Consider the following 44,452-nt stretch of genomic DNA (forward strand, 5'->3'; position numbering starts at 1 on the left):
CCCCACCACCGCCGCCACCAACCCGATCAACACCCCCAGCAACAACGTTGCCCCGGCAATAGCCTTCACCAGATGCGTCTCCCGCGCCCCCCACGCCTGCCCGATCAACACCCCCGCGCCGGCACCAAGGCCGATCACCAGGGCGATGAAGAAAAACACGATGGGAAACATCCCCGACACCGCCGCCAGCGCCTGGGTGCCGAGCATCTGGCCGATGTAGATGCTGTTGACCGTGCCGGACATGGATTGCAGGAAGTTCGACAGGACCATCGGGGCGAGGAAAAGGAGGTAGGTTTTCCAGAGGGCGCGTTGGGGGTTGGGGGTTTGCATTCGGGAAGGTCCATCTCGACGGCGTGAGCGATGATTAAGGATAGTGTGGGAGGCTGAATCCAAGGGGCCGTGAACATCTCAGGTCTGTGTTTACATTTCCAGTGACGTTATGTGAAAGATCTGAAGTTTCATCGTCGCGGATCTTACGTCAGCCTCGGAATTCCTCACCTTGCCCATGACCTTGATGAAGCTTATAGTCCGCCCCGTCGCCCAAATGGCGACCAGGTTTGGCGACCTGTTCGATCGGATGCAAAAGCACTGTGCTTTTTTGCAGATGCTGTTGCACCTTCGCAAAGCTGTCTTTATGGCAGCTGTGCGCGGGAGACCTTCGGGTCTGCCGGTTTTCCGATCCCGGTTCGCCAACCTGCGTACAGCTGTCACCCATTCGTTTGGCGACGAGTGAGCGGCAGTCAACCTTTGCACTGATCGGAGTTTCATCTATGGAAAGATACATGCCTCTTACCGGAATCGACATGAAACCGGCTTCCCTGCTCATCGACACCCAAGCCCCACTCGACGTCCTGCAAGCAATGGCGGATTACCGTATTCGGACAGTCACACAGGTGCTGGAAAACATTGCCTACCGATCCGAACTCGGTTGCGACACGGTGGTGTTGGAGGACTTTTCCAAGCTGCTGGTCATTCCATTGCGCGATGGTTGTGATTTGATGGATGTGATTGGGCGACGGTTGCGGGCGCAGGCGGCGGAGTAACAAAAAACGGGCGAAGATACTCAATCTACCCGCAACAAAGAGAAGAGCCGCTGCGGCAGCGGCTCAACCTGGGAAACCTTCGATGATTTAAACGACTGGACAAGGGAACCGGACGACTACGAAATAATGGCTACTGTCACCGTTCTCTGGCACCTGCGTTCAGGCACTTGGTGCTGTCAGTCAAAGGTATATTTGCCTTCTAGCATGAATGCCGGCTCTCTCCAGTTGGGCCCTCTCACAACTCCGCCCCCACTATATTTGATAAAACCGGCATCACACATTTTATGGACAAGGTTCAATAACCCTATGTTGTTCTCCACATGCGCCCAGTTAGCCAGATTATAAAGGCCATCAAGCCGAGGAAAGGAGATGCCTAATTCATTTTTGGTAAGAAATAGAATTACCTCTTCAGGTTTTTCGTTAAGTACGATGGTTGCAATGACGCTCATTATTTTACCCCTCCAAGTTCCTTGTACTCTCGTTCACTTTGTTTTCGATCCGCTTCTATAGCATCAGGCGTATAGAGCAGTTCAAAAGCATCTTTGACTTTGTAGTCCTCCAGCGTCGCGGCGTGAGTATTGTTCCAAATAACACCGTCATCCGAGTTTACACCGTCAGCTACACCTAATGCTCTGAAACGTTCGAGCTCTCTGATTTCATGAGTATAGAAGCGTTTGTCCACATCTGTGATTACCAATTCACCCAGCAGAATTTTTTTCAAGCGATCAATCATGATGGCATTGGCATCCGAAGACCTGAAACGTCCCGTATGTAATTTGACCAGGTCAATACCCGTTTGGCTCACGGTAGCACTTGTCCAATCGAGATCGAGAATTGGGCCTCCAGCTTTGGCAGGATTGAAAAATCGACCGCTGTATTTTCCCTTGGTGGTTGCTCCCTCATAAGGACTATTAAAAACAACGTAGATTGGCGGTAGACCGCTTTCAATCGGAAAGCAGTAAATGCAATCCCTGAAATCAGGCAATTCGACCGCGGGTAAGGTTTCAGGCTGCACAAGCAATGGCGACAGCGTAACTCCAGTGTAAGTCGGTACTTGCGCAGGGCGTGCAGGCGAAGTTGTCGAGCCGTTTCCCAAGTGAATAATGGGAAAACTGAGGATATTGGGTGGTGTATCGTTTGACGTGAAACTGTAGCTGCTGGTCGTTGGATCGAATGCCAATGCTCGCACTGGCACTTTTGCCGAGACACTCCCCTCAGCCGGGGTTGCAACAAGTGTGTATTGGTTAAGGTCGCCAAAAATCCGATAAGGAAGGTCAATGGTTCCTTCGGTAGCGGCGATTTCATTCAGGTTTGACGGCAGCTTTGGCAAAAAAGTGCTACCGGATAATGTGAGAACGGTTTGAGGAAAGCGTTCGCCGTTAGCAAGAGCAGGTGAATAGAACAAGACCCCGATCCCAACAGCAGTGGCCCGACTGATAAGGGCCTCCCCCAACCCTGACAACAACTTAATGCCTCCATGGATCACTGCCCCGAAGGTCCAACCTTCGGCGACATGGATGGCAATGGCACCCGCCACAGTTCCCGCCTCTATGCCATTACCAATGTGTAACCTGTAGGTGTAAGCGACTTCGCCCCTTGCCAAGGCGCGATGGATTGCAGCGTCTGCAGTTGTGGAAGCATCCTCCAGAATGGAGATGGCTTCGACAAGGATTCGTTTAACGTAGGCGGCAGTTAGCGATAATAGGTATTCTTCATAAAAGCTTTGTCGCAATGCCATATCGTCTTCTGCATCCGCATTCGATGCAAATACTGCGGCACTCATTTTCCTGTCTAGCGACAATGCGTCTAAACCATTATATAGTAGTGCTTCGTGCCAACTTCTATGGATTCTGGCCCTTTGCAGAAGCTCTACGATGATCGCTTTCTTTTTTAAGGCAGCTTCCAATGCATTGAACTCCTGCCCGTCAATGGCTGCGACTATGCGTTTTTCTAGATAATCTCGAACATTCGGTGTAGCACCAGAAAAAACACTCGTTATCTGATCGTGCACCGAAAGCCCTATCGCCTCCAACTTTTGGTATGCGTTACTGGGGTTTTTGGTACTCTCAATACTATGGGGCGTAGTAACTGCCGGGACAGTCCCATCCCAAAACAAAATACTATCGAAGCTTGAAGGAAAAACTTGGGCTTCTGTAGCTTGAACCTGTCGAGACCCAGGCGTCATTAAAGGTGAATAATGTGTAATTGGATTTTGCATATAGCACTCCATGCAACAATATTAATTCCATAAAATAGACAGAACAAAAGTTATGCCGCAACAACGTAGCAATTTCAATACTTCAATATTTACTGCATGCATCGCGCGAAAAATAGCATTAGGCCCAAACAACCTCTGCGGCTTCCAGCAAAATCCTCACAGTTGGCCATTCCGTTGCACGATGGTTGTGACTTGATAGATGTGATTGGGCGGCGGTTACGGGCGCAGGCTTCTGAGTAAAGGAAAGCGGGCATCAAAGGTGCCCGTTTTTTTTCTGACGAGAAAAGTGGTTTACTTGTTCTGAGGCCCGATCCTGGCGAAGCGCGCCAGGCTTCATCTTTTTTTCGTCGGTTTGACGCATGGATGCCTTATGGAGATGAACCGTACAAAGCAGTTAGTCCGTGGATCAACTCAACACAACACCCCTCTTGAGCTCCTCATCCATGTGCTGGAGGCATCTCTCGAATTGATATCGCTTCCTGAGAATGATTTCTGCTGGTCTTTTTGGGCCGACAGCGATGAAGCAAAAGCAGAACTGGAGGGGTTGATCAACTCGCTTAGAGCTGGGGTGCTGCCCGCAAGAACCCACTTTGCTGTACTTTTTGCGCCAACAGGTCCGCTGCAAGAACTCAGTCTCAGTAGTGGGTGGGCGGAAACCTTTTTGAAAGTCGCCAGTAAATATGACGAGGCAGAGGCACGGTTGTGGTGAGGGAATGATGCCGGCTTGGCGTATGCCAGAGTCGAAATACCAAGCACTTCCAATGATGGCTTTGGATCGTTTTCAGCGATTCGGGGCAGGCAAAAAACGGCCAGAAACAGCCAGTCATGACCGGCAGAGAACGGCCAGAAGCGGTCACTCACAGCAGATGTCGATATCAGCCTTGTTCGATAAAGAATAAGAATCCAGTTTAGCTTTTGACGCTTGCCCACTCTTTAAACAGCTCTGGAAAGCCGACACCGGCGAAGTCATCGCCTAACCAGCGTGCTGGGCCCGCTCAGATTCATCCAGGTGCTCTAGCAGCACCGCTATCGTTGCATCCCGCAACTTGATTGCCTCTATCCAGCCCGGTCCCTGCGCCAACAGCGGGGGGCAGACATTGACGTGGATTGCACCGTGGCGCGGGAACCACTGTCCGTCGCGCAGCACCCTGCGCGTGCCGCGGATTGCGACCGGCAGCAGCGGCACGCCGACACGCGCGGCGAGCACGAAGGCGCCCATGTGGAAGGTGCGCAAGCCTGGCTCCCGGGTAAAGGTCCCCTCGGGAAAGAACACCAGCGGCTGGCCAGTCTGTAGCGCCTCGGCCAGGGGCTCGGTGTCTGCGGCGCTGCGCTGCAGGTCGAAGCGTTCGACGAAGCGGGCGCCGAGCTTGCGCAGGAACAGGCCGGCAATCCACTGGTCAGCCAGTTCGCGCTTGGCAACGAAGCTGAACTGCGGCGGCAGGGCTGCGCAGAGAATGATGCCGTCGAGGTAGCTGGCATGGTTTACGGCCAGCACGCTCACCCCTGACTCAGGCAGGCGCTCCAGCCCCGTGACGCTGAGCGGCACCCCCGCCAGGCGCACGAACAGCCGTGCGGCCGCGCGGGTAAAGCTGCGGCACCAACGCTGGCGCGGCAGGATCGCGACGCCCAGCCAGGTCAGCGGTGTGACCAGCCAGAACAGCAGCCAGATGTAAGCGGCATACAGCGCAGCGCGGCAGGTCCGCCAGCTGCGACCGAACTGCCCACGTACAGCCAGCAGCACCAGGCGCAGTAGCTGGCGCCACACGGCGAGGTGCGGCCGATCCACTTCGCCGCGCTCATACAGTTCACGGCTGGCAGCACGGCGAATCTTGCCGCTGGAAGTCTTCAGTACGCTATGCGGTGGCGCCAGAACGATATCGTCGGGCGGCACACCGGTGAGGTCGACCACAATGCGGTTGACCTCCTGCTGCAGGCGTTGCCGCGCGGCAGCTTCCTTCTCGTAGCTTTCTGCCAACACCACCAGGCGCTCGGTGCCGGTGGCCGGGTCAGGACTGCCGAACACCGCGATGCAGCCTTTGCGCAGACCGGGTAAGTTGCCGACCGCCGCCTCGACATCATAGGGATAGATGTTGCGCCCGGCACGGATGATCAGGTCCTTGGCGCGGCCGGTCAGGTAGACCTCACCGCCGGCCATGTAGGCGAAGTCGAGCGAGTCGAACCAGCCATCGCGCAGCACCCGGCGGGTCTCTTCGAGGTTACGGTAGTAGCCACCGGTGGTGGACGGCCCGCTGAATTGCAGGTGACCTTCGCTGCGCTCGGGGAGTTCGACCCCGCGGCCATCGACGATGCGAATCTGATGACCCGGCAGCGGCCGGCCGCTGGAGACGAAGCGTAGCGTCGCGCTGGCGTCCGTTTCGGCGGGCAGTGCATTGCCACGGGCCTGGAACGCCTCGCGCTGCACCCTGTCGATCAGCGGCCCTCGGTTCAAGGGAGGAAAGGCCACGCCCAACGTGGCCTCGGCCAACCCATAGACCGGCGCCAGCGCGGTGGGCGCCAAGCCATAGCGAACGAAACGTTCGGTGAAGCGTTGCAAGGTATCCGGGCTGACCGGCTCGGCACCGTTGAAGGCCACGCGCCAACTGCTCAGGTCCAGGCCCTCGAGGTCGTCGTCAGCGAGTTTGCTCAGGCACAGTTCGTAGGCGAAGTTGGGCGCCCCCGACAACGTGCCGCGGAAGCGGTCGATGGCCCATAGCCAACGCGCCGGCCGCGCAAGGAAAGCCAGCGGCGACATCAGCACCAGGCTGTAGCCGTAATACAGGCTGCCCAGCCAGGCACCGATCAGGCCCATGTCGTGGTACATGGGCAACCAACTGACGAACACGTCCTGTGGCCCCACGTTCAGAGCCCCACCCATGGCGCGCAGATTGGCCAGCAGACTGGCGTGGCTGACCATAACGCCCTTGGGCTGTCCAGTGCTGCCCGAGGTGTACTGCAGGAAGGCGAGGTCATCCGGTTGCCGCGCGGGTGTGATGCACTCGCCCCCCTCACCGGTCAACTCGGCCACGGTGGCAATGCGAGTCAGACTCGGAACCTGCGGCTGGAGCAGTCGGGCGAGCAGCTTCGCTTGCGTCACGGTAATCAGCACTTTGACTTCGGCGTTGCGCAGGATGCCAGCCTGGCGGCGCAGATGATCCTCTATCTGCGACAGGCGCAGCGGTGGGTAGATGGGCACCGGCACACCGCCAGCCAACAGAGTTCCGAAAAAGCCATGGAGAAAGTCGCGCCCGGTGGGCAGCATCAGGGCCACGGTCTGACCCGCCTGCAGGCCACTGCGTTGCAGTCCTGCGGCCACGGCCAGAGCGTCCCGGTGCAAGGCGCCATAGCTGATGTCCTCCGTCTGCTCACTTTCATCCAGCAGGCGCACATGGGGATGTTGCGGCTGATGGCGCACATGCCATTCCAGCACCTCGATCAAGGTCCGCGCGGCGTCCGGCGTCTGCCCCGTTGCTGTCGGGGCCTCGCTGGCGTCGCTGGAGGACAACGGGCGTACCGCCTCGGCACCCTGTCTGCTGCGTAGCACGCACAATACATCGCCGGGGGTGTCCGCCGAGGCGAACAGGGTTTCCGGTAAGCGCACACCGAATTCGTGCTCGATACGTGACCACAACTCCACCCGGGCCAGGCTGTCTACGCCCAGGTCCCGGTCAAGCACGCTGTGCAAGGTGACTTGCAAACCTTCTGCCGCCTGCGGCCGCAACTCGACCACGGTGCGCTGGACAATTTCGAGCAATTTTTCTGCGTCCCCATCGGAATGGGGAACGGCACGGGTTTCTGGAGGCGGACGAGACATCGGCGGCCCCTCATGACAGGACACTCTGTGTGTAGATCCTTGCCAATTGCCATTATGCGCCTATGGCGGCGACTGGGAATGCCATCAGCGCTCGCAGGATGGCTGAGCCAGTTAAGGACTTTGAGACGAACATTGCACCTGTGGCGAGGGAGCTTGCTCCCGCTGGAGCGCGAAGCGGTCCAAAATCAGGCGACTCAATCTTGCAGTTAGTACCGAGTCGCCTGATTTTACGACTGCTTCGCAGCCGAACGGGAGCAAGCTCCCTCGCCACAATTGATCACCAAACTGTAGATTTTTGTTAACTGACTGGCATTGGGGCTAGGCTCTTAAGGATGCCGCACCTACAGAGAGATCGCCATGCCAGCCAGCCTTGCCCCCGGAGTGACACGTCGAGAAATCTGGGCCTGGGCGATGTTCGATTTCGCCAACTCCGGCTACACGACGGTGGTGATCACCGCCGTGTTCAATGCCTACTTCGTCGCGGTGGTCGCCAAGGGCGAAGCCTGGGGTACGCTGGCCTGGACCAGCGCCACCGCTCTGTCCTATGTCCTGATCATCCTGACCGCGCCACTGATCGGCGCCTATGCCGACGCCTTCGCCTGCAAGAAGCGCCTGCTGCTGTTCAGCACGGTCGGTTGCGTCGCCTTCACCTCTGGACTCGCGCTGGCCGGGCCGGGGGAGCTCGGTGTCGCGATCCTTTTCATCGTGCTATCCAACTTCTGCTTCGGCAGCGGCGAGAACCTGATCGCCGCCTTCTTGCCCCAACTCGCCCGAGCAGAAGCCTTGGGCAAGGTGTCCGGTTGGGGCTGGGGGTTCGGCTACATCGGCGGCCTGGTCAGCCTGGGCGCCTGTCTGGCCTTCGTCAGTTGGGCCCAGGCGCAGGGCCAGGCTGCGGCGCAGTTCGTGCCGGTGTGCATGCTGATCACCGCGGCCTTGTTCGCTGTAGCCAGCGTGCCGACCTTCCTGTTCCTGCGCGAACGCAGCCAGCCGCAGCCAGGGCGCGGCGACACGCCTATCCCACTGGCGGCGCTGGCGCGCTTCGCGCAGACGCTGCGCGAAGCCGAGCGCTATCGCGACCTGCTGCGCTTCCTTGCCTGCACCGTCTGCTACCAGGCCGGTATCTCGGCGGTGATCACCCTGGCTGCCATCTATGCCAATCAGGTCATGGGCTTCAATACCCAGGACACGCTGCTACTGATCTTCGTGGTGAATATCACGGCCTCCATCGGTGCCGTGCTGTTCGGTTGGCTGCAGGATCACCTCGGCCATCGCGCCACGCTGGCGCTGACCCTGGTGGGCTGGCTCGGCATGGTCGGTCTGGTCTGGGTCGCGCGCGGCCCCGAGCTATTTTGGCTGGCGGCCAACCTCGCCGGTCTGTGCATGGGCGCCAGCCAATCGGCTGGCCGCGCGATAGTCGGACTGCTGGCGCCGCCGACGCGCCTGGCGGAGTTCTTCGGCCTCTGGGGGCTGGCGGTCAAACTGTCGGCAATCCTCGGCCCCATGACTTACGGCCTGACCAGTTGGCTGTCCGGCGGCGATCACCGCCTGGCGATGCTGATCACCGGCAGTTATTTCGTGGTCGGCCTGCTGATCCTCGCCGGCGTCGACCTCAAGCGCGGGCGGCAGGCAGCTATCAGCCATACCGAGAGTCTCGCAAAGTGAAAGGGGGAATATCATCTGGGTACCATTACGCTCAAAACGACCTTCAAACCACGACAGGGAAAAAAGAGTTTTTCCGTCTCGGAATTCAAAGATCTAACGGTCCAGAGCACGGAATCCAACAAGAATATAAAGGCCGCCATCGGCCTGGGCATTGCGGGCGCGATGTTGTTGGGGCCGGTCGGTGCCATCGCCGGCTATCTGCTCGCGGACCACAGCACGGAAGTGACCTTCATGGCCACCCTTAAGGACGGTGGCAAGCTCTTGGCGGCAACCGATGGCGATACCTACCGGGATATCTCGGCACGCGCCCTCAAAAAATCCCGCCCCAGTCGCTGAGGCGCTCTTTGCGAGTCATTTAACAGCGAATCAATTTACTGATCCGCTGTCCCCGTAACGGCGAAAATGTTGCAGGGCACTTTATATAGAACATGCTCCGTCGTACTGCCCACCCATTTGCCCAGCCCCTTGCGATGCGCATTCCCCATGACGATCACATCGGCCCGGTGATGCGCTGCAAAGTCGGCCAGCGCTTTGCCAGGCGGCCCTTCAACGAAGTGTTGTCGCTCATTGGGCACGCCGTAGTGGTCGGCCAGTGCGATAAATGACTTTTGCAGTGACTTGCGCACATCGCTGCTGAAGCCCAGCATCGTCACTGCACCAGCACCTGCGTCGGATATATGTGTCTGCGATAGATCGTAGGCATGCAGCAGATGCAGCTCCGCGCTGCATTGCATCGACAATCCGTTCGCCGCCTGGATGATGCGGTCGTTGATGCCAGTGATCTGAGTCTCGGGTTGTGACGGATCGACTGCCGCCACTACCACCCGCGGAAGTGGGCACCTGACTTCGCTCACCAGATGCACAGCCACTGGACACTCGCGCAACAGGTGCCAATCCAGGGGCGTAATGAAAACGCGTTTGAGCGCGGACTCGTGCTGCACGTCCTTGATAACCAGATCCGGCTGCATTTCTGCCACATGCTGAAGTATTTCTTGCAGCGCGGTTCGCGTAACAAGCACTTCGGTACTCACCTTGACCCCGCGCCCGCGGATTAGATCGGCCTCATCCTTCAGCCACTTTTCGTTCTCTTGCTGACAGGCCTCACGAAAACGCGCACCGGCGCTCATCAAGCCCAAGAGGTTGGAGTCTTCGATAAACACCGTGATGTGCAGCGCTGCACCAGTGGCTTGGGCAATGGCGACAGCTCGTTCCAACGCCGGGGTGTGACGCATGGCTGGACCGGCTATCAGAAAGAGTCGTTGAAATTGGCTCATGTAACACCTCCAAACGTTCCGGGATATCCAGCTCCCCCAGCGCTCTCGCCTGTCACACCACCGACGATTTACTATCGCCTCAACTGTCTGGATCGACACTATCAATATACGCCTGGATTCCAGCAGCTGTCGGTCAGCGGCAACACCGTACAAACATTTGCTTACAAAAGCGCTGTTTGCTAAAAACCCGGCCAGCAACTATAGATGATAGGTTATGGTCCTAGATCGGGCCATGAGATGCCTAGCTTTAATATGCGCATCAAACTACCAAGAACTCCTGCCATCGGTGCTTATCTCGCACTGTCCTGCCTCTTTGCGGCCGCATGGTTACTCAATCCTGCCCCCACGCATTCGTCCTTTGCGATGAATCCAGTGAAGGCTGTGACCGATCAAGTGGCCAGGCCCATTTATACCAGCCGTTTCGCCTCGTCCGGGCTGGTGGACTTCGTGCACTCCTCGGCCGTAACAGCCTTGCCTGACGGTAGCTTGATGACAGCCTGGTTTGCTGGCTCTCGCGAAGGCGCAGCCGATGTGCAGGTGCGTTCCGCCCGCTTCGACGCAAAAACCGGCGAATGGGGTGCTGAACAGGTATTGGCGACTCGGAGTTCGACCCAACAGGGCACCCAAAGATACATCCGCAAGCTGGGTAATCCGGTGATTGCACTGGCACCGGATAAACGCCTGTGGTTGTTCTACGTATCCGTGTCCATGGGCGGCTGGGCCGGCAGTGCAGTCAACGTGATGGTTTCCGACGACTTCGGTGAAAATTGGTCCGCTCCGCGCCAACTGATCACGTCCCCCTTTCTGAACATCAGCACCCTGGTCCGGTCCGCACCCGTGTTTCATGCCGACGGTTCCATCGGTTTACCGGTCTACCACGAATTTCTGGGCAAGTTTGCCGAGTACCTCTATTTGAGCGCAGACGGTGATGTGATCGACAAATACCGCATCAGCCACGGCAAGAACTCATTGCAACCCACGGTGGTTCCGCTGGATGGGCAGCGCGGCATCGCCTTGTTGCGTTATGCCGGCAACACCCACCACCGTGTTCTGGCAACCCGCACTGAAGATGCCGGACAAACCTGGAGTGAACCTTATCCGCTCGAGCCATGGAATCCGAACTCCTCGCTGGCGGCCGTCGCAACCCCCGAGCATGGGTTGCTGGTAGCGCTCAATGACCTGCAAGAGGGGCGCTTCAAGCTGAGCCTTTATGGCACCGACGAAAAAATGGACGATTGGCGCTCGTTGCGTGACCTGGACAAATCACCTGATCCGCAAGGAGAGCCGTTTTCACCCCAGGCCTACAAAAAAATCATAGGCAATGAGTTCCGCGGTTCCAGTGGCGCGCTCCGCCAACCGCTGGAGGCGCAATTCCTGAACAATCTCGACACACGTGTCTGTAACCCCCGAGGCTGCGAGTTTGAATATGAATATCCATATTTCATCCGCAGCCCCGACGGTATGTATCACCTGGTTTATTCCTGGAACAACACTTTCATCAAGCACGTTACTTTCAACGATGCGTGGCTGTCCGAGCGACTCAAATGATTAACCTTTGGCAAGCCCATGTCAGCTTCGCGATGATCATCTTCCTCGTGCTGCCGTCTTTCGGTTTGAACAGGAACTGGCGTATCGCTCTGCTGGCCGCCTTGCTGGCCGCCGGCTTCATACCGCTGGACGGGTTGTCGTTGGCCACGTATTTGCGCAGCCACATCGATGACCTTGCGATCACGTCACTGGTGTTCATGGCATGGGGCTGTTTACATCGGCTGGGCTTCCTGCCGCCTGCGCGGCAGGGTAAAACCTGCATTTTGATCATTTTCGCCCTGTTGGCCCTGGTGCTGTACCCGGCAACCCTTGGTCTGAGCGATCTGGATCCTTATCGGCTTGGATACAGCCCGCGCCCGATGTTGATTTTCTTCGCACTGCTCACACTGGGCCTGTTTTACCTGCGCAACAGCCTGGCCGTCGTGATGCTGGCCAGTGCGACCCTGGCCTTCATCGCCGGGATAAAACCTTCGCAAAACTATTGGGATTATCTGGTTGACCCACTACTGGGTCTGTATTGCTGCGCGGCACTTCTGATGCTTTTCACACGCTGGACGTATGGTTACCTGAACAAACGACTCAGCTCAGTGCGTTACGTATCCAGATCCGCTTGAGTTTCAACGACATATTTAACAGGGGAACTTGGATGGGTTGGCTGCAATCGAGACGTTTACACTATTGGCTAGGCGCGACAGCGATTCTGTTTGCGTTGTTTGCCCTGCTACGGGTGATGTTCTTTTTCGGCTATTCCGGTTTCGACGCTAATGCCCTGACCAACGACGAGGCCGTACGGGAAACCCTTGGCATCGGTTTCCGTTTCGATTTGCGCCTGGCCATCCTGGTGATGCTGCCGCTGGCCTTGCTGGCCTGGATTCCTCGCTGGAACCTCACCACAAGCCGCTTGCTGCGCTGGATCGCACGCCTGTATATCTTCGCGTCCCTGGGTGCCCTGCTGCTGATCTACATCATCGATTTCGGGCATTACGCTTACCTGGGCGTGAGGATCAACGCCACGGTATTGCGCTTCATCGAGGATGCACAAATATCCCGTGACATGGTCTGGCAGACCTACCCGGTCATCTGGATTTCTCTGGGTTGGCTGGCAACGGTAGCGTTGACGACACTGGCCCTGGTGCGCCTGGAACGCGTGACGCTGGACCGCCCTCGCAAACCGATTCACCCGCTCTCCGCCACATGGGGCGGTGCGTTGATGGTCATTGCGGTATTGCTGGGCATCCTGGGCCGTGTCGAGAACATGAACCTGGAAAACCCGGTGCCATTGCGCTGGAGCGATGCCTTCTTCTCGGGCAATAACCAGACTGCCGCACTGGGGCTCAACCCGGTGTTATTCCTCTATGACACGCTCAAGGTCGGCCAGTCGCGCTATGACGAAGCGCAGGTGCGCGAGCACTATTCAGTCATGGCCAACTACCTGGGCGTTGACCAGCCCGATCCGCAAACTCTCAATTTTGTTCGCCACCAGGCACCACAACCCTACAAAGTACCGGGATCACGACCGCCGAACGTGATGTTCGTCATGCTTGAATCCCTGGGCACCAGTGCCGTCGGGGCTTACGGCAACCCGATCAATCCGACCCCCAATCTCGATCGCCTGGCCACGCAGAGCTGGTTCTTCGAGCACTTCTATGTGCCGGTGACCGGCACCGCAAAAACCGTATGGGCCAGCATTAGCGGGGTCCCTGACGTAACGCGTCAGGAGACTGCGACGCGTAACCCGCTGATCACCCGACAGAACTCCCTGGTCAATGCCTTCACCGGCTACGAGAAGATCTACACCATCGGCGGCAACTCCGGCTGGGCCAATATGAATGCCTTGATTCGGCAAAGCATCGACGGCGTTCGCTTGTACGAAGAGCGGGACTGGAAATCCCCGGTGGTGGATGTCTGGGGCATTTCCGATCTGGACCTGTTCAAGGAAACCGACCAGCTCCTGCAGGCGCTGCCCAAGGACAAACCGTTCTTTGCGTATGTACAGACGGCCGGCAACCATCGCCCCTTCACCATTCCCAAGACCAATGATGGATTCGAGGTCAAGCACCCTACCCTCGAGGAAGTCCAGGCCGCAGGATCGCGCAGTGTCGAGCAATACAACGCCGTGCGCCTGCTGGACTTCAACATCGGCCGCTTGATGGAAATCGCCAAGGCTGGCGGCTACTACGACAACACCATTTTTGTGCTGTTTGGCGACCATAACACCCGTATCGCGCAGATCCCTTTCCTGGCCCCGGCCTATGAGCAACTGGGCCTGGAAAGCAATGCGGTGCCGATGATCATCCACGCCCCGGGCTTGCTCGGGACACGCAAGGTCCAGGAGGCGGTTGGCCTGGTGGACTTGCTGCCAACCGTGGCGGGCATGGCCGGTCTTGAGTTCCGCAACAGCGGCATGGGTCGTGATATCCAGCAGCCAGCGCCCGAGGGTGAACGCGTGGTACCGCTGGTATTGCGTGAGGGAACGTTCCCGCTGATTGCCGGCGTGACTCAACATTACATGGTGCAAATGGAGCACGACGGCAGCTCGCCAACGCTCCACGACCTTGCCTCGAAGACGCCCCTGGACAACGTGGCCGAGCAAAACCCTGAAGAGTTCAAACGCCTGGTGCAGTTGACCCGCGCCATGCATGAAACCTCAAGGTTGATGCTGTATCAGAACGTGCGAGAGTAACTGCTGGCGCCAGCGAGCCCGCGTCTATGCTGCAGATAGACGCGGCCCGGCACACCATCGCCTTTTCCCCGCCAACGTATTTTGAAGGCAAGAGCACTTGTTTACTCAGTTGCAGCCGTTGATTTGACCCTGATCGGCATCGCTCACAATGCATTCCCCAAGTGCCAAACGAAGCACCCCACAGTCAATTAGCTAAACTTCATCAGTAAAGCACTTCGCGAAACCCTGAAATTCAGGAGGCGAGCAATGAGCAAACAACCTCAACCCCAAAGCCGCTCCAACCCCCAGCCCAGATCCCGTCCGGTCGTGCCAAACCTGCCCGGCAAAACCGGCAAGAAGTCCGGTGACTTGCGCGGCAACTATCCGCCGAAGAAGTCGTAATGAACCCGGGGGAACGACAGGCTTTGCAATGGAGTCTGTCGTACCCCCCGCCCATTCAGCATGACTTGCTTCTATATCGGACATTGTTTTCCACAAGCGACGTCGCAGCTGCCAAGAATGATGGCTAATAGCTACACCCTCCACGATTTCTCCATTACACCTCAACCATGCCGGCAACAGATTTGCCTCAATGGCTTAAGCGATAAAAATCCTGTGGCGAGGGCGTTTGCTCCCTCGCCACAGGGTCGGTGTCAGGCTTTTCTTCCGGTATCAGTCCTAGCCCGGTTTTTTCCCGGTTCGAATACATGGAGTAAGCGTACATGCCCTTCCCCCCTCGTTCCCTCGACCATTACCGCAAAGCCGACCGCATCATGCTGGGCCTGATCTGGTTGATGTTCGTCTTCGCAATGGGCCTGGCGTTCTGGTACGACACGTTCAAGCAGGCGCTGCTGGTGGGCGGTGGTATCAGTGTGTTGTTGACGCTGTTGTATCGCGCCATCGGCGGGTCACGGTGGATGCATTGGGGCGGACGTTTCATCAGTAATGCAGCCGTGGGTGCGGCGTTTATTCCCAATGGGAAAACGGCGGGTAACCCGCAGGCCAGGCAAGTTGCAGACGCTACTTGAGGGCGCCGCAGCGAAGCAATTGACCACGAGCGCCTCATAGGCGCTCGATTTGTATTCGCTGGCGATTGGCTCTTCAGAGTCCTGGTTTTTTTCAAATAAAATTGTGAAATAAAATGTGAAGGTAGCTCAGTTAAAAATCCCCACAAACACACATAAAACTCAACAAAATAAGGCTTGTTAAACGATTATCTATGTGAAATAAAATGTGAAGACAATTCTGACGATACGAACTGCCATGTCCTTAATCACATCGAAATCCTGGCTGGACCCGGTTCTCCCGGAGTCGTTGCCCCCATCGATCATTGACCTTGCGGATGCGTTGCCCAGAAAGACCCAGTTTTTAGCCGGGCGACTACCGCCTGAAACCGCCGCACGACTCGGCCGTCTCCTGCAAATCACCAATACGTACTACTCGAACCTGATCGAAGGGCAATACACCGAGCCTGCCGATATGCAGAAAGCACAAACGGCGCCGGTCAAAGATCGTAAACAGCTCAAAAGCCTGGCGGTTGAACAGATGGCGGTACAAGCCTTGTTTGAGCGGACGTTGCGCCAGCGGGGCCCCTTTACCTGGGGCGACATGTTCTCACCCGAGTTCGTGAGCGCTGCGCATTACCGGCTTTTTCGCGGAGCCAGTGACGCAGAACGTACGTTGTCAGATGGCTCAATAATGCAGCCCGGCATACTTCGGTCGGTCACGGGTCAAAACGTGATCGTCGGCAATCATGATGCGCCGGACGCTTCAGCTGTCGAGGCGATGCTGCGAAACCTTCAGTCAGGGTTTGGCCGGCAGACGGACCCTCGCCGCCAGCTGATTTCTTCGCTTGCCTACCACCATAGGCTCGCCTGGGTTCACCCCTTTACCGACGGGAATGGTCGGGTTGCACGGTTGATCACCCATTTGCAGTTGGTACATCTGGGGCTGGAGCCAACCCTCTGGTCACTGTCACGTGGCCTTGCAAGACGGCATCAGGATTACTACAGCGCCCTGACCATGGCCGACCGCGCACGAGAAGGTGATTTGGACGGACGGGGTCAACTGTCCCAGCGACGTTATTTCGAATTCATTGAGTTCATGCTGCAGGTTTGTCACGACCAGGTCGACTACATGATTGCCGCGGTGGACCCATCCCGACTGCGTGAGCGCGTAATACGCGCGTTTCGCTACAACGAGAGACTTCTACAGCAAGGTATCCGTCCGGAAAGTGCACCTGCGATCATCGCGTTAATCACCCAAGGCAGCTTGCCACGCAATGAAATCAAGACGTTCACCGGCCTGACGCCGCGCCCGGCAATCGACGAGTTATCCAGGCTTGTAAAAGTCGGCCTGGTAGAAAGCCGAACGCCAAAATCCAGAGTCGTGACCCCCGGCCTGCCCGCCTGGTTTGCCCAGGATGTTTTTCCAGACCTGCATCGACGGTTTCAGTAACACATAGCCTCAGCAAGATCGCCGCCCTATTGCATTGGCACGCCAGGCCCACCCGTCGCACCAACATTGCTCTACAGACTCAATAAATCTACATTCGAATCTATAGATGCAAACCAAGGACACGAACATGGCCGTCCCCGCCCAAGCCCAATCCTTCACTAAAAACCAATGCCTCACCGGCCTGCGCGCCGCCGTGAGCATTCTGGAAAAGTGGAAGGCCACCAGCGAGCAGGCCTGTCGCATCCTGCGTATTTCCCGCAGCACCTATACCCGCGCCCGTCAGCGTGACCCGGATTGGGCGGTGGCGCTGGATGCGGATCAAATGCAGCGCATCAGCTTCGTGCTGAACATTCACGCGACGTTGCGGCTGGTGTTCGACAACCCGGACAACGTCTATGGCTTTGCCTCGATGACCAACGACAACGAGTTTTTCAACGGGCGTTCGCCGTTGGAGATCATGGCCCAGGGCGACATGATTTCACTGTATGAAACCTTCCGGCGCATCGACATGCTGCGGGGTGCGCAATGGTGATGGCGAGTGAACTGGCGGTGTTTGCCGGTCAGTCGTTGCAGGCTTATCGCCTGGTCAATTCGAAGTTTCCGCCCATTGCGTTGTTTGATGATGTGGCGGATGCGGATGAGTTCGAGGTGTTGTACGAGATTCAGGCGCTGACCAATCCGCGGTTGAAGAATGAGGTGGGGCAGCTGGAGTTGATTGCGCGTAGCGAGATTCCGTTCGGCATTGCGGGTTGTTCCTACGCGATTGCGCCGTTTACCCACGTCAACCCGGCGGGGTCGCGATTCAGCGACGGGCGTTTTGGGGTGTTGTACCTGGCGGATTCGATGGAAGCGGCGCTGGCCGAGGTGCGGCATCACCAGGCTCTGTATTGGTCCAAGGTGCCGAGCCTGAACTATGAGCGCTTTGTGTTTCGTGGGTTGGCTTGTGTTTTTGGCGATGGAGGGATGAAGGATGCCGCGACCCTGCCGATGAGCGATCCGGTGTATGCGCCGGACGACTACAGCCATTCCCGTGTTCTGGGGCGAACGGTGCGCGATGCCGGTTGTCCTGGGTTGCGTTATCACTCGGTGCGGATGCCGGGCAGTCATTGCTGGGCGTTGATGACACCGAGGCCGGTTTCGTCGATTGTGCAGACGGCGCATTACGAGATGGTCTGGAATGGGCAGATCACCAGTGTCAGCCAGATCAGTGAGGCTTAAGCCCCGTTGTCAGGCACATGAAAACCTGTGGGAGCGAGCTTGCTCGCGATAGCTGTGTGTCAATCGACACATATGTTGAATGTGAAACTGCCATCGCGAGCAAGCTCGCTCCCACAGGGATATGCGATCCATTGACTGCATCGATAGTCACCATCATTTCAATGAAGTTCTCTTAAAAAATCCCCGGCGTAACATCTGCTCCATACCAACCCATAAGCACCCCGGAGCACACCATCATGAAACGCCAGACCCTCCTCAGCATCGCTTTCTCGGTTTTCGCAGTTAACGCTTTCGCCGCAAACTCTGCTCAACCTATGGTCGCTGAAGGCGGCTCGGATCGTCTGATTGAAAGCCGTGTGGCCGAGGGTGGTTCCGATCGCCTGATCGAGAATCGTGTGGCTGAAGGTGGTTCGGATCGCCTGCTGGAAAAACGCGTCGCCGAAGGCGGTTCCGACAAGCTCCTGCAAAACCGCGTCGCTGAAGGCGGCTCCGACAAACTGCTGCAAAACCGCGTTGCCGAAGGCGGCTCGGATCGTCTGATCGAAAGCCGCGCTGTCTGAATGCAATGCTTGACCGCAGGACTCAACGAAAAGCCCGGCCTCAACAGCCGGGCTTTTTCGTGCGGGTCATCAATGTGTCCGTTGTTCATGCACTTTCGCGGATCGCGCCAGGCCAATCTTGATGCCAACCAGGATGGGCGCGGCAAAGACGAACAGCAGGGCCACGGTGAAGAACGCCGTATCGAAGGCAATCACCGTGGCCTGACCTGACACCGCCTTGCCCAGCAGACTCGTGGCCGCCCGGCCAGCGGCCACCTGATCCATGCCCTTCCCCGCCAGCATCGCGGTTGTGCTCATCAGCCGTTCGATGAGCGCGTTTCCTCCCGGGGTGACGTTGGCGCCGAGGACCACGCCATTGCTGACAACCTGATGGTCGATCAAGGTCTGTAGCCCCGCGACGCCCATCAAACCACCCAGTTGCCGCCCCGTATTGAACAGGCCGATGCCGCTGGCCAGGTTGCGGCTGTTGAGGTGGCTAAAGGCGATCAGGGTGATCGACAGAAACAGGAAGCCAAGGCCCAGGCCGCGCAACAGGATGGCCGCCATCATATCGTCGCTGCCGCTTTCACTGGTGGAGCCGGACAGCATCCACATCGCCGCCATGATCAGCAGGATGCCAAAGGGCACGGTCGCCACCGGCGGCACGCGGCGCACGGTGAACAGCCAGGCGGCGATGAGCAGCGAACCGGCAAAAAACCCGCCACTGGGCAACAGGAGCAGGCCGGCATCGGTCGGTGTGAACGCGAGTACCGACAGGGCGAACGCCGGGATCAGATACGCGCTGCCGAACAGGGCGGCACCGGCGACGAAACTGACGATAAAGGCAAAGGTGAAATCGCTTGTTTTGAACAGGCTGAAATCGAACAGCCCCTGGCCGTTGGCCAAAACCTGTTGGCCGAGAAAGGCCAGCAGCGCGGCGCCGCCGATCACCGTCATCACTAGAATGCGCGGTTCCTCGAGCCAGTCCCAGCGGCTGCCCTGGCTGAGCACGTAGGTGAAGCAGAACAGCGCGGCACCGATCAGTGCACAGCCGAGCCAGTCAAACGAACGTTGCCGGGCCTTGGCGGGCATGGGGTGGTCGGCGATGAGCAAGAGGCCGATCGCGGCCAGGGCCAGCGGCACCACGCTGAAGAAAATCCAGGTCCAGGACTGGCTGTCGATCAACCACCCTTGAAGGGCTGGTGCGAGGGTGCCGGGCGCGACCACGGAGCCCATGGCGAACAGGGCTTGCAGGATCGGCTGAAGGGCGCGTTGATAGCTGCGAAAAATGAGTGCCTGGCCCGCCACCAGTAAAGTGCCGCCGGCGAAGCCTTGCAGGATGCGCAGTGTGATCAGCAGCTCCAGCCGGGCGGTAACGGCGGCCACGCAGCACGCCAGGCCCATGACCAGGGTGGCGCCGATGATCACGTTGCGCGCAGAAAACCGCTGCATCAGCCAAGGGGCTAGCATGAACCCGATCAGCTTGAACGCGATGTAGCCAACATCCAGCCAGGCGAACTCGTCAGGCGTGGCATAGGTGTCGCCGATGATGTCGCCGCGACCGAGGGCCAGCACGGTGCTGGCGATCGCTTCCGTCAACGTCGCCAGCACGATGCCCACCATGAGCAGGACGCCGGTCGTCTCCTTGGTGCTGCTCGGCGTGGCGCAGGCAACGCGGCTCATGAACCGGCCCCTTGCGAAACCTCCACCCGCGCGGACAGGCCCGGCACGATGCGCCCCGGCAGCGGGTTGTCAGCCAGGCGGATCTTCACCGGCACGCGCTGCACGACACGCACAAAGTTCCCGGTGGCATTGTCGGGCGGCAGCAGGCTGAACGCCGAGCCACTGCCCGGTGCAAAGCTGTCGACCACGCCATCGAGTGCCGCATCGGGGTAGCCATCGACCGTGACGCGCACATGCTGACCGGGGCGAATATGTTCGAGCTGGGTTTCCTTGAAGTTCGCCACGATCCACACATCGTTGACCGGCACGATATCGAGCAGGGAGACGCCCGACGTGACGAAGCGGCCGAGGCGAACCTGACGGTTACCGACCACGCCATCCACTGGTGCGTGCACCACGGTGTGATCGAGATCGATCCGGGCGAGATCCCGCGCGGCCTGTGCTTGCGTCACGGCGGCCACGGCAGCCTCGCGCTCGGCCACAAACACCGCGATGCGTTGCTGTTGCGCCTCGACCGTTGCCGAAGCGGCCGACACCGAGGCCACGGCTCTGGATTGCGCCGTACCGGTTTCATCGACCAGGGCCTGGCTCACCGCGTTGCTGACGATCAGTTTGCGGCTGCGGTCGTGGGTCTTGGCCGCCAGGCTCATGTCGGCGGTGGCCGAGCGCCTTTGTGCTTCGGCCTGCCTGATCAGCGCATGCTGGAGCTGGATCTGTGCGTCGACATGGGTCAGGCGCGCCTGGGCGGCACTGACATTGGCCTCGGCTTGCGCAAGTCTGGCGCGATAGTCGCGGTCATCGATACGAAACAGCACATCCCCGGCACGCACGGCCTGGTTGTCCCGGACCTCGACCGCCGTGACATAGCCGGCCACCTTGGCGGCGAGCGAGGTGACGTCCCCGCGGACATAAGCGTTGTCGGTCGAGGTCACGCCACTTGAAAACGCCAGGGCTCCCCAAACCGCCACGACCATCAAGGCCGCGACGCACAGCAACAGGCCGATGGTCTTGCGCTTGCTTCGCCGCACCACGACCACAGGCGTTCCGCCGCTTGCGCTGGTGGCAATGGCGGCCTTGTCCAGGAGCGAGTTCATTGTTTCATTTCCTGTTCAGTGCCAAGAACTGACGCAGCCACTGGGCGACAGGGCCTGTCGCCCGGCTGTCGAGCCTTCATGAGCGCGTTGATCGGCTCATTTCTTGAGAGGTGTTACGAGTTCCTTTTCGTCAGTATCGAGGACGAACACCGCCAACAGGCGTGCCGGTTGGGTGTCGCTGGCGTTGGCGCTGACCAGGTGCACGGAACCCGGCTCCTCTACGAAGTTTTCACCGACGTTGTAGATCTTTTCCGGTTCGCCTTTGATCTCGATGCGAAACGAGCCCTCCAGCACCGTTGCATAGATGAAGGCCGTTTTCGGATGGGTGTGGGCCGGCGACGCGGCACCCGGCCCATACTCGACGACCACGCCCCTCATGCTCTTGCCAGGGATGTTGGGAATGGGACGGTCGAACACCACCGTCACCTTGCCGGGGGGCGGCTCGGCGGCCGATGCAGCGCTGATCGAGAGCGCGGCGAAGACAGCGGCTATTAGCAATCGGGTAACCATGGGATTTCTCCTGGATTGGTAGGGAAATGTGAGGGTGCGATCCGTTACTGCGCCGTCGACCGGGCCAGCCAGTCGTCGAAGCGGATCGCCCCCAGGCGTGCGTTCTTGCCGGTGACCAGCGATTGATCGTTGAGCACGGCGCCGAAGTAGCGCGCATGCACGTCCGGCACGACCTTGCGGTTGTCCTGGGTCGCCCGCAGATAGCGCCTGGCCAGTTCGTCGATCGGCATGGTTTCCGGGCCGCCGACTTCAACGGTGCCATTGAGCGGTGCAGCCAGTACGACATCGGCCAGCACCGCTACCACGTCGTCGGACGCTATCGGCTGGATCAGCGCCGGCGAAGCATGAATTTCCTCGCCAACGGCGAACGACTGGACAATGCCACCAGCAAACTCGGAGAACTGCGTGGCACGCACAACGGTGTAGGGAACGCTGGATGCCTTGATAAGGGCCTCCTGCGCGACCTTGGCCCGGAAATAGCCGGTATCGGGAAGCCGTTCGCTGCCGACAATCGACAGGGCAACATGATGACGAACCCCGGCGGCGGCTTCGGCGGCCAGCAGGTTACGGCTCGACGTTTCAAAGAAATCGAGAACGGCCTGGTCCTCCCACGACGGCGCGTTCGCCACGTCGACCACCACATCGGCACCATCCATCGCTTCGGCCAGGCCTTCGCGGGTGATGCTGTTCACGCCCGTGCTGGGGCTGGCGGCGAGCGCGTCATGGCCACGCTCGCGCAGGGTGTTCACAAGTTTCGATCCGATGAGGCCGGAGCCTCCGATGACGACGATCTTCATGACTTTTCTCCACTTGTCGACTGCAACCATTGCGTCGGTGTAGTGAGATTGCCTGCGCGCACCAGGCAAGTCCTTGCGCCGGGCTTGGGTTTGCCTTGGCGTGTGCTTGGATTTATGTCCAAAGCCGATGGTGTTCGTCCAGCCGCCCTTGCCGCAGACGGTGCAGCGGGTGTCGAGCTGCCGTATCATCTGCCTCAGTTACCAACCGCCAGCCGCCTGGGACACGGAGTTGAGGGCGCTTCGCCAGGGGATGCTCAACTTGCCATTCACGTTTGAAGACTACGTACTCGATCAGGAGCGCCGGGAGCTGACCCTGCGCGGGCAGGTCGTGGCCGTCGGACCGCAGGTCTTCGACCTGTTGCTGCTGTTCGTCAACAATCCCGATCGCGTCGTCAGCAAGGACGAATTGCTCAAGGCAGTGTGGGGCGACCGGATCGTTTCGGAGTCGACGATCACCAGCCACATCAATGCGGTGCGCAAGGCCATCGGTGATACCGGTGAGGAGCAGCGTCTGGTGCGCACCGTCGCCCGCAAGGGCTACCGTTTCGTTGGCCAGATCAACGGCGCCATGACCGGGGAAGCGCGACAGCCTGATATCGATGAACGCGCGAGCGCTGCCCCGAAACCAATCCCCTCCTCTACGCTCGTCCTGCCGGACAAACCCTCGATCACCGTCCTGCCGTTCCAGAACCTGAGCGGCGATCCGGAGCAGGAGTATTTCGCTGACGGCGTGGTGGAGGACATCATCGCCGCCCTGTCGCGTATCCGCTGGCTGTTCGTCATCGCGCGCAATTCCAGTTTTACCTACAAGGGCCGGGTAGTGGACGCCCAAGGCGTCGGCCAGGAGCTGGGCGTTCGCTACGTGCTCGAAGGCAGCGTGCGCAAGTGCGGGAACAGGCTGCGCATTACCGGGCAACTGATCGATGCGACGAGCGGGACGCACATCTGGGCGGAGCGCTTCGAAGGCCTGCTCGACGACATCTTCGAGCTGCAGGACCAAATCACCGAAAGCGTCGTCGGTGCTATCGCGCCGCAACTGGAACGGGCAGAAATCGAACGCGCCAAACGCAAGCCGACGGAAAGCCTGGACGCCTATGACTACTACCTGCGCGGCATGGCAAAACTGCACAGCGGCAGCCGGGAAGCCATCGAGCAGGCGCTGCCGATGTTCTACCAGGCCATCGAACTCGATGGGGAATTTGCTTCGGCCTATGGCATGGACGCCTGGTGCCACTTCTGGCGCAAGCTCAATGGCTGGATGACCGATCGACCAGCAGAAATTGCCGAGGGCATACGGCTGGCGCGTCTGGCGGTGTCCCTTGGCCGGGACGATGCGGTCGCACTAACGCGCGGCGGACACGCACTGAGCCATCTCGCCGGCGAAGTCGACGCCGGCATTGCACTGCTCGACCGGGCGCGCCTGCTCAATCCCAACCTCGCCCCCGCCTGGTTCCTGGGCGGTATCCTGCGGGCGCTGCACGGTGAAACAGACGCCGCCATCGAGAACTTGAACCATGCCGTTCGCTTGAGTCCGCTGGATCCGGAAATGTTCAGGATGCAGGTCGGGATGGCGCTCGCGCATTTCTTCGCCGGGCACTTCGATGCCGCTGCGGACTGGGCGGAAAAGGCGCTGGGCAACTTGCCCAGTCTGCTGGTCGCGGCGGCGCTGGTAGCGGCCAGTCATGCGCTCGGCGGTCGAATGGATAAAGCGAATCTGGCGATGCAGCGTCTGCAAAAGCTGGACCCCTCCTTGCGCCTGTGCACCCTCAAGGACTGGCTGCCCATTCAACGGCCTGAGGATTTCGCCCGTTTCGTCGATGGACTGCGGCGGGCGGGGTTGCCAGAGTGAAGCCCCCGCCCTGTAGGAGCGAGCTTGCTCGCGATGGTCGTCAACGATGACGCGGGTTTTCTGATTAAACGCGGTGTCTTCAAGTCCATCGCGAGCAAGCTCGCTCCTACAAGGTAGGCTAAGCTTTGATCAACTCGTTGCTCACGATGCTCGGTTCTGCAGGTTTTGGGTTTTTCTGGAGAGCGTCTGCAACAGCTATCCCAGACTGGCCCAAACCTTTCACGCAGGATTGCCGTGATGACCGAGCCCCTCCTCAGCTTTGATGCACTCAAGCGCGCCGCCGCTGCCGGCGAAATCGATACCGTGCTGGTCTGCATGGTCGACATGCAGGGACGCCTGGTCGGCAAGCGCTTCCAAGTCGAGTTTTTCATCGACAGCGGCCACGAAGAAACCCACTGCTGCAACTACCTGCTGGCCGATGACATCGACATGGAGCCGGTGCCGGGTTACGCCGCGGCCAGTTGGAGCAAGGGTTATGGCGATTTCGTGCTCAAGCCCGACATGTCCACCCTGCGGCGCGTGCCCTGGCTTGAGTGCACGGCGCTGGTGCTGTGCGACGTGCTCGATCATCACCATCGCCAGGACCTGCCCCACAGCCCGCGGGCGATTCTGAAAAAGCAGGTCGAGCGCCTGCGCGAGCGTGGTTATACCGGCATGTTTGCCTCGGAACTCGAGTTCTATCTGTTCGATGAGAGCTACGAGGCGATCCACCAGCGCAACTACCACAAACCGAAAACCGCCGGCCATTACATCGAGGACTACAACATCCTGCAGACTACCCGCGAAGAGCCGGTGCTGCGGGCGATCCGCAAACACTTGCAGGCCTCGGGCATTCCCGTGGAAAACTCCAAGGGTGAATGGGGCCCGGGGCAGGAAGAGATCAACATCCGCTACGCCGACGCCATGACCATGGCCGACCACCACGTCATCATCAAGCACGCCTGCAAAGAGATCGCGCAGTTGCAGGGCAAGGCGATCACCTTCATGGCCAAGTGGCGCTACGACGCCGCCGGCTCCAGCAGTCACATCCATAATTCGCTGTGGGACAAGAACGCCAGGAAGCCGCTGTTCTTCGACGCGAAAGCCGAGTTTGGCATGTCAAAACTGATGCGGGCCTGGGTCGCCGGGCAGCTCAAGTACGCCAACGACATCACCTGTTTTCTCGCGCCCTACATCAACTCCTACAAGCGCTTCCAGGCTGGCACTTTTGCGCCGACGCGGGCGGTCTGGAGCCGCGACAATCGCACCGCCGGCTTTCGTCTGTGTGCCGAAGGCAGCAAGGCCATCCGCATCGAATGCCGCATCGGCGGTGCCGACCTCAACCCCTACCTGGCCTTCGCCGCGCTGATCGCGGCAGGTTTGGCGGGTATCGACGAGAAGCTCGATCTGGCGCCGCCGTTCGAAGGCGACGCCTACCTCGACGAGCATTTGCCGGAAGTGTCCAAGACACTGCGCGAGGCAAGCGCCGCCCTCAAGGCCTCCGGCATGTTGCGCGAGGCGTTCGGCGACGAGGTGGTCGACCATTACGTGCACACCGCCGAGTGGGAGCAGAAAGAATACGACCGGCGAATCACCGATTGGGAATTGCAGCGCGGTTTCGAGCGCTACTGAGAACATCATGACTGCGAAGGTGCAACTGATCTCCCCGGTCGATGGCCGGGTGTACGTCGAGCGCGATCTTGCCGATGCGGCGCAAGTCGAGCTGGCGCTGACGGCGGCTGCCAGCGCACAGGCGTCATGGCAACGCCGATCACTGAGCGAACGCGCGGCATTTTGCAGCGCTGCGGTGGACGCGATGCTGTCGATGCAGGCGGATATCGTGCCGGAGCTGGCCTGGCAGATGGGCCGCCCGGTGCGTTACGGCGCCGGCGAACTACGCGGTTTTGCCGAACGCGCCCGGCACATGATCGCCATCGCACCGCAGGCCCTGGCCGCTATAGAGCCGGAGTCCAAGGCGGGTTTCCGGCGCTTTATCAAACGCGAGCCGCTGGGCACGGTGCTGGTGATCGCTCCGTGGAATTACCCGTACCTGACTGCGGTGAACACGATCATCCCGGCGCTGATGGCCGGCAACAGTGTGATCCTCAAGCATGCATCGCAAACCCTGCTGGTGGGCGAGCGTTTTGCCGAGGCCATGCGTCGCGCAAAACTGCCCGAAGGGTTGTTCCAGAATCTGCTGCTTAACCATGTGTCGACCGGGGCGATCATTGCTTCCGGGCGCGTGCAGCAAGTGAACTTCACCGGTTCCGTGGAGGCTGGCAAAGTCATGGAAAACGCCGCCAGCGGACAATTTCTCGGCATGGGCCTGGAGCTCGGCGGAAAGGACCCGGCCTATGTCCGGGCAGACGCCAACCTTGAGCATGCGGTGGAAAATCTGGTGGACGGCAGCTTCTTCAATTCCGGGCAGAGTTGCTGCGCCGTGGAACGCATCTATGTCGACCAGAAAATCTACCCGGTGTTTGTCGAGCGCTTCGCCGAACTGACCCGCCAGTACGTGCTGGGCAACCCGCTGGACGAAGCCACCACCCTCGGTCCGCTGGTGACACCGGGCGCCGCCTTCTTCGTTCGTGGCCAGATCGCCGAAGCGCTGGCCCAGGGCGCCAAAGCGCTGATCGACCCGAAGTCCTTTCCCGCCGACGTGCCGGGCAGCGCCTACCTGGCACCGCAAGTGCTGGTGGACGTGACCCATCAAATGTCGGTCATGCGCGACGAAAGCTTTGGCCCGGTGGTCGGCATCATGCCGGTGGCCAGCGATGAAGAAGCCATCGCCTTGATGAACGACAGTGAGTTCGGGCTCAGCGCTTCCATCTGGACCCAGGACCTTGCAGCAGCTGAACGCCTGGGCAACGAGATCGCCACCGGCACGGTGTTCATGAACCGCTGCGATTACCTGGACCCGGCACTGGCCTGGACCGGCGTGAAGAACAGCGGGCGCGGCGTCACCCTGTCGCCACTGGGCTACGAGCACCTGACCCGGGCCAAATCCTTTCATCTGCGTCACGAGGTGTAGACCATGAATCTGACAGGAAACTGGAACTACCCCACGAGCGTTCGTTTCGGCGTCGGGCGCATCGCCGAACTGGCCGAGGTCTGTCGCAGCCAGGGTATCCAGCGCCCCTTGCTGGTGACCGACAGCGGCTTGGCGCGCGCGCCGATCACCACGGCGGCGCTGGACGCGTTGCGCGCCGCCGGTCTTGGCGTGGCACTGTTTTGTGACCTCAAGCCCAACCCGGTGGAAGCCAACCTGGCCGGAGGACTCGACGCCTGGCGTGCCGGCCAGCACGATGGCGTGATCGCCTTCGGCGGCGGCAGTGGCCTGGACATGGGCAAGCTCATTGCCTTCATGAGTGGCCAGACCCGCCCGGTCTGGGACTTCGAAGACATCGGCGACTACTGGACCCGCGCCGACGACAGCCGCATCGCTCCGGTCATTGCCGTGCCGACCACGGCGGGAACCGGTTCCGAAGTCGGGCGTGCGGCGGTGATCATCGACGAGCGCACCCACACCAAACGCATCATCTTCCACCCGAAAATGATGCCGCGCGTGGTGATCAGCGACCCGGCCCTCACCGTCGGCATGCCCGCCAAAATCACCGCCGGCACTGGCATGGACGCGTTATCCCATTGCCTGGAGGCGTACTGCGCCCCCGGCTTTCACCCCCTGGCCGATGGCATTGCCGTGGAAGGCATGCGCCTGGTGGCCAACTCACTGGTGAAGGCGGTACACACGCCATCGGACCTTGAGGCCCGCGCGCAAATGCTCGCGGCGGCGGCCATGGGCGCCACGGCATTCCAGAAAGGCCTGGGCGGGATGCATGCGCTTTCACATCCGGTGGGTGCGCTGTACGACACCCATCACGGCATGACCAATGCCACCTTCATGCCCTATGTGCTGCAGTTCAATCGCTCGGCCATCGAGGAGCGCATCACCCGCCTGGCGGCGTACCTGCGCCTGCCCTCCCCGGGGTTCGACAGTTTCCTGGCCTTCGTCCTCAAGCTGCGCAAGGACATCGGCGTGCCCCATACCCTGGTTGAACTGGGCGTGGATGACCGGCAGGCCGACCTGATCGCCGACATGGCGATTGTCGACCCTTCCGCCGGCGGCAATCCGCTGCCATTGACCCGGGACGGCGTGGCAAAGATTTTCGACGCGGCGTTTCACGGCCACCTGTAGGAGCGAGCCTGCTCGCGATGAACGTCAACGATGACGCGGGGAGCCTGACACCCCGCGTCATCCTCAAGTCCATCGTCGGAACGCCGCCCGGAGCAAGCTCGTTCCTACAGAAAACCAAGGTCGAGCCTACGGCGGCTCAGTTCGGCCTGTCCAAAACCTGACAAGGGGCACACATCATGAACCCAGCAAGCCAGCCGGGCACCGAAACGCACGACGATGACGTCAAGGTGCTGCACAGCATGGGCTATGCCCAGCAACTCTCACGACGAATGGGGGTTTTCTCCAACTTCGCCATTTCCTTTTCGATCATCTGCATCCTCTCGGGTGGCATCAACTCCCTGGCCCAAGGCACCTCGGGCGCGGGTGGGATATCCATCGGCATCGGCTGGCCGATCGGCTGCCTGATCTCCGGGGTATTCGCCATGGCCATGGCGCAGATCTCCTCGGCCTACCCCACCGCTGGCGGCCTGTACCACTGGGGCTCGATCCTCGGTAACCGCTTCACCGGCTGGCTGACCGCGTGGTTCAACCTGCTGGGGCTGGTCACGGTGCTGGGCGCGATCAACGTCGGCACCTATTACTTCTTTTTCGGTGCCTTCGGACCGGCACTGGGCATGGAAGACACGACCACGGTCCGGGTGATTTTCCTGGCGATCCTCACCGGCCTGCAGGCCTTGTGCAACCACCTGGGCATCGGCCTGACCGCCAAGCTCACTGACTTCTCCGGCTACCTGATCTTCGCCACGGCGCTGGCCCTGACCATCGTCTGCCTAATGTCGGCACCCAGCTATGAATTCGCGCGGCTGTGGACCTTCAGCAACTATTCCGGCGAGGCGGGTGGCAGCGTCTGGCCGCAGGTCTCCAACGGCTGGGTGTTCATGCTCGGACTGCTGCTGCCGATCTACACCATCACCGGCTATGACGCCTCCGCGCATACCTCCGAGGAAACTCGCAATGCAGCCATGTCGGTGCCGCGCGGCATGGTCATGTCAGTGGTCTGGTCGTTGCTGTTCGGCTGGCTGATGCTCAGCGCGTTCGTGCTGATGTTGCCGAACATGGACGAGGCGGCCAAGCAAGGCTGGAACGTGTTTTTCTGGGCCATGAACACCCAGGTCAACCCGACACTGAAACTGGTGCTTTTCGTGGCGATCTTCATTTCGCAGGTGCTCTGCGGGCTGGCCACCGTGACCTCGGTTTCACGGATGATCTTCGCGTTCTCCCGGGACGGTGGCCTGCCCTGCTCAAAAGCGCTGTCCTCGGTCTCATCAACCCATCGCAGCCCGGTCGCGGCCATCTGGACCGGTGCCACCCTTGCCGTCCTGTTCGACTGGGGCTCGTCGGTGATCTCGGTCGGGGAAACTCCGGTCTATACGATCGTGGTGTCCTGCACGGTGATCTTCCTGTTCTTCTCCTTCGCCATTCCCATCGCGCTCGGTCTGTTTACCTTTGGGACGTCGAAGTGGCCGACCATGGGACCGTGGAACCTGGGGCGCTTCTGGTACTCGGTGTTCGCCATCCTCTCGATCCTGTCGATGCTCATCATTTTCGTCATCGGCATCCAGCCACCGAACGATTGGGCGCTGTACATCACCATCGGTTTCCTGGTGCTGACGGCCATCGTCTGGTTCGGTTTTGAAGCCCGGCGCTTCCAGGGGCCGCCGGTGGGCGACATGATCGTCAAGCGCCAGGCTGAAATTGCTGCGGCGGAAGAGGCGCTGAACCGCAAATAGAGCAAGCAATGAGTAACCTGTAGGAGCGAGCTTGCTCGCGATGGTCGTTAACGATAACGCGTGTTTACTGGCTAAACGCAGCGCTCTTAAGTCCATCGTCGGAACGCCGCCCGGAGCAAGCTCGCTCCTACAGAGTCCAGGCCTTATCAGCCGGGCTTTTCTGTATGGCGATGATTTATCCTGTGCCTCCGATTTCACCCCGGAGACACCTGTGCCCGCCCTCACCGCCCGCGAGGTTTACCAGCCGTTGCGCGATGCCGCCCAGGGCATTTGCACCTTCCAGCGAGTCGACGACGCCAGCGAGTCTGGCCATGTACGGGTTGACATCGACGGCTGGCAACTGACACTGGAGGTCGACACCGGCCACTTGCGCCACTGCCTGCACGGCCAAAGCCTCGATGGCCGTGAATATGTGTTCGACAATGGGCAACGCTTCGGCACCGACCCGGTGAGTTTGCTCAGTACCTGGGAGCTGGCGCAGATTGAACGGTTGCTGGCCTGAATCCTGCGCAACCTGTCGTTCCCTGGCCGCACTTGTGATAAACAGGCCGGAGTGATTTTCGCGTCCAAGGAGGTTCTGCCCATGCCCCGTTCCCCACGCCTGCCGCACTGGCTGGCCTGCGCCCTGCTCGGTTTGTTCGCTGGCGGTGCCCAGGCCGGCACGACGCCCCCGGCGCCCGATGCCTTGCAACCCTTGCTGGCGACGATGAATGAGCGGTTGCACATCAGCGAGCTGGTGGCGCTGACCAAGTGGGACAGCGGCAAACCGGTCCAGGACAACGCCCGGGAAGCGCAAGTCATCGCCAACGCGCGCGCGCAAGCCATCCAGCGCAAGCTCGACCCCGACGATGTCGCCGACCTGATCGCCGCCCAGATCGAAGCCAGCAAACTGGTGCAATACGGCCGAATCGCACAATGGCAAGCGGCGCACAAGGCACCGGACACGCCACGGCCGGACCTGGGCAACGACATCCGGCCCAAGCTCGACACCCTGCAAAACCTGCTGCTCACGCAGTACGCCGCGTTCCTGCCCTATCGCAAAGACCCGAACTGCCCGCAATGGCTGGCCACCGAACGCTCCGCGCTGATCAAGGATTACCTGCATGGCCAGGCGATGATTCGTGCGACTGGCGAGTTGTGTGTTGTGTGTTGTGTGTTGTGGGGCGATGACAGTGAAGTGATCCAGACGAAGAGTCCGGCCCAATCAGCCGGGCTTTTTCATGGGATCTCCCTATCAATGTAAAACACCCTTTACATTCGCGAAATCTCCGGCGAGTATGTAAAGGGACTTTTACATCAGGAGGATGCAATGAAGCGCTACTACATCGAAATGGGCGTCGCGATTACGCTGTACACCGTGCTGTTGCTGGTTTCGATGATCTTGCTTGAAGACCGGCAAGAAATGGCCATGGCGCTGAAGATCGTCATCACGCTATTGCCTGTGATTCCTGCGGGGCTGATGTGTTGGGCGGTGGTGCGCAATATGCGCACGCTGGACGAAATGCATTTGCGTATTCAGTACGAAGCTCTCGGTTTTGCCTTTGCCGCTTCGGCATTGCTGACCTTCACCTACGGTTTTCTGGAGAATGTCGGCTTTCCACACGTGTCCTGGGTCTGTGTGTGGCCAGTGATGGGCCTGATGTGGATGATCGGGCTCAGACTTGCCAAGCGGCGCTATCAATGAAAAACCGTCTCAAGGAACTGCGTGCCGAACGCAAGTGGTCTCAGGTCGATCTGGCGGCGTTGCTGAATGTTTCGCGGCAGACCATCAATGCCATCGAAAATGGCCGCTATGATCCCAGCCTGCCCTTGGCGTTTCAGATTGCCCGGGCATTTGCACTGCCTATCGAGAGCATTTTCGATGATGAATCCGCTGGGTAATCTCCCTCTTCAATCAGGCGCCTGCCCATGAGCCACACTGAAACCCTCGCTAAAATCCTGCTCGGCCCGGTGTTGCTGGCGCAAGGTCTCTACACCAGGCGGGTGACGCCTAAGTTGCCGGAGGCCGAAGGTGAGCGCCAGGGCGAGGTCGGCAGCGGCGACATTCTACGGCTGTTGATCGTCGGCGACAGCGCCGCTGCAGGCGTGGGTGCGGCAACTCAAGGCGAAGCCCTCAGCGGTCGGCTGGTCGAGCGCTTGGCCGATGATTACCAGGTGTCGTGGAAACTCTGGGCGCGCACGGGTCTGGATTCCCAAGGGTTGCTGGAGCTGCTCGAGCAGCACGCCCCCGAGCCGTTCGATGTGGCGCTGTTGTCGATTGGCGTCAACGATGTCACCAGCTCGCTCACCCTGGATCAGTGGCTCGCTCGGCAACAGCGTCTGATGGCGCTGTTGTGCGACAAGTTCGCGGTGAAGCAGATTGTGGTGTCGCCGCTTCCGCCGATGCACTTGTTCCCTGCCCTGCCGCAGCCGCTGCGCTGGTTTCTGGGGTTCAGGGCACGTCGTTTCAATGCACATTTGGCGGATCTGGCCGCACGTCTGGATCAATGTACGATGCTGACTACCCCGCTGGCACCCGAACCGGGCCTGATGGCCAGCGATGGTTTTCATCCGGGGCCGATGCTCTACCGCCAGTGGGCCGACGATGCCGCCAGGGTTATCGACCAACGCTTTCGCAGCACAACAATAAAAAGCAGGAGTTGAAGATGTCCGAGCTGAATCTGAACCATAACGTCGCAGCGTCCCTGAAGCAGTGGCACGTGATGATCGGCAAGCGCGACTTGAGCGGCTTGCCAGAACTGCTCGATCCGCAGGCGGTGTTCCGTTCGCCGATGGCGCATACGCCGTATCCGGGGGCGCCGGTGGTGTCGATGATCCTCAATACGGTCATCAACGTGTTCGAGGAATTTGCCTATCACCGCGAACTGGCGACGGCGGATGGCTTGAACGTGATTCTCGAATTCAGTGCCAAGGTCGGCGGGAAAGAGCTGAAGGGCATCGACATGATCCGCTTCAACGAACAGGGCAAGATTGTCGAGCTTGAAGTGATGGTGCGACCGTTGAGTGGCTTGCAGGCATTGGGTGAGGAAATGGGGCGGCGGTTGGGGGCATATCTGAAGTCCACAAAAGCCTGACTCAGCAAATAACCCTGTGGGAGCGGGCTTGCTCGCGAAGGCGGAGTATCAGGCGACATTGATGCTGAATGTGCCGGCCCCTTCGCGAGCAAGCCCGCTCCCACAGGATTTGTGTACAGCTTCAAATGTCAGCTGTTAAACCAACGGCTGATGACTGGTCACGCAGTGAATCCCGCCACCACCGGCGGAGATCGCGTCGATGTCGAGTTGCACCACCTTGCGCTGCGGGTAGAGTTCGGACAGCAGGTCGAAGGCTTTGGCATCGGCTTCTTCGTCGCCGAATTGCGCAGCAATGATCGCGCCATTGATCACGAAGTAGTTGATGTAGCCCGCGGCGAAGTCCTGATTGTCTTTGCTGAACCGGCTGTTGCGCGGGTTGAGCGGCGGCGACACGGTATGCACCTGCAACTGGCGGCCATCGGCATCCGTGGCGTTTTCGAGGATCTGCAAATGGGCGCGAGTGACCTTGTAGTCGTAGGACTCGGGGTCGTTGTCGAGGTTGGCGATGACCACGCCGGGCTGGACGAACCGCGCATAGAAGTCGACGTGGGCGTCGGTGATGTCCTTGCCCTTGATGCCCGGCAGCCAGATGATTTTGCGCAGCCCCAGGCGTTCCTTCAGTTCTGCCTCGACGTCGGCTTTGGTCCAGTCGGGATTGCGATTGCGGTTGATCCAGCTGCTTTCGGTCATGATCCCGGTGCCGTGGCCGTCCACTTCGATGCCACCGCCCTCGCCCACCAGCTCGCTGCGCAGGTAATCCGCCTTGGCGTTTTCGGCGACCTGGGCGGCCAATTGCGCATCGTCCTCATGCTGCTGTTTGTTGCCCCAGCCGTTGAAGTTGAAGTCCACGGCGCCGAGGCCGCCGTTGGTATCGACGACAAAATTGGCGCCGATGTCGCGCATCCAGATGTCGTCCAGTTCGGTGATCACGAAGGTGGTGTTGTGGCTGCCGCATTTGCTTTCGGCCAGGTGCCGTTCGCCCTGACGACAGAACACCGTGACCGGCTCGTATTCGGCAATGCTGCGAGCGATCCGGCCAAGGGCGTCTTGTACGTGGGGCGTGAAGTCCTCCCAGATCGCTGCCTGGGCGCCGAAGGCGATGAAAGCCCGCTGGTGTTTGTCCCCTTCATCGGGCATGTACCAGTTGCCCTTGCCGGCCGCTCGCACCGGCAGGCCGGCAAAGCCCAATCCCATGGACGCCACCGCGCCCAGCCCGGCGGCGATCGATACCTGCTTGATGAATGTTCGACGTGTCGGCATGTGTTTTCCTGAAATCGAGGTTTGGCCGGCCCTCGGGCCGGCCGGTGATCATTTGACTGTAGCGGTCTTGAATTTGGTCCAGGTGCGCATGCGTGCCCGCATGTCGGCCTGGGGAATGTCCTTGCCGGGAATCAGCCGTGCGTAGGTGGCTTCATCGAGGTAGATATCCGGGTTGTTGCGCATCGCGGCATCGACATCCGGGCGTGCCTTGGCGTTGGAGGTCGGGTAGCCGGTGAAGTTGCTGATGGCCGCCATGTTCTGCGGGCGCATCACGAAGTTGATGAAGGCGTAGGCGTACTCCGGGTGCCGGGCGTCGACGGGAATGGCCATGGTGTCCAACCACACTGTGGTGCCTTCGCGGGGGATGCGGTAGTGGAAGGTGGTTTTCTTGCCGGCACTGTCCGACGTGCGTTGCGCCTGGGTCATGTCGCCGCTGTAGCCCAGGGACACGCACAGGTTGCCGTTGACCAGGTCGGTCACCGGTTGCGACTGGAACTTGCGAATGTACGGCCGCAACTTCATCAGCAGGTCACTGGCCGCCGCCAGGTCCGCCGGTTTGGCGCTGCGCGGGTCGCGGCCGAGGTAGTTGAGCACCACCGCCAGCACTTCGTCCGGCGAGTCGATCATCGAGATGCCGCAGTCAGCGAACTTCGCCGCCAGTTCCGGCTTGAACAGCATGTCCAGGCTATTGACCGGTGCGTCCGGTTCACGCTTGGCGATTTGCTCGGCGTTGTAGGTCAGGCCGATGGTGCCCCAGGTGTATGGCACCGTCGCTTTGCTCGAATATTCATAACGCGAGCGCAGTTTCTGCAACCCGGGCTCAATATCAGCCATCGCAGCGATTTTTGACTGAACCAGCGGTTGCAGGCTGCCAGCGCGCATCAAGCGTTCAGCCACGGTGTCGCCAGGGAAGATCAGGTCGTAACCGCTGCCGCCGGCCAACATCTTGGCCTCAAGGGTTTCACTGCCTTCCATGACGTCGTAGATCACTTTGATCCCGGTTTCGGCGGTGAATTTACTGAGGGTGTCTTCGGCAAAATAATCAGCCCAGTTGTACAGCCGCAGGGTTTTCTCCTCGGCGTGCAACGCAGGCACCGCACAGCCCAGCGCCAGCCCCATGGCCAGGCACAGCTTGTTGATCGTGTTCATGTCACACCCCTTGGGTTGCCCAGCGTGAGTGGATCTGACGACCGTCCTGGGTCAACAAGGCGCCGTACATGTCCGGACGGCGGTCGCGGTAGATGCCCCAGGTCAGGCGGTCTTCGCGCATGGCCGCCAGGTCCAGGCTGTGGACCAGCACGCCGGTACTGTCGCGGTCGGCTTCGGCGAGCAACTTGCCCTTGTGATTGCAGATGAACGACGAGCCGTAGAAGTTCATTTGCAGAGACGGGTCGGTGGTCGCCGCTTCCCGGCCGACACGGTTGGCCGCCACTACCGGCAGCAGGTTGGCGGCGGCGTGGCCGCGCATGGTCATTTGCCAGTGATCCCGGGAATCGAGTGTGGCGCAGCCCGGTTCGGAGCCGATGGCGGTCGGGAACAGCAGCACTTCGGCGCCCATCAAGGCCAGGCAGCGAGCGGTTTCGGGGAACCACTGGTCCCAGCAGATGCCCAGGCCGATGCGCCCGAACGCGGTGTCCCAGACCCGGAACCCGCTGTCGCCGGGGCTGAAGTATTCCTTCTCCTGATAGCCGATGGCGTTGGGGATGTGGGTCTTGCGGTACACGCCCAACAGGCGCCCGTCGGCGTCGGCCACGCTCAGTGAATTGAAGTAGGCATTGCCGGCCTTCTCGTACCAGCTCAGCGGCAGCACCACGCCCAACTCTTTGGCCAATGCGGCAAAGCGCTGGAGCACGTGGCTGTCGCGATACTCCTCGGCCAGTGCCAGGTGTTTGTGGTGTTGCTCGATGCAGAAGTACGGCGTGGCGAACAGCTCCTGCAACAGGATGACCTGCGCGCCCTTGGCCGCGGCCTCGCGGACCAGTTGTTCGGCCTGGTCGAGGTTGTGTTTGAGGTCCCAGGTGCAGGGCATCTGGGTGGTGGCGATGGTCAGCAGTGTCATGGCATCAACCCCGCACCGGCCAGCCCGGCTGTTGCTGGGTGATGCAATGCACACCGCCGCCGCCATGGGCTAGGTGGTTGATCCGCACCGGCACCACTTCGCGTCCGGGGAATGCCTGCGCCAGCACTTCGGCAGCGACCTTGTCGGCATCGATGCCGTAGGCCGGCATGATGATCGCGCCATTGGCGATGTAGAAATTGGTGTAGGAGGCGCAGAACACTTCAGCCTCGGTGTCCACCGCATCGGAGGCTTCATAGAGTTCGATCAGTTCGAACTTGCGACCTTGCGCGTCGGTGGCCAGCTCAAGAGCGCGACGGTTTTCCCGTGCGACTGCGGCGTACACCGAGCTCTGGTCGTGGGTGGCGTCCACCAGCAGCACGCCCGGGCGGGCAAAGGCGCACACACCGTCGACGTGGCCGTCGGTCATGTCGCCGGTCACGTAGTCCGGATCGCCCGGCAGCCAGATGGTTTTCTTCACACCCAGCAGGCGGGTGAAGATCTCTTCGATCTCGGCCTTGGTCACGCCTGGGTTGCGATTGGGGTTGAGCAACACCGATTCGGTGGTGATCAGCGTGCCCTCGCCGTCCACATGAATGGCGCCGCCCTCGTTGCTCAGCGCGGTGCCGAAACACTCCAGGCCCAGATGATTCAGCGCGCGACGGGCCAGGCTTTCGTCCAGATCGTGGGCCGACTTGCCGCCCCAGGCGTTGAAGCGCCAGCTCACACCGGCCAGGCCTTGCTGCGGGTGGCAAACGAAACTCGGGCCGGAGTCGCGGCACCAGCTGTCGTTGACCGCCAGTTCGATCAACTCGATGTTCGGCCCGCACAAGGCCTTGGCGCTGGCGACGGCTGAAGGATCGACCACCAGCTTCACCGGTTCGAAGCGGGCGATGGCGTTGGCCACCCGGGCGAAGTCTTCTTGAACCTGTGGCAGTGTCACCCGCCAGCCTGACTCCCAAAGGCTCTTGTTGTGCGGCCAGACCATCCAGGTGGCGGCGTGGGTGACCCACTCGGCCGGCATCGTCCAAGCACTGTTTTGAAATTCGTTCTGCTGCATGACAAGTACCTCTGAGTTAAGTCATTGTGTTCAATGAAAACGGCCTTGGCGGTCTTGGCATGCATGCTACGGCTGGAAAAACGGGCAAACAAACGATGGATTTTGCAGATAACTGATTAGAGGAACTTATCGATATGCTCAAACACTGGCCGCCCCTGAGCACCCTGCGCGGCTTCGAAGCCGCCGCCCGGCTGGGCAGTTTTCATAAGGCCGCCGATGAGTTGCACCTCACCCAATCGGCGATCAGCCAGCAGATCCGCAGCCTTGAGGCCTACCTTGAACAACCTCTGTTCTATCGCAGCGGGCGCAGCGTCAGCCTGACCGATGCCGGTCACGATCTGCTGAGCACCACCCAGGCGTTGTTGCAGCAATTGGCGGTGGGCATTCGCCGGTTGGGGCAATACCAGAAACCCAATCAACTGGTGCTCAACACCACCCCGGCGTTTGCCCGGCACTGGCTGTTGCCGCGCCTGGGGGATTTCCGTCGCCAGCATCCACAGGTCGACCTGTGGATTTTCAGCACCGATGAAGTGCCGGACATGGCCAGTCAGACCATCGACCTGGCGGTGCGCGACGACATCGGCTCCCAGGCCGAATGCAGCTTCAAGGTGCTGCACGCCGACCGCCTCTACCCGGCGTGCCATCCGAGCCTGTTGGCCGTGCCGGTGGAACAGCGCACCACCCTGCATGGCGAGCGGGAAATGGACTGGAGCCACTGGGCGGTGGAATCGGGCATTGATGTGGGGCAGATGGATCAGGGGCTGAATTTTTCCGATCCGGGTTTGCTGCTGGACGCGGCCTGCACCGGGCTGGGCATTGCGCTGGTGAGCCAGTTGCTGAGTCGGCAGGCGCGGGCCACCGGGCTGTTGCAGCCGATGGTGGAGCAAACCATCCGCGGCCCGAACTGGGCGCTGCTGACCCACCGTGACAGCGAAAACATCGCGATGGCGCGGGCCTTCACCGAGTGGCTGGTCAACAATCTGGCGACCGAGCAGCAGACCACGACGTGATCATTGCGCCGGGAAGGTTTGCAGGTAGGCCAGCAGGTCTTCGATTTTTTCCGGATCACTGAGACCCCAGAAAATCATGCGGGTGCCGGGCACGACTTTCTTCGGCGCTTCGAGGTAGGCGATCAGGGTTTCGCGATTCCAGACCAGGTTGGCTGACATCATTGCATCGGAATACACGTAGTCCGTGGTGACGGCGGAGTCGCGACCGATCACGCCATTGAGCTGCGGGCCAAAGAAGGCGCGAGCCGATTCGCCGATCTGATGACAGCCGCTGCAGAGGCGCTTGTACACTTTCTCCCCGGCCTGGACATCGCCCGCAGCAAGGGTGGGCATGCTGAACAGGCCAGCGGTGAGCGCCAGGGCGAGGGTCAGGGCGGCGATTTTCTTCATGTTCCGTTTCCAGTCGGGTGTTGCCGGATGGCTATTGGAACATGCAGGCCGGGGATATCCCAAGTGGTCAAATGGACGCAATCCCTGTGGGAGCGGGCTTGCTCGCGAAAGCGGTAGTCCAGCCACCTACGATGTTGAATGTGAAGACCTCTTCGCGAGCAAGCCCGCTCCCACAGGGGTCCTTCACTGCATGCTGGATCTATGTTCGACGCCAATCAAAATGTGGGAGCGGGCTTGCTCGCGAAAGCAGTAGTCCAGCCCCTACGATGTTGAATGTGAAGGCCTCTTCGCGAGCAAGCCCGCTCCCACAGGGGTCCTTCACTGCATGCTGGATCTATGTTCGACGCCAATCAAAATGAGGGAGCGGGCTTGCTCGCGAAAGCAGTAGTCCAGCCACCTACGATGTTGAATGTGAAGGCCTCTTCGCGAGCAAGCCCGCTCCCACAGGGGTCCTTCACTGCATGCTGGATCTATGTTCGACGCCAATCAAAATGTGGGAGCGGGCTTGCTCGCGAAAGCGGTAGTCCAGCCCCTACGATGTTGAATGTGAAGGCCTCTTCGCGAGCAAGCCCGCTCCCACAGGGGTCCTTCACTGCATGCTGGATCTATGTTCGACGCCAATCAAAATGTGGGAGCGGGCTTGCTCGCGAAAGCGGTAGTCCAGCCACCTACGATGTTGAATGTGAAGACCTCTTCGCGAGCAAGCCCGCTCCCACAGGGGTCCTTCACTGCATGCTGGATCTATGTTCGACGCCAATCAAAATGTGGGAGCGGGCTTGCTCGCGAAAGCAGTAGTCCAGCCACCTACGATGTTGAATGTGAAGACCTCTTCGCGAGCAAGCCCGCTCCCACAGGGGTTCTGCGCACTGGCTTACTTTTTGGATTGGGTTCGGGATGTATAGAGCTCAATGGCCGCCTGAATCAACGCCTTCAGCGCCTTTTCATCGATCCGCTCACCCTCGCGAATATCGATGGCACGCCGGGTATTGCCTTCAAGGCTGGCGTTGAACAGCTTCGACGGATCATCAAGCGAAGCGCCCTTGGCGAAGGTCATTTTCACCACTTGCTTGTAGGTCTCGCCGGTGCAAATGATGCCAGCATGGGACCACACCGGCACACCCCACTTCCACTCTTCAATCACTTCGGGGTCGGCCTGGCGGATGATCTTGCGAACGTGGGCCAGGGTTTCGCCGCGCCAGTCGGCCAGTTCCCGGATTCGCTCGTCAATCAGCGCCGAGGCTTCGTTTGTTTCAACCTTGTCCGTTTTCATCACCGTTTCGACCCTCATCATGATGGTTGTGACCGATGAGGGTAGACGCTGCTCGATGGTTTTCAGGAATCGCTGACTGACGGCGCCTGGGGCACGGGGCGGGTTTTCACGGTGACGAACATTTTGATGCGGTCGCCGATTTCCTGGAGGGTATGGCGGAACGGGTCGTGTCTTTCGCTGGTGGTCGGGTCTTCGAAGCTCCAGACCATCACTTCAGCGTTAAACGGCATGCGCGCGGCCTCTTCGGAGGACTTGTCGCACAGGGTGATGACGTAGTCGAACGCCTGGCCTTCGAAATCTTCGAGGGACTTGCTGCGCAAGCCGCTGGCATCGACACCGATGTGATCCAGGGATTCGAACGTGCGCGGGTCGATCTCGGTGGCCTCGAGCCCGGCACTGAAGGCCTGGAAATCGGCAGGATCGATGTGGCGCAACAGGGCTTCGGCCATGGGGGAGCGGACATCGTTCCGGGCGCAGACGAACAGCACGCGACGGGGGTCGGTCATGGTTTTACCTCTGCTGGCTGGGTGTTTTAGTGTTTGCTCATCAATCCATGCAGCACGCCGAACCGCAAACCCGGTTCTGACGCAATCATGTGCGTGATCCCGAACACCTTGAACGCGGCCAGCATCACCACCAGACCGCCGGGCAAAATGCTCAGGCGATGGGTGGGCAAACCGGCCAACTTGAGGTGTTTCACATGTTTGACCTCCAGCAGGCGCAACGACAGGCGCAACAGGCCGCCGTAGGTGATGCCGCTCTGGCCGTCATCATTCAAGCCATTGGCCTTGAGCACCTTGGCCAACATCCGCGCCGTCCCGGAAGAACCGACCGCCTGCTGCCAGCCCATGGCGCGGTAACGCCGGGCAATGCGTTCGAATTGCACGGTGGCCGCGCGTTCGGCCTCCAGCAGCGCTTCGGCCACGATCCGCCCGCCATGGAAGTAACGCGCACCGAAGGTGCCGCTGCCGATGGCAATGCTCTCGGCGACCAGCAGCTGGTCGCCACGGCCGATGATCATCTCCGTGGAGCCGCCGCCGATATCCACCACCAGCCGCGTGGTTTGCGCCGGCAAGGTGTGGGCCACGCCGGCGTAGACCAGTTGCGCCTCTTCGTGACCGGAAATGACGTCGATGCGAAAGCCCAGGTGGCGTTCGGCACTGGCCAGGAACAGCGGCGCGTTGTCCGCTTCGCGTACTGCGCTGGTGGCCACCGCCCGCACGCGCCCGGCCTCGAAACCGCGCAGTTTCTTGCCGAATCGCGCCAGCGCCTGCCAGCCACGGTCCAGCGCCAACTCATCGAGCGCCCCGCCCTGCAGGCCTTCGGCCAGACGGACCGGCTCACGCAGGGTCTTCACTTCCTGGACGACCATCTGCTGGTTCCGTCTCACCGACTGGCCAATCATCAGGCGAAACGCATTGGAGCCCAGGTCGATGGCGGCAAACAGCGGGGCGTCTTTCATAGGGGGTTCCTTGCACATTCATCTGCCGGCGGACTGGCGGCCGTCGGGCACTCAAGACGGATTGCGAGGATCTTGCCATTACTTCGATGACACCCGGATGACAGCGCCGGGAGATCTGACCCACACCACTATTAGTCGGCAGTCAGCGAATTAACGGCACCCTGATGAATGTCCATCAAGCTGTCATCGATTCGTCATGAACCGGGCGGCATAATCAAGTCATTCAATGCGTGCTTTAACTTTTCGCTGCCAGTCCCGGCAGCTTTTTTTTGCCTGAAATTCTGCTTACAAACACTCCTGCGCCGCACGCTCGAACGTCGACGGCACGAACGCCGAGGCCAGCAGCTTGCGCTCGTACAGGAACACCTTGCCGCCGCTCGAGGCTTTATAGGTTTCCAGCACATTGTCCGCCGCCACTTTGCTCGGGATGACGATGCGGTAGCTGCGCTGGGTCTGCGACACCGTTGGGTTGAGCGCATCGTGCTGCAACTTCGGCACCACGCAATGGGTGTACTCCTCGGGCGACTTGCTGGTCTGCAGGGTCATGGTCGGATTGTTCGGCGTGGCACAACCGGCCAGCAGCAGCGAAGCGAATACCAGGCTCGGGGCAAAAACAGTGCGCATGTATCAGGTCCTGAATGGAAATCCACGGTGGATCGGGTTGTCCGCCGCTCAATGGGCGTCGGGCTGATTAATTTGTTGTTGCGGTCAATCCGGCGGTTACCAGCGCCTTCAGCGACGCATCGAACTGTTTCAGCGCGGTCAGTTGCAGGTCGCGTTGCTGTTCGATTTGCGCGGCAATCTCGGGCACGGCCTTGTCATGCACCCACACCGACGGCAGTTGTTTTTCCACTGCACCTTCGGCCTTGCCGATGTACTGCAGGTTGGCGTCGTAGAACCGCGCGGCGAAACGCGCCTCGACCCGGTCGTTACGCTGGGTCAGCAACTGGTTGTGGGTATCGAGCATCACCACCACATCGGGATGGGCCTGCACCAGGGCATCGAGGTTGTCGTAGACCGTCACCGACACAAAGGTGTGGTGCAGCGAACCCATCAGCCAGTCGATGGCCAGGTCCGGATCGGAGCTGTTGACGAACGCCTGGCGAATCCGCGCATCCAGTGCGTTCTTCGCACCGTTGACGGCCACCGAGTGGTATTGCTCAAGGTATTGCAGGTTTTCCACGGTGTTTTCGCTGTACAGCACCCCGACCGTCTGCCCGTATTGCAGCCCGCCCTGGCCAGCGGTGATGGGCGGCAGATGGCAGGTGCGTGCGTCTTCGGCAAAGGCCGATGCGGTGGATGCAACGCTGCCCAACAACAGGGCAATCACAGCCAGTCGGGTCAAGATTTTCATCGCGCAGTTTCCTTGAGCAGCGTGTTCAATGCCGGCAATTTTCCGCCTTTGCGCAAAAAACAGAACTTGCGATTCTTGATGGTGACTATTGACTGAACCAATAGTGCGGCGGCGTCAGCGCATGCCTCCGGCGCAAACTTACCGGTCAATATCGAACAAGCGGCTGTGCCGGGCGCCCACGGTTGATTACAGTGGCGACTGCCCTCAAACCTGATCAAGGAACGAAACAATGGTGACCTGCTACCTGAAATACGTGCTCGATCCCTACCAGCTCGACGCGTTCGAGCACTACGGCAAGTTGTGGATTCCCCTGGTGGAAAAGTTCGGCGGCCAGCACCACGGCTACTTTTTGCCGTCGGAGGGCGCCAACAACATCGCCTTGGCGCTGTTCACCTTCCCCAGCCTGGCCACGTACGAGCATTACCGGCAGCAATCGATGAACGATCCTGAGTGCATCGCCGCGTTCAAGTACGCCGAAGACAGGAAATTCATCCTCAGCTACGAGCGTTCGTTCATGCGGCCGGTGTTTGGCTGACTGGATCGCTGAGTCAGTCTTTTTTCAGATCCAGGCAATAGGTGTAGTAACCGGGGTCGCGCACCCAGCCCAGGGATTCATACAGGCGTTGGGCGGTGAGGTTGTCGGTGGCGGTTTCCAGGGTCATGCCTTTGCCACCGGCCAGCTTCGCGAAATCCCGGGCGGTGTTCATCAGCACGGTGCCGACACCTTTGCCCCGGGCGGCGGGCGTGGTGAACAGATCACCGAGCAGCCAGGTGCGATGGGCATCGATCGAGGAAAAGGTCGGGAACAGCTGGACGAAGCCGAGGTTTTCACCGTCGGTGTCCTGGGCAAGAAATATCACCGATTCATCCCGGGCGAGTCGCTCGGCGATGAAGGCGCGCGATTGCGCAAGGTTCGACGGCTGCTTGTAGAACATCCGGTAAGCGTCAAACAAAGGGGCGATCTGGTCGATGTGCGATGCGTCGGCGCGCAGGGCCTGAATAGCCATGAGGGTGCTCCATTGCGGTCTCAAGGAATTACAGACTAGCAATGGCAGCTGAACAGCAACGTAAGATTTTCTAAAAGCACCGCCGTCCACTAATGAAATGGCTACCCCCGCCGCCCCCTGTGATCGCCCACTAAGCTTTCACAGGGGGCTTATCGGAGATCATTGCCATGAGCAAAGTAGCTATTGCCGCCATCGATCTGGGAAAACACACCTTTCATCTACATGCACAGGATGATCGTG

47 protein-coding genes and 1 pseudogene are annotated in these 44,452 nt (G+C 60.0%); 27 read left to right on the forward strand and 21 right to left on the reverse strand.

Annotation, left to right across the window (positions count from 1 at the left end):
- Both KGB28_RS19725 and KGB28_RS19730 read right to left on the reverse strand, forming a co-directional pair.
- Positions 1–330, reverse strand: a 330-nt coding sequence (locus KGB28_RS19725; RefSeq protein WP_263296844.1) for an MATE family efflux transporter, incomplete at its 3' end; no start/stop codon positions are given.
- 148 nt (positions 331–478) lie between these two features.
- On the reverse strand, positions 479–805 hold the full coding sequence (locus KGB28_RS19730) for a hypothetical protein (RefSeq protein WP_223447379.1): 327 nt from the start codon (positions 803–805) through the stop codon (positions 479–481).
- On the opposite strand from KGB28_RS19730, the gene KGB28_RS19735 reads away from it, so the two are divergent.
- A complete protein-coding gene (locus KGB28_RS19735) occupies positions 771–1,043 on the forward strand; it encodes a hypothetical protein (protein ID WP_223447296.1) in 273 nt (90 codons plus the stop codon). The genes KGB28_RS19730 and KGB28_RS19735 overlap by 35 nt on opposite strands.
- A gap of 176 nt (positions 1,044–1,219) precedes the next feature.
- On the opposite strand, the gene KGB28_RS19740 is transcribed toward KGB28_RS19735, so the two are convergent.
- Positions 1,220–1,492, reverse strand: coding sequence for a hypothetical protein (locus KGB28_RS19740; RefSeq protein WP_102670468.1), 273 nt, complete (start codon positions 1,490–1,492; stop codon positions 1,220–1,222).
- Positions 1,492–3,261 (reverse strand): S-type pyocin domain-containing protein, encoded by a 1,770-nt coding sequence (locus KGB28_RS19745; protein ID WP_223447298.1) that lies wholly within the window; start codon positions 3,259–3,261, stop codon positions 1,492–1,494. Before KGB28_RS19745 ends, KGB28_RS19740 begins: the two co-directional genes overlap by 1 nt.
- 370 nt (positions 3,262–3,631) lie before the next feature.
- Here KGB28_RS19745 and KGB28_RS19750 point away from each other — a divergent pair, with 370 nt between their 5' ends.
- Positions 3,632–3,970, forward strand: a complete 339-nt coding sequence (locus tag KGB28_RS19750; protein ID WP_223447300.1) for a hypothetical protein — start codon at positions 3,632–3,634, stop codon at positions 3,968–3,970.
- A 264-nt stretch (positions 3,971–4,234) separates the two neighbouring features.
- Here the strand turns inward: KGB28_RS19750 and KGB28_RS19755 are convergent, their stop codons facing one another.
- The gene (locus KGB28_RS19755) at positions 4,235–7,072 is read right to left on the reverse strand and encodes an AMP-binding protein (RefSeq protein ID WP_223447302.1); all 2,838 of its coding nucleotides are present in this window, start codon (positions 7,070–7,072) and stop codon (positions 4,235–4,237) included.
- A gap of 357 nt (positions 7,073–7,429) precedes the next feature.
- On the opposite strand from KGB28_RS19755, the gene KGB28_RS19760 reads away from it, so the two are divergent.
- Complete coding sequence (locus KGB28_RS19760) at positions 7,430–8,734, forward strand: MFS transporter (protein WP_223447304.1); 1,305 nt, start codon at positions 7,430–7,432, stop codon at positions 8,732–8,734.
- Between the two features lie 15 nt (positions 8,735–8,749).
- Positions 8,750–9,070 (forward strand): hypothetical protein, encoded by a 321-nt coding sequence (locus KGB28_RS19765; RefSeq protein ID WP_223447375.1) that lies wholly within the window; start codon positions 8,750–8,752, stop codon positions 9,068–9,070.
- Between the two features lie 35 nt (positions 9,071–9,105).
- Here the strand turns inward: KGB28_RS19765 and KGB28_RS19770 are convergent, their stop codons facing one another.
- The gene (locus KGB28_RS19770; RefSeq protein ID WP_223447306.1) at positions 9,106–10,008 is read right to left on the reverse strand and encodes a universal stress protein; all 903 of its coding nucleotides are present in this window, start codon (positions 10,006–10,008) and stop codon (positions 9,106–9,108) included.
- A gap of 252 nt (positions 10,009–10,260) precedes the next feature.
- On the opposite strand from KGB28_RS19770, the gene KGB28_RS19775 reads away from it, so the two are divergent.
- From KGB28_RS19775 to KGB28_RS19810, 9 genes and pseudogenes are all read left to right on the forward strand, one after another.
- Positions 10,261–11,556 (forward strand): sialidase family protein, encoded by a 1,296-nt coding sequence (locus KGB28_RS19775; protein ID WP_223447377.1) that lies wholly within the window; start codon positions 10,261–10,263, stop codon positions 11,554–11,556.
- A complete protein-coding gene (locus KGB28_RS19780) occupies positions 11,553–12,170 on the forward strand; it encodes a hypothetical protein (protein ID WP_223447308.1) in 618 nt (205 codons plus the stop codon). Before KGB28_RS19775 ends, KGB28_RS19780 begins: the two co-directional genes overlap by 4 nt.
- A gap of 32 nt (positions 12,171–12,202) precedes the next feature.
- Positions 12,203–14,239, forward strand: a complete 2,037-nt coding sequence (locus tag KGB28_RS19785) for an LTA synthase family protein (protein ID WP_223447310.1) — start codon at positions 12,203–12,205, stop codon at positions 14,237–14,239.
- 246 nt (positions 14,240–14,485) lie between these two features.
- Complete coding sequence (locus tag KGB28_RS31530) at positions 14,486–14,620, forward strand: hypothetical protein (RefSeq protein WP_257605575.1); 135 nt, start codon at positions 14,486–14,488, stop codon at positions 14,618–14,620.
- 320 nt (positions 14,621–14,940) lie between these two features.
- Positions 14,941–15,138, forward strand: a pseudogene (locus KGB28_RS19790) (methyl-accepting chemotaxis protein); the annotation flags it as partial.
- A 343-nt stretch (positions 15,139–15,481) separates the two neighbouring features.
- Entirely contained in the window at positions 15,482–16,675 is a 1,194-nt protein-coding gene (locus KGB28_RS19795; RefSeq protein WP_223447313.1) for a Fic family protein, read from the forward strand.
- A 127-nt stretch (positions 16,676–16,802) separates the two neighbouring features.
- Positions 16,803–17,207 carry an antitoxin Xre-like helix-turn-helix domain-containing protein gene (locus KGB28_RS19800; RefSeq protein WP_223447315.1) on the forward strand — a complete coding sequence of 135 codons (405 nt, stop codon included), beginning with the start codon at positions 16,803–16,805 and terminating at the stop codon, positions 17,205–17,207.
- A complete protein-coding gene (locus KGB28_RS19805) occupies positions 17,201–17,893 on the forward strand; it encodes an RES family NAD+ phosphorylase (protein WP_223447317.1) in 693 nt (230 codons plus the stop codon). The genes KGB28_RS19800 and KGB28_RS19805 overlap by 7 nt, the downstream gene beginning before the upstream one ends.
- Positions 17,894–18,129: 236 nt before the next feature.
- A complete protein-coding gene (locus tag KGB28_RS19810) occupies positions 18,130–18,453 on the forward strand; it encodes a hypothetical protein (protein ID WP_223447319.1) in 324 nt (107 codons plus the stop codon).
- A gap of 69 nt (positions 18,454–18,522) precedes the next feature.
- Here KGB28_RS19810 and KGB28_RS19815 read toward each other — a convergent pair whose 3' ends face one another.
- From KGB28_RS19815 to KGB28_RS19830, 4 genes are all read right to left on the reverse strand, one after another.
- Positions 18,523–20,115, reverse strand: a complete 1,593-nt coding sequence (locus KGB28_RS19815; RefSeq protein WP_223447321.1) for a DHA2 family efflux MFS transporter permease subunit — start codon at positions 20,113–20,115, stop codon at positions 18,523–18,525.
- Positions 20,112–21,209, reverse strand: a complete 1,098-nt coding sequence (locus KGB28_RS19820) for an HlyD family secretion protein (protein ID WP_223447323.1) — start codon at positions 21,207–21,209, stop codon at positions 20,112–20,114. The genes KGB28_RS19815 and KGB28_RS19820 overlap by 4 nt, the downstream gene beginning before the upstream one ends.
- A gap of 96 nt (positions 21,210–21,305) precedes the next feature.
- Complete coding sequence (locus tag KGB28_RS19825) at positions 21,306–21,719, reverse strand: cupin domain-containing protein (RefSeq protein ID WP_223447325.1); 414 nt, start codon at positions 21,717–21,719, stop codon at positions 21,306–21,308.
- 44 nt (positions 21,720–21,763) lie between these two features.
- A complete protein-coding gene (locus KGB28_RS19830) occupies positions 21,764–22,516 on the reverse strand; it encodes an SDR family oxidoreductase (RefSeq protein ID WP_223447327.1) in 753 nt (250 codons plus the stop codon).
- A gap of 259 nt (positions 22,517–22,775) precedes the next feature.
- Here KGB28_RS19830 and KGB28_RS19835 point away from each other — a divergent pair, with 259 nt between their 5' ends.
- The 12 genes from KGB28_RS19835 (at position 22,776) to KGB28_RS19890 (ending at position 33,343) form a co-directional block, all read left to right on the forward strand.
- Positions 22,776–24,365: a winged helix-turn-helix domain-containing tetratricopeptide repeat protein gene (locus KGB28_RS19835; RefSeq protein ID WP_223447329.1), complete on the forward strand. Its 1,590-nt coding sequence runs from the start codon at positions 22,776–22,778 to the stop codon at positions 24,363–24,365.
- A gap of 237 nt (positions 24,366–24,602) precedes the next feature.
- Positions 24,603–25,976 carry a glutamine synthetase family protein gene (locus tag KGB28_RS19840; protein ID WP_223447331.1) on the forward strand — a complete coding sequence of 458 codons (1,374 nt, stop codon included), beginning with the start codon at positions 24,603–24,605 and terminating at the stop codon, positions 25,974–25,976.
- A gap of 7 nt (positions 25,977–25,983) precedes the next feature.
- Complete coding sequence (locus KGB28_RS19845) at positions 25,984–27,375, forward strand: aldehyde dehydrogenase family protein (protein WP_223447333.1); 1,392 nt, start codon at positions 25,984–25,986, stop codon at positions 27,373–27,375.
- Positions 27,376–27,378: 3 nt separating this feature from the next.
- Complete coding sequence (locus tag KGB28_RS19850; protein WP_223447335.1) at positions 27,379–28,539, forward strand: iron-containing alcohol dehydrogenase; 1,161 nt, start codon at positions 27,379–27,381, stop codon at positions 28,537–28,539.
- Positions 28,540–28,556: 17 nt separating this feature from the next.
- The gene (locus KGB28_RS19855; RefSeq protein WP_223447337.1) at positions 28,557–28,700 is read left to right on the forward strand and encodes a hypothetical protein; all 144 of its coding nucleotides are present in this window, start codon (positions 28,557–28,559) and stop codon (positions 28,698–28,700) included.
- Between the two features lie 15 nt (positions 28,701–28,715).
- Positions 28,716–30,269, forward strand: a complete 1,554-nt coding sequence (locus tag KGB28_RS19860; RefSeq protein ID WP_223447339.1) for an amino acid permease — start codon at positions 28,716–28,718, stop codon at positions 30,267–30,269.
- Between the two features lie 211 nt (positions 30,270–30,480).
- Complete coding sequence (locus tag KGB28_RS19865; RefSeq protein ID WP_223447341.1) at positions 30,481–30,771, forward strand: hypothetical protein; 291 nt, start codon at positions 30,481–30,483, stop codon at positions 30,769–30,771.
- An 81-nt stretch (positions 30,772–30,852) separates the two neighbouring features.
- Positions 30,853–31,512: a chorismate mutase gene (locus KGB28_RS19870; RefSeq protein ID WP_317853313.1), complete on the forward strand. Its 660-nt coding sequence runs from the start codon at positions 30,853–30,855 to the stop codon at positions 31,510–31,512.
- Positions 31,513–31,578: 66 nt separating this feature from the next.
- Positions 31,579–31,953 (forward strand): hypothetical protein, encoded by a 375-nt coding sequence (locus KGB28_RS19875; RefSeq protein ID WP_223447343.1) that lies wholly within the window; start codon positions 31,579–31,581, stop codon positions 31,951–31,953.
- Positions 31,950–32,150: a helix-turn-helix transcriptional regulator gene (locus KGB28_RS19880; RefSeq protein ID WP_223447345.1), complete on the forward strand. Its 201-nt coding sequence runs from the start codon at positions 31,950–31,952 to the stop codon at positions 32,148–32,150. Before KGB28_RS19875 ends, KGB28_RS19880 begins: the two co-directional genes overlap by 4 nt.
- A 27-nt stretch (positions 32,151–32,177) precedes the next feature.
- The gene (locus tag KGB28_RS19885; RefSeq protein WP_223447346.1) at positions 32,178–32,912 is read left to right on the forward strand and encodes an SGNH/GDSL hydrolase family protein; all 735 of its coding nucleotides are present in this window, start codon (positions 32,178–32,180) and stop codon (positions 32,910–32,912) included.
- Between the two features lie 2 nt (positions 32,913–32,914).
- Positions 32,915–33,343, forward strand: coding sequence for a nuclear transport factor 2 family protein (locus KGB28_RS19890; protein WP_223447348.1), 429 nt, complete (start codon positions 32,915–32,917; stop codon positions 33,341–33,343).
- Between the two features lie 135 nt (positions 33,344–33,478).
- Here the strand turns inward: KGB28_RS19890 and KGB28_RS19895 are convergent, their stop codons facing one another.
- The 4 genes from KGB28_RS19895 to KGB28_RS19910 are packed head-to-tail and all read right to left on the reverse strand — an operon-like array spanning position 33,479 to position 37,719.
- Positions 33,479–34,603, reverse strand: a complete 1,125-nt coding sequence (locus KGB28_RS19895) for an agmatine/peptidylarginine deiminase (RefSeq protein WP_223447350.1) — start codon at positions 34,601–34,603, stop codon at positions 33,479–33,481.
- Between the two features lie 48 nt (positions 34,604–34,651).
- Complete coding sequence (locus KGB28_RS19900; RefSeq protein ID WP_223447352.1) at positions 34,652–35,752, reverse strand: extracellular solute-binding protein; 1,101 nt, start codon at positions 35,750–35,752, stop codon at positions 34,652–34,654.
- 1 nt (position 35,753) lies between these two features.
- Positions 35,754–36,662, reverse strand: a complete 909-nt coding sequence (gene aguB, locus KGB28_RS19905; protein WP_223447353.1) for an N-carbamoylputrescine amidase — start codon at positions 36,660–36,662, stop codon at positions 35,754–35,756.
- Between the two features lie 4 nt (positions 36,663–36,666).
- Positions 36,667–37,719, reverse strand: coding sequence for an agmatine/peptidylarginine deiminase (locus KGB28_RS19910; protein WP_223447355.1), 1,053 nt, complete (start codon positions 37,717–37,719; stop codon positions 36,667–36,669).
- Between the two features lie 134 nt (positions 37,720–37,853).
- On the opposite strand from KGB28_RS19910, the gene KGB28_RS19915 reads away from it, so the two are divergent.
- Positions 37,854–38,729, forward strand: coding sequence for a LysR substrate-binding domain-containing protein (locus KGB28_RS19915; RefSeq protein WP_223447357.1), 876 nt, complete (start codon positions 37,854–37,856; stop codon positions 38,727–38,729).
- Here KGB28_RS19915 and KGB28_RS19920 read toward each other — a convergent pair whose 3' ends face one another.
- From KGB28_RS19920 to KGB28_RS19945, 6 genes are all read right to left on the reverse strand, one after another.
- On the reverse strand, positions 38,730–39,119 hold the full coding sequence (locus KGB28_RS19920; RefSeq protein ID WP_223447359.1) for a c-type cytochrome: 390 nt from the start codon (positions 39,117–39,119) through the stop codon (positions 38,730–38,732).
- 871 nt (positions 39,120–39,990) lie between these two features.
- A complete protein-coding gene (locus KGB28_RS19925; RefSeq protein ID WP_223447361.1) occupies positions 39,991–40,389 on the reverse strand; it encodes a DUF1801 domain-containing protein in 399 nt (132 codons plus the stop codon).
- A gap of 62 nt (positions 40,390–40,451) precedes the next feature.
- On the reverse strand, positions 40,452–40,895 hold the full coding sequence (locus KGB28_RS19930) for an arsenate reductase ArsC (RefSeq protein WP_223447363.1): 444 nt from the start codon (positions 40,893–40,895) through the stop codon (positions 40,452–40,454).
- Between the two features lie 26 nt (positions 40,896–40,921).
- The gene (locus KGB28_RS19935; protein ID WP_223447365.1) at positions 40,922–41,851 is read right to left on the reverse strand and encodes a Ppx/GppA family phosphatase; all 930 of its coding nucleotides are present in this window, start codon (positions 41,849–41,851) and stop codon (positions 40,922–40,924) included.
- A 285-nt stretch (positions 41,852–42,136) separates the two neighbouring features.
- Complete coding sequence (locus KGB28_RS19940) at positions 42,137–42,475, reverse strand: hypothetical protein (protein WP_223447367.1); 339 nt, start codon at positions 42,473–42,475, stop codon at positions 42,137–42,139.
- Between the two features lie 67 nt (positions 42,476–42,542).
- A complete protein-coding gene (locus tag KGB28_RS19945) occupies positions 42,543–43,205 on the reverse strand; it encodes an ATPase (RefSeq protein ID WP_223447369.1) in 663 nt (220 codons plus the stop codon).
- A gap of 229 nt (positions 43,206–43,434) precedes the next feature.
- Here KGB28_RS19945 and KGB28_RS19950 point away from each other — a divergent pair, with 229 nt between their 5' ends.
- A complete protein-coding gene (locus tag KGB28_RS19950; RefSeq protein WP_223447371.1) occupies positions 43,435–43,740 on the forward strand; it encodes an NIPSNAP family protein in 306 nt (101 codons plus the stop codon).
- Between the two features lie 13 nt (positions 43,741–43,753).
- Here the strand turns inward: KGB28_RS19950 and KGB28_RS19955 are convergent, their stop codons facing one another.
- Positions 43,754–44,212, reverse strand: coding sequence for a GNAT family N-acetyltransferase (locus KGB28_RS19955; RefSeq protein ID WP_223447373.1), 459 nt, complete (start codon positions 44,210–44,212; stop codon positions 43,754–43,756).
- Positions 44,213–44,452: the final 240 nt, after the last annotated feature.

This window comes from Pseudomonas sp. BF-R-19 (assembly GCF_019956445.1).
In the GTDB taxonomy this organism is placed as follows: Bacteria; Pseudomonadota; Gammaproteobacteria; order Pseudomonadales; family Pseudomonadaceae; genus Aquipseudomonas; species Aquipseudomonas fluorescens_BH.

Excerpts from the sequence above, each read along its gene's own strand:
- KGB28_RS19735 (WP_223447296.1), top strand. The coding sequence starts at position 771 with ATGGAAAGATACATGCCTCTTACCGGAATCGACATGAAACCGGCTTCC.
- KGB28_RS19730 (WP_223447379.1), bottom strand. The coding sequence starts at position 805 with ATGTCGATTCCGGTAAGAGGCATGTATCTTTCCATAGATGAAACTCCG.
- KGB28_RS19740 (WP_102670468.1), bottom strand. The coding sequence starts at position 1,492 with ATGAGCGTCATTGCAACCATCGTACTTAACGAAAAACCTGAAGAGGTA.
- KGB28_RS19745 (WP_223447298.1), bottom strand. The coding sequence starts at position 3,261 with ATGCAAAATCCAATTACACATTATTCACCTTTAATGACGCCTGGGTCT.
- KGB28_RS19750 (WP_223447300.1), top strand. The coding sequence starts at position 3,632 with ATGGAGATGAACCGTACAAAGCAGTTAGTCCGTGGATCAACTCAACAC.
- KGB28_RS19755 (WP_223447302.1), bottom strand. The coding sequence starts at position 7,072 with ATGTCTCGTCCGCCTCCAGAAACCCGTGCCGTTCCCCATTCCGATGGG.
- KGB28_RS19760 (WP_223447304.1), top strand. The coding sequence starts at position 7,430 with ATGCCAGCCAGCCTTGCCCCCGGAGTGACACGTCGAGAAATCTGGGCC.
- KGB28_RS19770 (WP_223447306.1), bottom strand. The coding sequence starts at position 10,008 with ATGAGCCAATTTCAACGACTCTTTCTGATAGCCGGTCCAGCCATGCGT.
- KGB28_RS19775 (WP_223447377.1), top strand. The coding sequence starts at position 10,261 with ATGCGCATCAAACTACCAAGAACTCCTGCCATCGGTGCTTATCTCGCA.
- KGB28_RS19780 (WP_223447308.1), top strand. The coding sequence starts at position 11,553 with ATGATTAACCTTTGGCAAGCCCATGTCAGCTTCGCGATGATCATCTTC.
- KGB28_RS19785 (WP_223447310.1), top strand. The coding sequence starts at position 12,203 with ATGGGTTGGCTGCAATCGAGACGTTTACACTATTGGCTAGGCGCGACA.
- KGB28_RS31530 (WP_257605575.1), top strand. The coding sequence starts at position 14,486 with ATGAGCAAACAACCTCAACCCCAAAGCCGCTCCAACCCCCAGCCCAGA.
- KGB28_RS19795 (WP_223447313.1), top strand. The coding sequence starts at position 15,482 with ATGTCCTTAATCACATCGAAATCCTGGCTGGACCCGGTTCTCCCGGAG.
- KGB28_RS19800 (WP_223447315.1), top strand. The coding sequence starts at position 16,803 with ATGGCCGTCCCCGCCCAAGCCCAATCCTTCACTAAAAACCAATGCCTC.
- KGB28_RS19805 (WP_223447317.1), top strand. The coding sequence starts at position 17,201 with ATGGTGATGGCGAGTGAACTGGCGGTGTTTGCCGGTCAGTCGTTGCAG.
- KGB28_RS19810 (WP_223447319.1), top strand. The coding sequence starts at position 18,130 with ATGAAACGCCAGACCCTCCTCAGCATCGCTTTCTCGGTTTTCGCAGTT.
- KGB28_RS19815 (WP_223447321.1), bottom strand. The coding sequence starts at position 20,115 with ATGAGCCGCGTTGCCTGCGCCACGCCGAGCAGCACCAAGGAGACGACC.
- KGB28_RS19820 (WP_223447323.1), bottom strand. The coding sequence starts at position 21,209 with ATGAACTCGCTCCTGGACAAGGCCGCCATTGCCACCAGCGCAAGCGGC.
- KGB28_RS19825 (WP_223447325.1), bottom strand. The coding sequence starts at position 21,719 with ATGGTTACCCGATTGCTAATAGCCGCTGTCTTCGCCGCGCTCTCGATC.
- KGB28_RS19830 (WP_223447327.1), bottom strand. The coding sequence starts at position 22,516 with ATGAAGATCGTCGTCATCGGAGGCTCCGGCCTCATCGGATCGAAACTT.
- KGB28_RS19840 (WP_223447331.1), top strand. The coding sequence starts at position 24,603 with ATGACCGAGCCCCTCCTCAGCTTTGATGCACTCAAGCGCGCCGCCGCT.
- KGB28_RS19845 (WP_223447333.1), top strand. The coding sequence starts at position 25,984 with ATGACTGCGAAGGTGCAACTGATCTCCCCGGTCGATGGCCGGGTGTAC.
- KGB28_RS19850 (WP_223447335.1), top strand. The coding sequence starts at position 27,379 with ATGAATCTGACAGGAAACTGGAACTACCCCACGAGCGTTCGTTTCGGC.
- KGB28_RS19855 (WP_223447337.1), top strand. The coding sequence starts at position 28,557 with ATGAACGTCAACGATGACGCGGGGAGCCTGACACCCCGCGTCATCCTC.
- KGB28_RS19860 (WP_223447339.1), top strand. The coding sequence starts at position 28,716 with ATGAACCCAGCAAGCCAGCCGGGCACCGAAACGCACGACGATGACGTC.
- KGB28_RS19870 (WP_317853313.1), top strand. The coding sequence starts at position 30,853 with ATGCCCCGTTCCCCACGCCTGCCGCACTGGCTGGCCTGCGCCCTGCTC.
- KGB28_RS19875 (WP_223447343.1), top strand. The coding sequence starts at position 31,579 with ATGAAGCGCTACTACATCGAAATGGGCGTCGCGATTACGCTGTACACC.
- KGB28_RS19880 (WP_223447345.1), top strand. The coding sequence starts at position 31,950 with ATGAAAAACCGTCTCAAGGAACTGCGTGCCGAACGCAAGTGGTCTCAG.
- KGB28_RS19885 (WP_223447346.1), top strand. The coding sequence starts at position 32,178 with ATGAGCCACACTGAAACCCTCGCTAAAATCCTGCTCGGCCCGGTGTTG.
- KGB28_RS19890 (WP_223447348.1), top strand. The coding sequence starts at position 32,915 with ATGTCCGAGCTGAATCTGAACCATAACGTCGCAGCGTCCCTGAAGCAG.
- KGB28_RS19895 (WP_223447350.1), bottom strand. The coding sequence starts at position 34,603 with ATGCCGACACGTCGAACATTCATCAAGCAGGTATCGATCGCCGCCGGG.
- KGB28_RS19900 (WP_223447352.1), bottom strand. The coding sequence starts at position 35,752 with ATGAACACGATCAACAAGCTGTGCCTGGCCATGGGGCTGGCGCTGGGC.
- aguB (WP_223447353.1), bottom strand. The coding sequence starts at position 36,662 with ATGACACTGCTGACCATCGCCACCACCCAGATGCCCTGCACCTGGGAC.
- KGB28_RS19910 (WP_223447355.1), bottom strand. The coding sequence starts at position 37,719 with ATGCAGCAGAACGAATTTCAAAACAGTGCTTGGACGATGCCGGCCGAG.
- KGB28_RS19915 (WP_223447357.1), top strand. The coding sequence starts at position 37,854 with ATGCTCAAACACTGGCCGCCCCTGAGCACCCTGCGCGGCTTCGAAGCC.
- KGB28_RS19920 (WP_223447359.1), bottom strand. The coding sequence starts at position 39,119 with ATGAAGAAAATCGCCGCCCTGACCCTCGCCCTGGCGCTCACCGCTGGC.
- KGB28_RS19925 (WP_223447361.1), bottom strand. The coding sequence starts at position 40,389 with ATGAAAACGGACAAGGTTGAAACAAACGAAGCCTCGGCGCTGATTGAC.
- KGB28_RS19930 (WP_223447363.1), bottom strand. The coding sequence starts at position 40,895 with ATGACCGACCCCCGTCGCGTGCTGTTCGTCTGCGCCCGGAACGATGTC.
- KGB28_RS19935 (WP_223447365.1), bottom strand. The coding sequence starts at position 41,851 with ATGAAAGACGCCCCGCTGTTTGCCGCCATCGACCTGGGCTCCAATGCG.
- KGB28_RS19940 (WP_223447367.1), bottom strand. The coding sequence starts at position 42,475 with ATGCGCACTGTTTTTGCCCCGAGCCTGGTATTCGCTTCGCTGCTGCTG.
- KGB28_RS19945 (WP_223447369.1), bottom strand. The coding sequence starts at position 43,205 with ATGAAAATCTTGACCCGACTGGCTGTGATTGCCCTGTTGTTGGGCAGC.
- KGB28_RS19950 (WP_223447371.1), top strand. The coding sequence starts at position 43,435 with ATGGTGACCTGCTACCTGAAATACGTGCTCGATCCCTACCAGCTCGAC.
- KGB28_RS19955 (WP_223447373.1), bottom strand. The coding sequence starts at position 44,212 with ATGGCTATTCAGGCCCTGCGCGCCGACGCATCGCACATCGACCAGATC.